This window comes from Thermodesulforhabdaceae bacterium, from assembly GCA_037482015.1.
Classification (GTDB): domain Bacteria; phylum Desulfobacterota; class Syntrophobacteria; order Syntrophobacterales; family Thermodesulforhabdaceae; genus JAOACS01.
The window spans coordinates 712,255-769,925 of sequence record JBBFKT010000001.1 but is presented as its reverse complement, the minus strand read 5'-3'; the positions used below and the strand labels follow the sequence as shown (position 1 = coordinate 769,925).

59 protein-coding genes and 1 tRNA gene (2 of these 60 only partly in view) are annotated in these 57,671 nt (G+C 43.9%); 17 read left to right on the top strand and 43 right to left on the bottom strand.

Annotation, left to right across the window (positions count from 1 at the left end):
- From WHS38_03615 to WHS38_03600, 4 genes are all read right to left on the bottom strand, one after another.
- A protein-coding gene (locus tag WHS38_03615) for an Rne/Rng family ribonuclease (GenBank protein MEJ5300056.1) crosses the window boundary here: on the bottom strand, window positions 1–767 show its 5' portion. It extends 709 nt beyond the left edge of the window; 767 of the gene's 1,476 nt are visible here — the first part of the coding sequence; the start codon lies at window positions 765–767; its stop codon lies off the left edge, out of view.
- Window positions 764–2,116: a CoA activase gene (locus WHS38_03610; GenBank protein ID MEJ5300055.1), complete on the bottom strand. Its 1,353-nt coding sequence runs from the start codon at window positions 2,114–2,116 to the stop codon at window positions 764–766. The genes WHS38_03615 and WHS38_03610 overlap by 4 nt, the downstream gene beginning before the upstream one ends.
- Before the next feature lie 29 nt (window positions 2,117–2,145).
- A complete protein-coding gene (locus tag WHS38_03605) occupies window positions 2,146–5,250 on the bottom strand; it encodes an acyl-CoA dehydratase activase (protein MEJ5300054.1) in 3,105 nt (1,034 codons plus the stop codon).
- A gap of 124 nt (window positions 5,251–5,374) precedes the next feature.
- Complete coding sequence (locus WHS38_03600) at window positions 5,375–5,845, bottom strand: 23S rRNA (pseudouridine(1915)-N(3))-methyltransferase RlmH (GenBank protein ID MEJ5300053.1); 471 nt, start codon at window positions 5,843–5,845, stop codon at window positions 5,375–5,377.
- Window positions 5,846–6,333: 488 nt separating this feature from the next.
- Here WHS38_03600 and WHS38_03595 point away from each other — a divergent pair, with 488 nt between their 5' ends.
- Together WHS38_03595 and WHS38_03590 are read left to right on the top strand one after the other, a co-directional pair.
- Complete coding sequence (locus WHS38_03595) at window positions 6,334–6,456, top strand: hypothetical protein (GenBank protein ID MEJ5300052.1); 123 nt, start codon at window positions 6,334–6,336, stop codon at window positions 6,454–6,456.
- 25 nt (window positions 6,457–6,481) lie between these two features.
- Entirely contained in the window at window positions 6,482–7,468 is a 987-nt protein-coding gene (locus WHS38_03590; GenBank protein MEJ5300051.1) for a TGS domain-containing protein, read from the top strand.
- Window positions 7,469–7,480: 12 nt separating this feature from the next.
- Here the strand turns inward: WHS38_03590 and WHS38_03585 are convergent, their stop codons facing one another.
- From WHS38_03585 to WHS38_03575, 3 genes are read right to left on the bottom strand one after another with little or no spacing between them, the layout of a single operon-like run.
- Window positions 7,481–9,742, bottom strand: a complete 2,262-nt coding sequence (locus tag WHS38_03585) for an ATP-binding protein (GenBank protein MEJ5300050.1) — start codon at window positions 9,740–9,742, stop codon at window positions 7,481–7,483.
- Window positions 9,743–9,756: 14 nt separating this feature from the next.
- Window positions 9,757–10,500 (bottom strand): transporter substrate-binding domain-containing protein, encoded by a 744-nt coding sequence (locus tag WHS38_03580; protein ID MEJ5300049.1) that lies wholly within the window; start codon window positions 10,498–10,500, stop codon window positions 9,757–9,759.
- Complete coding sequence (locus WHS38_03575) at window positions 10,481–11,680, bottom strand: glycosyltransferase family 9 protein (protein MEJ5300048.1); 1,200 nt, start codon at window positions 11,678–11,680, stop codon at window positions 10,481–10,483. Before WHS38_03575 ends, WHS38_03580 begins: the two co-directional genes overlap by 20 nt.
- A gap of 203 nt (window positions 11,681–11,883) precedes the next feature.
- On the opposite strand from WHS38_03575, the gene cbiQ reads away from it, so the two are divergent.
- The 11 genes from cbiQ (at window position 11,884) to WHS38_03520 (ending at window position 21,272) form a co-directional block, all read left to right on the top strand.
- Window positions 11,884–12,810 (top strand): cobalt ECF transporter T component CbiQ, encoded by a 927-nt coding sequence (cbiQ, locus tag WHS38_03570; GenBank protein ID MEJ5300047.1) that lies wholly within the window; start codon window positions 11,884–11,886, stop codon window positions 12,808–12,810.
- Window positions 12,811–12,825: 15 nt separating this feature from the next.
- On the top strand, window positions 12,826–14,400 hold the full coding sequence (locus tag WHS38_03565; GenBank protein MEJ5300046.1) for an energy-coupling factor transporter ATPase: 1,575 nt from the start codon (window positions 12,826–12,828) through the stop codon (window positions 14,398–14,400).
- Between the two features lie 327 nt (window positions 14,401–14,727).
- Window positions 14,728–14,802 (top strand) — tRNA-Thr (locus WHS38_03560).
- A 377-nt stretch (window positions 14,803–15,179) separates the two neighbouring features.
- The gene (locus tag WHS38_03555; GenBank protein ID MEJ5300045.1) at window positions 15,180–16,655 is read left to right on the top strand and encodes a CoA transferase; all 1,476 of its coding nucleotides are present in this window, start codon (window positions 15,180–15,182) and stop codon (window positions 16,653–16,655) included.
- Entirely contained in the window at window positions 16,655–18,067 is a 1,413-nt protein-coding gene (locus WHS38_03550) for a CoA transferase (GenBank protein ID MEJ5300044.1), read from the top strand. Before WHS38_03555 ends, WHS38_03550 begins: the two co-directional genes overlap by 1 nt.
- A gap of 18 nt (window positions 18,068–18,085) precedes the next feature.
- Entirely contained in the window at window positions 18,086–18,550 is a 465-nt protein-coding gene (locus WHS38_03545) for a hypothetical protein (GenBank protein ID MEJ5300043.1), read from the top strand.
- A 15-nt stretch (window positions 18,551–18,565) separates the two neighbouring features.
- Window positions 18,566–18,802, top strand: coding sequence for a hypothetical protein (locus WHS38_03540; protein ID MEJ5300042.1), 237 nt, complete (start codon window positions 18,566–18,568; stop codon window positions 18,800–18,802).
- The gene (locus WHS38_03535; protein ID MEJ5300041.1) at window positions 18,786–19,067 is read left to right on the top strand and encodes a hypothetical protein; all 282 of its coding nucleotides are present in this window, start codon (window positions 18,786–18,788) and stop codon (window positions 19,065–19,067) included. Before WHS38_03540 ends, WHS38_03535 begins: the two co-directional genes overlap by 17 nt.
- Entirely contained in the window at window positions 19,051–19,542 is a 492-nt protein-coding gene (locus WHS38_03530) for a hypothetical protein (GenBank protein ID MEJ5300040.1), read from the top strand. Before WHS38_03535 ends, WHS38_03530 begins: the two co-directional genes overlap by 17 nt.
- 118 nt (window positions 19,543–19,660) lie before the next feature.
- Window positions 19,661–20,842, top strand: a complete 1,182-nt coding sequence (locus WHS38_03525; protein ID MEJ5300039.1) for an MBL fold metallo-hydrolase — start codon at window positions 19,661–19,663, stop codon at window positions 20,840–20,842.
- Window positions 20,843–20,876: 34 nt separating this feature from the next.
- Window positions 20,877–21,272 carry a hypothetical protein gene (locus WHS38_03520; GenBank protein MEJ5300038.1) on the top strand — a complete coding sequence of 132 codons (396 nt, stop codon included), beginning with the start codon at window positions 20,877–20,879 and terminating at the stop codon, window positions 21,270–21,272.
- Between the two features lie 9 nt (window positions 21,273–21,281).
- Here WHS38_03520 and WHS38_03515 read toward each other — a convergent pair whose 3' ends face one another.
- Window positions 21,282–22,442, bottom strand: coding sequence for a peptidogalycan biosysnthesis protein (locus tag WHS38_03515; protein MEJ5300037.1), 1,161 nt, complete (start codon window positions 22,440–22,442; stop codon window positions 21,282–21,284).
- The gene (locus WHS38_03510) at window positions 22,442–23,584 is read right to left on the bottom strand and encodes a glycosyltransferase family 4 protein (GenBank protein ID MEJ5300036.1); all 1,143 of its coding nucleotides are present in this window, start codon (window positions 23,582–23,584) and stop codon (window positions 22,442–22,444) included. The genes WHS38_03515 and WHS38_03510 overlap by 1 nt, the downstream gene beginning before the upstream one ends.
- Here WHS38_03510 and WHS38_03505 point away from each other — a divergent pair.
- Window positions 23,558–24,415, top strand: a complete 858-nt coding sequence (locus WHS38_03505; protein ID MEJ5300035.1) for a hypothetical protein — start codon at window positions 23,558–23,560, stop codon at window positions 24,413–24,415. The genes WHS38_03510 and WHS38_03505 overlap by 27 nt on opposite strands.
- A gap of 20 nt (window positions 24,416–24,435) precedes the next feature.
- Here WHS38_03505 and WHS38_03500 read toward each other — a convergent pair whose 3' ends face one another.
- From WHS38_03500 to WHS38_03335, 34 genes are all read right to left on the bottom strand, one after another.
- Complete coding sequence (locus WHS38_03500) at window positions 24,436–24,936, bottom strand: phosphatidylglycerophosphatase A (GenBank protein ID MEJ5300034.1); 501 nt, start codon at window positions 24,934–24,936, stop codon at window positions 24,436–24,438.
- A gap of 27 nt (window positions 24,937–24,963) precedes the next feature.
- Window positions 24,964–26,172, bottom strand: coding sequence for an MFS transporter (locus WHS38_03495; protein MEJ5300033.1), 1,209 nt, complete (start codon window positions 26,170–26,172; stop codon window positions 24,964–24,966).
- A 16-nt stretch (window positions 26,173–26,188) separates the two neighbouring features.
- Window positions 26,189–26,638 carry a GatB/YqeY domain-containing protein gene (locus tag WHS38_03490; GenBank protein MEJ5300032.1) on the bottom strand — a complete coding sequence of 150 codons (450 nt, stop codon included), beginning with the start codon at window positions 26,636–26,638 and terminating at the stop codon, window positions 26,189–26,191.
- Between the two features lie 3 nt (window positions 26,639–26,641).
- Window positions 26,642–27,382 (bottom strand): 1-(5-phosphoribosyl)-5-[(5-phosphoribosylamino)methylideneamino]imidazole-4-carboxamide isomerase, encoded by a 741-nt coding sequence (gene hisA / locus WHS38_03485; GenBank protein ID MEJ5300031.1) that lies wholly within the window; start codon window positions 27,380–27,382, stop codon window positions 26,642–26,644.
- Window positions 27,383–27,388: 6 nt separating this feature from the next.
- Window positions 27,389–27,814 (bottom strand): thioesterase family protein, encoded by a 426-nt coding sequence (locus WHS38_03480; GenBank protein ID MEJ5300030.1) that lies wholly within the window; start codon window positions 27,812–27,814, stop codon window positions 27,389–27,391.
- Window positions 27,811–29,082, bottom strand: coding sequence for a cofactor-independent phosphoglycerate mutase (locus WHS38_03475; protein MEJ5300029.1), 1,272 nt, complete (start codon window positions 29,080–29,082; stop codon window positions 27,811–27,813). Before WHS38_03475 ends, WHS38_03480 begins: the two co-directional genes overlap by 4 nt.
- Window positions 29,083–29,112: 30 nt before the next feature.
- A complete protein-coding gene (locus tag WHS38_03470; GenBank protein ID MEJ5300028.1) occupies window positions 29,113–30,429 on the bottom strand; it encodes a homoserine dehydrogenase in 1,317 nt (438 codons plus the stop codon).
- A 36-nt stretch (window positions 30,430–30,465) separates the two neighbouring features.
- A complete protein-coding gene (alaC, locus tag WHS38_03465) occupies window positions 30,466–31,665 on the bottom strand; it encodes an alanine transaminase (protein MEJ5300027.1) in 1,200 nt (399 codons plus the stop codon).
- An 865-nt stretch (window positions 31,666–32,530) separates the two neighbouring features.
- Window positions 32,531–33,025 carry an outer membrane lipid asymmetry maintenance protein MlaD gene (gene mlaD / locus WHS38_03460; GenBank protein ID MEJ5300026.1) on the bottom strand — a complete coding sequence of 165 codons (495 nt, stop codon included), beginning with the start codon at window positions 33,023–33,025 and terminating at the stop codon, window positions 32,531–32,533.
- A gap of 53 nt (window positions 33,026–33,078) precedes the next feature.
- Window positions 33,079–33,873 carry an ABC transporter permease gene (locus WHS38_03455; GenBank protein MEJ5300025.1) on the bottom strand — a complete coding sequence of 265 codons (795 nt, stop codon included), beginning with the start codon at window positions 33,871–33,873 and terminating at the stop codon, window positions 33,079–33,081.
- Entirely contained in the window at window positions 33,870–34,682 is an 813-nt protein-coding gene (locus WHS38_03450) for an ABC transporter ATP-binding protein (GenBank protein ID MEJ5300024.1), read from the bottom strand. Before WHS38_03450 ends, WHS38_03455 begins: the two co-directional genes overlap by 4 nt.
- Window positions 34,663–35,001 (bottom strand): STAS domain-containing protein, encoded by a 339-nt coding sequence (locus WHS38_03445; GenBank protein MEJ5300023.1) that lies wholly within the window; start codon window positions 34,999–35,001, stop codon window positions 34,663–34,665. Before WHS38_03445 ends, WHS38_03450 begins: the two co-directional genes overlap by 20 nt.
- Before the next feature lie 29 nt (window positions 35,002–35,030).
- Window positions 35,031–35,717, bottom strand: a complete 687-nt coding sequence (locus WHS38_03440; protein ID MEJ5300022.1) for an MBL fold metallo-hydrolase — start codon at window positions 35,715–35,717, stop codon at window positions 35,031–35,033.
- Window positions 35,668–36,594 (bottom strand): hypothetical protein, encoded by a 927-nt coding sequence (locus WHS38_03435; GenBank protein ID MEJ5300021.1) that lies wholly within the window; start codon window positions 36,592–36,594, stop codon window positions 35,668–35,670. The genes WHS38_03440 and WHS38_03435 overlap by 50 nt, the downstream gene beginning before the upstream one ends.
- Window positions 36,591–38,501, bottom strand: coding sequence for a GNAT family N-acetyltransferase (locus WHS38_03430; protein MEJ5300020.1), 1,911 nt, complete (start codon window positions 38,499–38,501; stop codon window positions 36,591–36,593). The genes WHS38_03435 and WHS38_03430 overlap by 4 nt, the downstream gene beginning before the upstream one ends.
- A 12-nt stretch (window positions 38,502–38,513) precedes the next feature.
- Complete coding sequence (gene lgt / locus WHS38_03425) at window positions 38,514–39,305, bottom strand: prolipoprotein diacylglyceryl transferase (GenBank protein ID MEJ5300019.1); 792 nt, start codon at window positions 39,303–39,305, stop codon at window positions 38,514–38,516.
- Between the two features lie 152 nt (window positions 39,306–39,457).
- The gene (locus WHS38_03420) at window positions 39,458–39,907 is read right to left on the bottom strand and encodes an Hsp20/alpha crystallin family protein (GenBank protein ID MEJ5300018.1); all 450 of its coding nucleotides are present in this window, start codon (window positions 39,905–39,907) and stop codon (window positions 39,458–39,460) included.
- Between the two features lie 175 nt (window positions 39,908–40,082).
- Window positions 40,083–40,538 (bottom strand): hypothetical protein, encoded by a 456-nt coding sequence (locus WHS38_03415; GenBank protein ID MEJ5300017.1) that lies wholly within the window; start codon window positions 40,536–40,538, stop codon window positions 40,083–40,085.
- A 9-nt stretch (window positions 40,539–40,547) separates the two neighbouring features.
- Window positions 40,548–40,976 (bottom strand): hypothetical protein, encoded by a 429-nt coding sequence (locus WHS38_03410; protein ID MEJ5300016.1) that lies wholly within the window; start codon window positions 40,974–40,976, stop codon window positions 40,548–40,550.
- An 86-nt stretch (window positions 40,977–41,062) separates the two neighbouring features.
- A complete protein-coding gene (locus WHS38_03405) occupies window positions 41,063–42,085 on the bottom strand; it encodes an OmpA family protein (GenBank protein MEJ5300015.1) in 1,023 nt (340 codons plus the stop codon).
- A gap of 91 nt (window positions 42,086–42,176) precedes the next feature.
- The gene (locus tag WHS38_03400) at window positions 42,177–42,524 is read right to left on the bottom strand and encodes a hypothetical protein (GenBank protein ID MEJ5300014.1); all 348 of its coding nucleotides are present in this window, start codon (window positions 42,522–42,524) and stop codon (window positions 42,177–42,179) included.
- A gap of 44 nt (window positions 42,525–42,568) precedes the next feature.
- Entirely contained in the window at window positions 42,569–42,745 is a 177-nt protein-coding gene (locus WHS38_03395; GenBank protein ID MEJ5300013.1) for a hypothetical protein, read from the bottom strand.
- A gap of 134 nt (window positions 42,746–42,879) precedes the next feature.
- Entirely contained in the window at window positions 42,880–43,884 is a 1,005-nt protein-coding gene (locus WHS38_03390) for a tRNA 4-thiouridine(8) synthase ThiI (GenBank protein MEJ5300012.1), read from the bottom strand.
- Window positions 43,868–44,695: a hypothetical protein gene (locus WHS38_03385; protein ID MEJ5300011.1), complete on the bottom strand. Its 828-nt coding sequence runs from the start codon at window positions 44,693–44,695 to the stop codon at window positions 43,868–43,870. The genes WHS38_03390 and WHS38_03385 overlap by 17 nt, the downstream gene beginning before the upstream one ends.
- The gene (locus WHS38_03380) at window positions 44,692–45,864 is read right to left on the bottom strand and encodes a homocysteine biosynthesis protein (protein ID MEJ5300010.1); all 1,173 of its coding nucleotides are present in this window, start codon (window positions 45,862–45,864) and stop codon (window positions 44,692–44,694) included. Before WHS38_03380 ends, WHS38_03385 begins: the two co-directional genes overlap by 4 nt.
- Window positions 45,865–46,043: 179 nt before the next feature.
- Window positions 46,044–47,477, bottom strand: a complete 1,434-nt coding sequence (locus tag WHS38_03375; GenBank protein MEJ5300009.1) for a sigma-54 dependent transcriptional regulator — start codon at window positions 47,475–47,477, stop codon at window positions 46,044–46,046.
- Entirely contained in the window at window positions 47,437–48,753 is a 1,317-nt protein-coding gene (locus WHS38_03370; protein MEJ5300008.1) for a HAMP domain-containing sensor histidine kinase, read from the bottom strand. The genes WHS38_03375 and WHS38_03370 overlap by 41 nt, the downstream gene beginning before the upstream one ends.
- 38 nt (window positions 48,754–48,791) lie before the next feature.
- Entirely contained in the window at window positions 48,792–49,205 is a 414-nt protein-coding gene (locus WHS38_03365) for a hypothetical protein (GenBank protein MEJ5300007.1), read from the bottom strand.
- A gap of 30 nt (window positions 49,206–49,235) precedes the next feature.
- Window positions 49,236–49,457: a hypothetical protein gene (locus WHS38_03360; GenBank protein MEJ5300006.1), complete on the bottom strand. Its 222-nt coding sequence runs from the start codon at window positions 49,455–49,457 to the stop codon at window positions 49,236–49,238.
- A 211-nt stretch (window positions 49,458–49,668) separates the two neighbouring features.
- Entirely contained in the window at window positions 49,669–50,805 is a 1,137-nt protein-coding gene (locus WHS38_03355) for a glycosyltransferase family 1 protein (GenBank protein MEJ5300005.1), read from the bottom strand.
- Between the two features lie 12 nt (window positions 50,806–50,817).
- Window positions 50,818–51,846: a GDP-mannose 4,6-dehydratase gene (gmd, locus tag WHS38_03350; GenBank protein MEJ5300004.1), complete on the bottom strand. Its 1,029-nt coding sequence runs from the start codon at window positions 51,844–51,846 to the stop codon at window positions 50,818–50,820.
- Between the two features lie 363 nt (window positions 51,847–52,209).
- Window positions 52,210–53,652, bottom strand: a complete 1,443-nt coding sequence (locus WHS38_03345) for a SagB/ThcOx family dehydrogenase (GenBank protein MEJ5300003.1) — start codon at window positions 53,650–53,652, stop codon at window positions 52,210–52,212.
- A gap of 87 nt (window positions 53,653–53,739) precedes the next feature.
- Window positions 53,740–54,249 (bottom strand): ferritin family protein, encoded by a 510-nt coding sequence (locus WHS38_03340; GenBank protein ID MEJ5300002.1) that lies wholly within the window; start codon window positions 54,247–54,249, stop codon window positions 53,740–53,742.
- 223 nt (window positions 54,250–54,472) lie between these two features.
- Window positions 54,473–56,251 (bottom strand): prepilin-type N-terminal cleavage/methylation domain-containing protein, encoded by a 1,779-nt coding sequence (locus WHS38_03335; GenBank protein ID MEJ5300001.1) that lies wholly within the window; start codon window positions 56,249–56,251, stop codon window positions 54,473–54,475.
- A 240-nt stretch (window positions 56,252–56,491) separates the two neighbouring features.
- On the opposite strand from WHS38_03335, the gene WHS38_03330 reads away from it, so the two are divergent.
- From WHS38_03330 to WHS38_03320, 3 genes are all read left to right on the top strand, one after another.
- The gene (locus WHS38_03330) at window positions 56,492–57,091 is read left to right on the top strand and encodes a prepilin-type N-terminal cleavage/methylation domain-containing protein (protein ID MEJ5300000.1); all 600 of its coding nucleotides are present in this window, start codon (window positions 56,492–56,494) and stop codon (window positions 57,089–57,091) included.
- 119 nt (window positions 57,092–57,210) lie between these two features.
- Window positions 57,211–57,393: a hypothetical protein gene (locus tag WHS38_03325; protein ID MEJ5299999.1), complete on the top strand. Its 183-nt coding sequence runs from the start codon at window positions 57,211–57,213 to the stop codon at window positions 57,391–57,393.
- Between the two features lie 3 nt (window positions 57,394–57,396).
- Window positions 57,397–57,671, top strand: the 5' portion of a protein-coding gene (locus tag WHS38_03320) for a GspE/PulE family protein (protein ID MEJ5299998.1). It continues 1,363 nt past the right edge of the window; 275 of the gene's 1,638 nt are visible here — the first part of the coding sequence; it begins with the start codon at window positions 57,397–57,399; the stop codon falls past the right edge of the window.

The following is a 57,671-nucleotide window of genomic DNA, read 5'->3' as shown; positions in this document are numbered from 1 at the left end:
TCAACACAATTTTGATGTTTTGGGCTTATAATTCTAAGAAAGTCTTTAACTTCTCGGTAAACATCCTTTTGATCTACCACGATTCTTTTTATATCGGGTGTGAAGTAATCCCTTATGACACGTATCGCTAAACCCCTTTCCTGATAAATAAGGGATGGGGAGGGTTGAGTCGCCGCCTTTTCTCGAATGCTTTCCCAAATTTTTAGAAGATATCGCAGATCTTTCAGAATGTCCTTCTTTGTCTGATTTGCTGCTGCCGTCCGGACGATAATACCGAACTCTTCTGGAACCGGCATCTCGTAAGCAATAGCTCTGAGACGTTCTCGCTGTTCTTCATCGGCAATTTTTCTAGAAACCGCTCTCTGGTTGCGTCCAGGCATCAACACTACATATCTTCCGGCAAGAGAGATATAAGTTGTGAGAGCGGCTCCTTTAAGGTTTCCTCCGTCTTTTGTGACCTGAACGAGCACTTCCTGACCCGGCTGGATCAAGTCTTGAATGCGAGGCTCTCCGACGGGATCCTGGCAAAAATACTCTGGATGAATTTCATCCAGAGGCAGGAAACCGTTACGTTCAGCGCCATAACTCACGAAGGCAGCCTGAAGAGCCGGTTGCACCTGTTCTATGATACCTTTGTAGATATTACCCACAGAGGTGGCTCTGGATGTAGTCTCAATGAAAAAACCTTCAAGGCTGGAGCCTTCAACCAGAGCTATACGAAATTCCTCTGGATGAATAGCATTAATTAACAGAATCTGATTGCTCATGCACTCTTTGCCTTTTGAACCTTTCTCTGAGCTGCTTGATAAAGGAAAGTTCTGATCGCCATTTCTCTATTAGGTTGCACCGAATCATCGTATGCCACATCCAGGTAAGGAATGCGGTGTTTTGCAAGGATCGGCCTAAGTATAGCCGCACACACCGTGCTGGGCATACAGGTAAAGGGAAAGACATTCACAATGCCGTCAAATCCTTCAAGCACGTATTCTATAGCTCCGCCGATACTCAAAGCCGCTTCTGTACCTATCTGGAAGGAAAATACACCGTAACGCTTCAGATGGCGCTCAATGGTCCAAACAGAATGATCCGGTTGAATGTCAAGCTTTGCGAGAACCCGGTCATAAACCTGCTTTTGTCTAAGGAGCTGATATCCAACTTCAAGTCCCTGAGCCAAGAGCTTTTTGGCGAGGGGAAGCAATTTTTGGCGATAGCCAAAATGCCAGGCGAGTTGCATTTCACGCCCGAGTTTTCTCAGCCCTTCATAGCTTACGAAATTAAACCACTCGGCGAGAGACGAATTGACTACTTCTCCTCCAAATCGTTCAATTTCTAAAATCAGATTTTGATTCGCCCCTGGATGAGTTCGGAGATAAATCTCGCCTACAATACCTATTCTTGGTTTCCGGGGAATGTTCGGGTTAATAAGAAACCTGGCTTTGGTCGCCGTATCATCCACTATTTCATACATTTCCTTAAAAGGAAGTTCCATCCCTTTCTGGGATAAGAGAACTTCGAGCTTTCTCACGGCTTCTTCTATCAGCCTGTTGGTCGCTCCCGGAATTCGCTCGTAAGGTCGAACTCGCCAGGCAATACGATCAAGAACGTCAACCACAATCATTCCCACGTAGGAAAGTTTTTTGAAAACAGATGCTTCTTCGGGGGGAAGAATCCCATCGGTTGAATAGGCATCGGCGGTTGAAAGATAAGCGATTTTGACATCGGCAAAATGAGGAAAACGATCCAGGACAAGGCGCTGGAATTTATTATACATGCCAAAACGACAGGGGCCATCAGCCTCCGGCATGAAATAAACATAATCCTCAGGATGAAAGTCTTTCCCTAACCGCTCTCTCTCACGAACTAGATGATAAAGCACATCACCAAGAGTTACCTGACAGGGGTAGCATTCCTTGCCCGAAGTAAATTCCTTTCCAAGGTCCAGTCCTTTGCAGGTTTCCATCACCTCTGCATCTACCCCAAAGGCTCTAAAACACGCCGCAAGCATACGAGCTCCTATGGGCGCCATATCCGGAATGAGAAGCTTTTTGCCTTTTAGATTAAACTTTCCTATTTGATCGGTTATACGGCGAAAGGTTGGATGTTCCACCACATTCATGGCTTATTGTCCCTTTCCAGTTTTACGGCTCAGTTGCTAAGGCGTTCAAATTCGATGGCATCAGAATCACTAACGGATAGGTTTGCTTCGATATTTCTCACCACATTTTGGTAGGCTTCCACTCTAGTTAGAATTCCTGCAACGGCTGTATGTTCATCGTATTCCAGAATAAGCGCTGGCTTGTTCTGAAGCACGTGTCGATAGAAATGTTCAATGAAGGAATCAGGTCCGCAACTGAAATTGGTTATGTGAAGCCCGTATAAGTGTGGCGTTCTGGCTATTTTCTTGGCAGCCCGGACAATTCTTGATCCAAAACCCCAATACATACGTGGGAAGTCGCTTATATCTTCAGCCGCAAGGTCTATGAAATCAAAGGTTATCGCCCGGATGCCCCGTTTGGCAAGATGTTGACCAAGCTGTAAGTTAAGGCGAGCATCGTAGAGATTGTAAGGTCTTCCCGAGATAATCCAAATTGGCTCACCCTTTTCAAGAGATTCACTGATTAGGGCTTCGCCTTTGGTTTTTAATTCTTCTCTAAACCGCCAATATCGATCCCACGATATTTTAACAGCCCGACGAACTTGATCTTCAGATATGCCTAAAGACGAAGGAAGAGAGCGAAAGAGAGCGTGAGCAATCCGATCAGGACCATCTTTTATGTAAACCGTTGGGTCGATTATGCGTGAACGATCGAGCGTTATAGACTGAGCCGCCACATATCGACCACTTTGAACCAGCGGACAGAAGAAGCTGACCTCTCTTTCAGCCAGAGCCGGCATTGTGATAACCGTGGGAAGGAAAAACATTTCTGCCTTATCTGCAATCCATTTAACATGCCCAAGGAAGACTTTAACCGGAAAACAGGTTTCTGCAGTAACCGTTTCGATTCCGACTCGAGTTATAGCGTGATCTGTTCTGGGACTAAGAAGCACAGGAAAGCCAAGTTGCCGCAGGACAGGAACCCAAAAAACCGCCCACTCCCAAAAATGAAGTCCAAGTGGAACTCCCACCAGCGGCAAACCCAATCGTCCCGAAGATGGAATTCCAGGCTCGACACCCCATTCTTTCAAAATATCCCAGAAGATTCCATTCCGCTCTCCGATATAATCGGTCTCAGTGGGGCCATCATAGCGAGTCACTTCATATCGTCCACAGTCTCCACCCCAAATGCTCTTGCGCCCACCGAAATTATAGATCTTGAGTTTGCACTCGTTATGACATTTGGGATCGGCATGACATATAGTTTCTTTGTAGTCAACCTTACTGTCTATCAAACTAATAATTGATTTCGTCCTTCGCTGAACTTCAGCCTTGAGATCGGGATTTTTGTCCTTCCCGGCCTGTTCCCATCTCTCTTTTACCAGCAGAGCCGCTCCAAAGGCTCCCATTACTTCCCGATGTTTGGGCACTATAAGCGGTTTTTTCAAGACTCTCTCAAAAGCTGCTACAATGCCCTTGTTGAGAGAAGGACCGCCCAGGAACATTATTCGATTCCCTATGGATCGCTTTCCAACAACTCGATTGAGATAGTTATGAACGATGGCGTAGCAGAGTCCCGCGATGAGATCCTCACGGCGCGCTCCCTTCTGAGCATAGCTCATAAGGTCTGATTCCATGAATACCGTGCAACGTTCAGCCAGGTTCACGGGCGATTTGGAAGAGAGAGCTACTTCCTGAAATTCGCCCACAATGTTAATTTTCATCTTATTGGCGAGTTCATGTAGAAAACTCCCCGTCCCTGCCGCACAGACCTTATTCATGTCGAAGTCAATGGGGTGAGTTTTATGAAGTAAGATATATTTAGAATCCTGCCCCCCAATTTCGAAAACCGTATCCACTTTAGGATCAATTTCTACGGCACCGCGAGCGTGAGCGGTAATTTCATCAATAATCAAATCGGCATCCAGAAAATCTCCCACAACATTTCGCCCAGAACCGGTTGTTGCAATGGCGATTATGTCACATCGCCCATCAAAAGCTTCAAAAAGTCCTTTCAGAAGCTGCTGAGTTACCTCAATGGGACGACCTCTGGTGGGCACATAATTTTTATGCAGAATTTTTTTCTTTTCGTCCATGAAGACATATTTGGTCGTGGTAGATCCTATATCGATCCCGAGAAAGCCTCTGTAGCGTTTGTTCTTGGAACTTCTTAGAGACGGGAGAGCATTGTCTGCGGGGAAATTTGTCCATTCAAGCCCAAGCGGTTCAGTGCGACCGAAATCGACCGACTTACTTCTTTGATCCTTCAAGGCATCAAGATTAACAGTGTGTTTTACTGCTCTGTCTCTAGCTATAAGTGCAACCCCGATAGCCCCAACTGATGTATGAAATGGCGGAACTGTAAGGGATGGGAAATAGGAACGGAAAGCTCGAACCTGAAGTTCGTTTGAAGCCATACCCCCGATAAACACTATAGGTTCCTGAATCTCACGGTTACCGATAATGGTGCTCAGGTAGTTTGCAGCGTTTCCGTAGTGAAGTCCGGCGATAATGTTAGGGAGAGGTTCTCCCTTGTTCTGGAGATGAATCATGTCCGATTTAGTAAAGACGGTGCAACGGCAGGCTACTGGAGCCGGGGATGAACTGGTAAGCCCGAGAGCGATGAAATCTTCGAGAGTTTTCTGAAGGTGTTCCTGAGATGGTTCCCAATGTGACCCATACATAACCTGAGCAAGCCGCTCGGCTTGCTGGTCTATGAAAGAACCGGTGCCTGAAGCGCAGGGACCATTTATGTTAAAGCCTTCCAGAAACCATGTTCCATCCCGGCCATAGCCGATCTGAAACAGCATGGCATCCTGTCCCCCGATGCTTATAATGGTCCTTACACCGGGGGCCATCTTGATGGTTCCAATTACCTGCGCTATCGTTTCCACCTCGAAGAAGGCAACCAGATCTTTAGCAATTCTCTCACCATGAGAGCCGGTTATGGCTATAGCCTGGATATTTTCCGGTTTATAACGGGCACAAATATCTTCCAGGATTTTAAGGACTTCCTCGCGAACAAGGCCAAAATGCCTTCTGTAAGGCAGTTCTTCGACAAGCCATTCATTAATGTTTGCCGAAGTATGTCCATCGTTTCGTATCACTACAGCGTTTATACTAACGGAACCAATGTCTAAGCCCACGATATACATTGGAAAACCTCGTCGCGTATAATTAAGGAAAATCCATTATTCCCTTTGAGATTCAATCGGGATATTAAACCAACGCGCCAGGCTAATCAAGTGAATCATTGAAAGAAGCCACCACCCGCGCCTTTTACTTATGATAGGGAATACCGTTAATAATGCTAATAGCTCTGTAAGTTTGCTCAGCAATAATAGCCCTCACAAGATCATGAGGAAAGGTCATCGGGGAAAGGGAAAGTATTTCATGAGAAAGATTCAGCACCACAGGAGAAAGCCCCAGAGCTCCTCCTACAACCATCCAGATAGATTTTACGCTCTTTTCCATCCATTGCCGGAAAAGATTCGCATATTCTTCGGATGTCATCATTTTTCCGGTGCGATCCCAGGAAACAATATACCCTTCCCTGCCAACGACTTTAAGAATCCTTTCGGCTTCTTTGTCCATTACATCGGAAGGACTTCTGTGTTTTGTCTCTTTTTCTTCTTTAACGATATGAACAGATACCGGGAAAAAGCCCCTAATTTTTTTCAAATAACGCTTAACCACCTGATCGATATCAGGAAAAGCTGTTTTTCCAACAAAAACAAAATGAAGTTCCATTTTTCCTCTTAAAGCCTGTCAACTCGACACCATCCTACCATTTCTTCCAGTTCATCAGTGATGGCTTCTTTAACTTCTTCGAGAGAAAATCTCGAGCCGCATTCCTTGCAGCGCCAAAATACAGCTCTTCATGTTCTAACCAGAACAATCAAACCACCACAATGTTTACAGATCATTACGTTCTCTCCCTAGAAAATATCTACAACATCTACAGTAATTGTGGATTCCGTCACAATTTTTTTAACAAACTTTTTACCTACTGTCATCAATTTCTTTAGAGAGTAAAAGTCCTTTACTTTAGCAAACCTTGCCGGCTTGCTTAACATTAGCCAAAATTGATTGACATACAAAATTTTGGTAGTTATAGCCCTGAATGATGTTCGGAAAAAGTAGCGATGGACGAGGCTGATGCCTCAAAAAACTTCTAATAACTTCTTTTCGTAGCCAACGAAAACTATTGCATACCAAAAGCGCCGGGGAGAATTGATATGATTCTTCCTTTCGGCATCAAATATGTGGCTTTCCCAAAATACCGCCAGCTGGGGCATTGGGAAGCCATAAAAGGCGGGAAACAAATACCCCAGCCTCGAGCTATACAAATAAATGTATAGCCTGAGCAACAACGAAAGTAGGTCTATGCCGGCAAATTTGCCACCTCATTACTTCGAAGCAGAAAAAAGATACCGTGAAGCGAAGACGCCCGAAGAAAAGATCCAGGCTCTGGAAGAAATGCTCACCATAATGCCCAAACACAAGGGAACAGATAAGCTTCGAGCAGCTCTTACAAGTAAAATCGCTAAATTCAAAGCTCAAGCTCAGCAAAAAAAAGGCGGTGGACGGCGAGATTCAGACTATCTGATCGAGAAAGAAGGTGTCCTTCAGGTGGCAATTGTTGGAGCTCCTAACACGGGTAAATCGTCCATCGTAGCAACTCTTACCAACGCTTCACCCGAAATAGCCGATTTCCCCCATTCTACCTGGAAGCCGACACCCGGCATGGCAACCTTTGAAAACATCCAGTTTCAGCTTATAGATACGCCACCCATAACTCTCGACTACATCGACCCTGGAATGGCAGATCTTATGCGTCGAGCAGATCTCATTGTTATTGTTGTTGATGTTCAGAGCGACCCGCTTCATCAATATGAAGAAACAATGGAAGTGCTCCGCAGTGTAAGAATCTATCCCAACGAAGAATCAGTTCCAAAAGATCTCACTAAAAAACCCTTTATCAAAAAGATGCTTGTGCTTGTGAACAAAGTGGATACCCCTAAAGAACAAGAAGATTACGAAGCTTTTTTGGAACTACTCAATCTTGCTCTCCCCTGCCTTCCCTTCTCAAGCTTAACCAATCATTATTCAGAAAATTTTCTGAGAAAAATTTACGAACTGGGGGACATTATAAGAGTTTACACTAAGCCTCCTGGCAAAGAACCAAAACTCGATTCCCCCTTTGTGCTCCCCAAAGGAAGCACTCTGGAAGACTTGGCAGGAGAAATACATAAAGACTTTCTCGAAAAGCTCAAGTATGCAAGGGTATGGGGAACAACTGTTTTTGGAGGTCAAATGGTTCAAAGAAATTACGTGCTTCAGGATGGCGATATAGTAGAACTTCACATTTGATTTTTGAAACCCTCACCCTAGCACTCTATTTATGACATCCAGAAGTTGTTTTCCTGAAAAGGGCTTGTAGATCAACTCCCTTACACCGAACTCTTTTAATTCCTCAGACGAAAAGGCAAACCCGTAGCCCGTACATAGTATTATAGGCACATCAGGGCGAATAGAAGAAATGGTCTTTGCCAGAACGTCTCCTCGAATGTGAGGCATTGTAATATCAGAAACAACCAGGTGGACTTCATCTCCGTAATTCTGAAAATAATTGAGAGCTTCCCTTGGATCGGTAAATGCGCAAACTCGATATCCTGCGGCGGTCAAACTCAACATAACGAGATCTGTTATGGATCTTTCATCATCCACAAAAAGGATACATTTGCCGCCACCATTTTTAGTTTCCATACCTTTACCATCATCCACGGCACCAGAAAAATGTTCTTCCATGCGAGCAATAGGAAGATACACAATTATTGTTGTGCCCTTACCGAGTTCGCTAATAACTTCCACATCCCCTCCACAACTCATCACTATGTTCCGGACAACAGAAAGACCAAGTCCTGTGCCTCTAGTCGATTCCTTCGTGGTAAAGTAAGGATCGAAAATCCTTGAAACCACACCAGGAGGAATACCACATCCAGTATCTTTAACCATCAGACGAATATAATCACCGGAAGGAAGGGTGGAGAAGAAGCAACTCTTTGGTTTATCTATACTGATCTTCTCCATCTCAATAGACAAAACTCCTGTTCCTGAAGACTCCATTGCATGAACACTGTTGGTGCAAAGATTCATAATAACCTGCTGTATCTGGGAAGGATTAGCTTTTATGAGGATTTTTTCATCCGGCACGTGATACCGAATTTCTATGCTCGACGGAATACTAGCACGCAGGAATTTCACCGTTTCTTTAATGAGAGGACCAGGATCAAAGACTATAACATCCGAAGGCTGAGGTCGCCCGATTACAAAAATTTGCTGTATAAGATCTCTGGCTCGGAAACAGGCATGGCTTACCTGGGAAAGATACTCCTGAACCGGGGCATCTTCGGGCGATGCAAGGCGAGCGAGGTCGTTATAGCCCATGATTATGGTCAGGATGTTGTTAAAATCGTGAGCAATGCCACTTGCAAGGGTCCCGATAGCCTCAAATTTCTGAAGGCGATATATTCTTTCCAGAGCTTCTCTCTTTTCCCTTTCTACCTCTTTGCGCCAGGAGATGTCTCTTACGATAGCAACTACCCGGTCAACTGGTGCATCAATATCAAAGGTATTGGCAAGAGAGACTTCAACTGGAACGGTTGCTCCATCTTTTCTGATCCCGGTCATTTCACATACAGAAGAGTTAATCTGTTCACGCTTTAATACATATTTTCTAAGTAGTCTTCTATCAGGTTCCGAAAAAAGGTCACACACAAAAAGGTTGCGAAGTTCCTCTCCTGAATACCCAAAAAGAACTTCTACTGCATGATTCGAATAATCAATTCTCCCATCCGACTTAGCTATAATGACTCCATCGCTTGCAACACTCATTACCGCTCTGAACTTGGCTTCACTTTCTATAAGTTCCTTGGTAACCTGCTCTCTTTTTTCAATCTCTTGTGTCAAATCTTCATTGAGAGTTCTAAGTGTTTCTTCGCGTTTTTTGATTTCTTCCGCCATGTGAAGCATCTCTCTCAGGATAATTGAAAACTCGAGGTAGCCTGACTTTTGCGACACGGTGATACTATAGTTTCCGGCGGCTATGTTCTTCATGCACTCGGCGAACTGTTTCATCGGCTCTGATATAGTTTTTCTCACAACCCAGGTAATTCCAACAAAAAGTGAAAAACCAATAAATGCGATAATTACCAGGTTGGCCATAAAGGTTCGAAAGGCTTCACTCTTAGCCAGTTCATCCGTAAACGCTGCAGAAACTCTTCCTATTAAAATGCCGTCGTGGTTTATATCCTGATGTCTTATTATAGAAGGAGAAAGTGCCTCTTTCTTAAGCGAACACAGCGTCTTCCCATCCTGATTGGTAACGGTTAAATTAACCATCCACAAAGTAGTATTATTGAAAACTTCGCAGGTATTTTGAACACTTTTGTAGTCCATTTCCCACAGAGGTTTGTTAATAGCGTTCACAAGATGATGGATATGCTCGTCGGAAAGATCTTCGTATTCTTCATGTATTTGCTTTACTCGAAGCACGTAACCAACGGCTGTTGAAAACAAAGAGGTAACTACAATAAGAACTGCGCATATTACCACGAGTCTTTTAGCTATAGTTGTCTCTTTCATCAAAAACTCCCTGGTTAATCAAGCCATGAAACAAGTTCGTGTATAGCTCTGTTTATTCTGTCCATCATATCAGGTGTCACACCTTTACTACACATAAGGTAACGCCTGTTGCCTTCGGGGATTCCCTCTATTGGCACCATAGCAATGGATTCTCTGAGTTCAGGATAGATCGAAGCAATGTAACCCAACTCTTCAGGAGAAATCAGGGTAAAATCCACTCTCCCTGCGCTCACCATCCTTACAACATTAAGGACATCGGTTGAAATACACCGCGTAGCTTTTTCTGTCGAAAAAACAGCATCCAGAAAGGGTCCATAGGAAAATCCGCAAACAATTCCTGGATCGCGTGATGATTTGAATAAGTTAGATATTTCATCCAGGGTAATTCTAGTTTTTTCTTTAGATTTTGTTACGACAAACGTTAAGGGTGCATTTTGATATATGGTAGCAGAAAAAAGGTATAATTCTTCTCTCTCCGGGGTCTTAAACCATCCTGGAGAACAGGCAAGCTGGGGTTTTTTAAGTTCTTCCAAAATTCTTTTCGGCGGGACTTCTTTGAATTCGGCTTCAATACCAGCTTTTTCAAGCACTCTTTCGACAAAAACCATCAGGAATCCCTTGGGCTCACCATCGGTTTTCACGTAATAAGGCGGGCGATGAAAATAATAGACAGTAAGCTTCGAAACATCATCCGAAGCAAAGCCGTAAGAGGCAATAGTGGCTAGAATTATTATAGCGCTAATATTTTTTATGCTCATGTCTTCTCAATTCCCATTCCCCAGTTCCCAATTCCCATTCCCTAAAAAGAATACTCTTAATGGCATTTAAAACTTCATCAACCGTAATCTCCTGTATGCACTGAGCATTTCTTGAACAAGCAGCCGTGTAACCGAAACTGGTGCAGGGACTACAGGGGAATTTCTTATTGATGACTATGCTTATGCCATCTCTTGGCGCCCATTTTGATTCTATACCCGGACCGAAGAAAGCCACAACAGGCGTTCCAACCGCCACAGCAAGATGCATGATACCCGAATCTGAAGCTACTACAAGATCACAGGAAGCTAGAACTCCTGCGGTTTCTTCAAGAGATGTTCTACCAGCAAGATTCTCAACATCGTTAAGCCCTGAGGCAATAATTTTCGAAGATTCCACATCCTCTCGCCCACCTACAATTACCACATCGATGTTTCTGGATCGAAGCCAGGCAGCCACTTCGCGAAATTTTGCAGGATCCCACTGACGTTCTTTGATACTTGCACCAGGAAAAAGAGCCACTCGCTTAGCTTTATCCTGCCTGGAGAACCTGTCTACCGGATAAAAACATGCGAAAGGATACGGAGGCGTTGAGTCAATATCTAATGGCCTAAGAAGTCTAAAGAAATTATCGCCTTCAAAGCCATCATTGTCATAAGGCACAGGATGAGTAAAAAACATGGACCGTTCATTGGTAGCAAAACCGATACGTATTGCCTTCCTGCCAACTGTAGAAGCCGTAATAGCCGAAAGAACATGCCATTGTTCAGTATCTATCACCACGTCAAAAGAGCAAACCAGAAGAGATAGAAAATCTCGAAATCGATCGTAGCAAAACAGCGCATCAATAATGTTTCCGCAAAGTGGACGGAAAACCGCGGCATTTCTACGTTCTGCAAGAACAGCGATGTGAGCTTGAGGGAAAGAAGAGCGAAGTTTTTTAAGCACAGGAACCAATATTACTGCATCGCCTATGCCTCCAGGGCGGATAACAAGAACTCTTCGAGGGTTAACAAGTCTAGCTGGATTGGAAGTAACAAAAAGAACCCTAATAAATTTTCCGAGCCAGGACAAAAAAAGCAGTCTTAAGACATAATCGGCTCGCTTCAAAAGCAAAACATGGTTGTAGGAAAGAGTTTTTGCTATCTTCTTTCCGGAAATAGGTAGAGGGATTTCTACCATAGACTATCCTGCTCCCAATCATATTCAAAACACCGCTATTTGAAGATCGAATTCCATACTGGTAAGCTTACTTGCTATTCCTAGTCTCACATATTATTATTATCAACTTGATCAAAGCGACAACAAGAGATCGACAGAGTAGAAGAATTTTTTCCTTAATATTTGAAGTTAGCTAATAAATTCGACTCTGAGGTCAAAGTTAGATGGATGAACTTGTTATACGGATCCCCTGGCATGTCTGGGCTCCAGTTGCTGGAGCCTTAATTGTTATTTTCATTATTTTTGCTTTATTGAAAAAGATCAGATATTCACAGCAAAGACATAACACCCCTGAAGCTTTTGACGTAAACATCCCCTCCATGGGACTAATTAGGGGAGATTCGCTCCTACATCGGTGGGATCCAAGAATAAAAATTTTTTCGGGCATTTTGTTTAGTTTTCTTTCGGTAAGCTTGTCATCTTTTACGCTGATTTTGACATCCATGTTGTGGGCATCTCTTTTCTGTGCTTTAGCAAAACTCCCTGGAAGTTCTATAAGGAGGAGGCTGAAGCCAATAGGCATTCTCACTTTAGCTCTTGTAGTGTTTCTGCCCCTTACTGCTCCCATTAAAGCTAGCACAAGGCTTATAGTTTTTGAACCCTTTATTGGTCTAAATCTGAACTATGATGCCCTTATAGGAGCCATAACCATAGGGATAAAGGCAACCACTGTTGTCCTAACAACAGCGATTATGCTCGAAACATCTCCCTACACTGCAACAATCATGGCGCTCAATAAAATTGGCTTTCCGGCGAGCATTGCTCAAATGTTGCTCCTTACCTATCGATATATTTTTGTGTTGGTGGATGAAGCTGAAAGAATGCACCGAGCTATGAGACTTAGAGGCTTTGAAGCCAAAACGGGTTTAGAAACCTTAAGGATTGTGGGATCTTTCATTGGAACCTTGTTTGTGAGAAGCTTCGAACGCATTCAAAGGATAACGGAAGCTATGGAGTTGAGGGGTTACAGAGGACGATTTCCTGGTTTTTATCCTTTCGTAGCCACAACGAAGGATTGGGTTATTGGCATACTGTGGATTGCTCTTCCTCTAGGGCTTTACGTGATTGAACGGTTCTACCTGATACATTAGGAAGGATTTCCCCCTATGCATGAAATCGCTCGAATTGAGCCTTATATTCGTCACGAAGCAAAGCCTATCCTGGAATTGTCTAATGTTGACTATGTCTATCCTGATGGGAAAAGAGCTTTACAAGGAATTTCTTTATGTATTTACGAAGGAGATCGACTGGCTGTTGTTGGAAAAAACGGTGCAGGAAAGACAACCTTAGCCAAGCTCATAGCCGGTATTTACAAGCCAACTTCTGGTAAAATTATATATCACGGTAGTGGAAACCCTGATCAAAGGTTAACGCCCAGAGTGGGAATGCTTTTCCAGGACTGTGACGACCAACTATTTTGCCCGACTATATTTGAAGATATCGCCTTTGGACTTCTTCTAAAGGGGGTCTCGCTGAAGGCTGCAGAAGATAAAGTTTTTGAATGGGCAAAACGGTTGGACATCGAGAAACTTATCTTTCGAGAACCCCATCATCTTAGCTATGGCGAAAGGAAGAGAGCGGCTCTGGCGGCTGTTCTGGCAATGGATCCAGAAATTCTTATACTTGATGAACCAACTGTTGGGCTTGACCGAGAAAGCGAAGGCATAATACTTGACGTTCTTTCAGATTTTCGTGGAACTATCCTTTGCATAAGCCACGACCTTTTCTTCCTATATGAACTCTGCCAGCGAGCTTTTGTGCTCAAAGACGGTATGGTTCATCACGATTACACAATGACAGAACTTATTAGTAATAAGGAAACTCTTCGAGACCACGGACTTGATTTTACTTTCAGGTTTCAGTGTTGCGCTACTTATCAAGATGAGATTGCCCAGAAAGAAATGAGATATTCCGTCAGCAATAATAGTGCTTTTATAGAACTACTAGGATATTCCTATAAGTATCCAAGTGGGGTCTGGGGAATAAAAAAAGTTGATTTGAGAATTAAACGAGGAGAAAGGATTGCTCTTATCGGAGAAAACGGGGCGGGCAAATCGACCCTCGCTTTTTGTATTACCGGGATTTTCAAAGGATACGGCGTTTATAGGCTAGAAGGACGCGAAGTATCTGAAAAGATGCGCAAGAAGCTGTGGCAAAAGGTGGGTATTGTATTTCAGGATTCGCGAGACCAATTTTTTTCGTCATCCTGCTTTGATGAAGTGGCTTTTGGTCTTAAGATGCTGGGTATTTCAGGAAAAGAAACGATTAAACGTGTAAAAGAGGCTTTAGAAGCGGTCAATCTGGAAGGCTATGAGGATCGAGTGCCTCATCATCTGAGTGGTGGCGAACAGAAGCGTCTTGCTCTAGCAACTATCCTTGCCATGAAACCCGATCTTATTATTCTCGACGAACCAACAAACAATTTAGACCCTCAGGGAGAAGAAACCCTTTTAGAAATATTGAAAGCGGTTGATTCAACTCTTATCGTCATAAGCCACGATGTTTGCTTTTTATCGTTTATCTGCGATCGAGCAATAATTCTTCACAGCGGAGAAGTTGTGGGCGATATAGATTATGAGGATTTTTTACGAAGCGAACAGGAATCGGTAAAGCGCCACCATGAACATGGGTATCGTCAGAGATGTTGCCAAAGGATTAGAGAACTTCTTTACAGTTCTTGATGATAAATGGCTATTTCAAAATAAAGTAAACCTCTTCTTGAGGACATCGGAACAAAATCGCATTGTAGGCATTATTGTGGGGGCGACGCATGCGTCGCCCCTATACGCTGTTTGGACGTTGGTAGGAGCGAAAAATTTTTCGCCCCTACTTAAGTTGCATCAGTCACCGAGGACGGCGACCCTGCCAATGTCCTGCCGCCGTCTTGGGTCAAACTGGTCACCCCCATCCCAATTACCCACCCCAATAAGGGGAAGTTTTCGAGCACCCTCTGTCTTAGCTTGACGCGATTTAGATTTATGTGGTAAAGGGCTTTTCAACGTCAAGGTGCCGGCGTAGCTCAGCGGTAGAGCAGCTGATTCGTAATCAGCAGGCCACCGGTTCGAATCCGGTCGCCGGCTCCATGTTTTGTTTACTGCCTCGGATCAGATCAAGTGTTTACCTTGAGCTAGATTAGATATTCTTCCTTTTAGTGTCTTCCTTAGTTGTCCGATCAGACAAGACAGGGTCGTATTTCGAACAGGAAAGAAAAGCACTTATTTTCAATATCTTATGAGAGAACTTGCTTTTCAACCGGGTCGTATTCCGGACAGCAAGATAGTTTGCCCATTTTTGTTCCAGTCCATAAGATACTGAAAATTCTATGTTTATTTCAAAGCCCAATTTGGCAAGGAAATTGCCGTGTTTAACAGAGCGGAAGTCCCCGGGAAAGCAGGTAACGATCTCGGGAGCGGGGTAAAGGTGTTTTAACAATTGTAGAATGTCAAAGGGAGGTTAAAGGATGGCGAGAGAACCGCAAGAGATTGAAATCAAAAGCAGAGCCGACACGCTGAAGCCAAGACCTTGGCCGGCAACACCTCCTCCATCAAGGGAAGAGGTAGCCAAAGTCTATGCAAGGCGCAAGGCGGAGGATTTTGGCGCCTGGTGTGAAGAAAATCTATGGTTCCAGAAGGCTTTTGACAAACCTGAGGCTCTTCAGGGTGTGAGAGTGCTGGAAGTGGGATTGTGGCGTATCGGGCATAAATTCTGTGCATCTCTTCTTTCAGAGCTTGGAGCAGAAGTGATCAAAGTGGAGCCTCCAGAAGGGGATCCTATGAGAAAGCTCACCCCCTTCGGAAGAGAAGAATACATGCTGAAAGACAAAAAAACCGGGGAGCCTTGCGGACTTGAGTTCATCCATGAAATGAGAAACAAATATTCTATTACTCTCAATCTTGACACTCCTGAAGGACAGAAACTCTACAAAGGATTGGCAAACAGAGCTGACATCATTATAGAGGAATATCCCCCTGGATACATGGATGAACGTGGAATCGGCTATCGTCAGTTAAGCAAACTCAATCCTCGCCTCATCTATTGCTGGATAGGTGAACTCGGTCAGTGGGGACCCGAAAAAGATAGAGTTTCAAAACATGGTCAGTGGATGCTTGATCCATTTGGACAAGCGGCTTGCTCCTTCATCCACAACACAGGTTATCCCGATGACTTTATGCCTCGCGGCTCCGGTGGTGACCCAACTCGTTCAGGCGTATGGCTTGCCGACTATGTGGCTGGCGAACAGGCTGCCGTAAATATCCTTGCTGCTCTTTATTATCGAGAAGAAAAGAGCGGCAAAGGGCAGTTCATTGAGGTAACCGCTGCGGAAGCCTTGATGGATATTCTTGACTTTGACATCTCCTGGTATGGATTTAACGAAAGTATTAAAGCTCGAACGGGTTCCTGGGATCCCAACCTTAACCAGTATGCCTGGAACCCCTGCAAAGACGGCTATATGATGATCGGTGGTCAGACAGACCGATTGTGGTATCGTATCGGAATGTGTATTGAAAGAGACCTGCCTCAGTTTGGTCGTATGATTCACGAAGATCCGTTCCTCAAAGAAGTGGCAGCTCGAAACGCTTTGCAAGCTCTTATAAAAACTTACACCCTGACCTCCATGTGGTTAAGGGACACTAACCGAGTTGAGGCGGAAGAAAAGCTTCTTGAATACGAAATCGCCGCTGGCCCGCTTCTTTACATAGACGAAGTTTGTGAGTTCCCGCACTTCAAGTATCGTCCATGGGTTTACACCATTGAGGATGAGCATTATGGAACTCTGCTTTACGCCACCTCTACCAACGCATTCCAGATGAGAACGCCTGGTAGAGTAAAATGGTTAGGGCGACCGCTTGGATACGACAATGGAGAAATTTATCAGAAATATCTTGGCGTTGGTCAGCGTATGCAAGAAGTCTTAAAAGAAAAGGGGGTGTTATAATGGCAGATCCAAGAGAAGTCAGACTGGAGGACCTTCCTGGTCCCAAGAGCCGTGAAGAACTTGAGGATATGAAGGCTCCCTATGAAGAATATTGCAGAAAGATATTCGACGTAGGGAATGAGTTTATAAAGCCGGGTGCCCTTGAAGGCATCAGATGGCTTAGCTGCACAATGTATATATTCACGCCTCACTCGGTGGCAAACCTCGGTGAATTAGGTGCGGAAATCATTAAAGTTGAATTTCCGCGAGTCGCCGACCCGATGAGGCACACTTCTCCTTTCAATGAATGTTATTTCTATCCGCTCCATGACACCCGTCCCAAGTCCGGAACGGGTATTGGAGTGCTCAATGCCAATGTAAACGAATATTACATTTCGCTTGATTATCACCGCAAAGAAGCACAGGAAGTCCTTTACAAACTGGTGAAAATGAGTGATGGACTCACCGAATGTTATCGCCCAGGAACATTCGATAAGTGGAAACAGAGCTACCGCTACCTTCAGGAAATAAACCCCAGATTTATCTACGTATGGGGTGGTGGCTTTGGCTATGGTCCTAAAGCCTTTGGAGGTTCATACGACATCCTTGGACAAGCTCATGCAGGGCTTGCAAGTATTACAGGATTTCACGAAGACTTTGGTGGTCACCCGGTAAAGCATTCCAACTGGTGTATCGACTGGTATTCCGGGACTCAGATTACCGTGGCAGTCCTTGCAGCTCTTTACTGGCGGAGAAAAACAGGGCTTGGAACCATGATTGAATTTTCTCAGGTTCAAGCAGCAACCAGATGTCTCGGATACGGTGTGCCTTTGTATGGACGGTTTGGAGTTGTGAGACAGCGTTGGGGTAACTGGGATACCATGCTCTGCGTCCACGGTATTATAATCTGCGGAAAATCTGACTATCCCGATGAAAAGAATCCACAGCTCCGAAATGAAGCCCGCTATGTGATGGTGAGCGCCTTCAACGATCCCGACTTCAAAGAACTCTGCTCGGTCATTAAGAGAATGGATCTTTATGAAAAGTATAAGACTCATAATGAGCGCGTAAGGGCTGAAGCTCAGGTGGAAATTTACCGTGAAATAGAAAAATGGGCTGCCGATAAATCTCGTTCTGAGGTTGTTCGCATCCTGACCGAAGCCGGCATTCTTGCAATGCCTGTAAAGAACGATAAGGAAGTGTATGAATCTGAACACTTCCGTCAAAGAGGCACCGTCAGGTGGATGGATGACCCAATGCTCGGTGATGTAATAGCTCAAAGCACTTACAGCACAGGGTTGTTCTCTGAAACTCCAAGAAGGAAATTCTGGGATTTCAGACCTGTTGGTGCTGATAATATTAAAATCTATCATGAGTTGCTTGGTTATCCGATTAGCACCATCCAGGAATGGTATGAAAAGGGTATCATTTAACCACCAAGGAGGTGTGCCGTGTGTGATATTATTTGGTGCAAAAAATGCGATACGGTCAATTACCTTGACCCGTATTGCTTCTGGAATTGGGAAGGAAAGATTAAGTGTGCGGAATGTGGCGAGGTATATTACATCCACATGATTATGGGTCATATGTATAAAGGCCCTGAGCCTCGTCCAGGTGAACAGCCTGACATTCTACCGCTATATGCCGACAAACCTTATGATGGATACACGAATTTTCCACCTGGAACAGAAGGTAAGACGCGCCCCTATAACTGCACTCCACGCCATATCTACCTTGGAAGAGCCGATCAGAGAAAGTTCAGCATAAGAAACAGACCTATGCGTGCATGGCCTCAGCCTCCATCGGCTGGCATTGCTGGATCTCAGGGATTCTATTGGGACATCAAGAAACTCAGTCCTGAAGTATGGGAAGAGTATCAGGAGAAAATTAAACGAGGCGAAGTAAGAGACTGGTAAAAAGGGGGTGCTCTTATGGAACATGCAAAGGATTTAAAACCGCATGAGTTTTTAGCAACAATACTCGTGCCGGAAAAACAAACCAATCATATATGCTGGAGTTGTAAGTATTTCAAACCAGTGCTCAAAGGCTCTAAGTTTCCCCCGGCTGACCTCATAGGCTGGTGCAAGAAGATCCACTGGCCCTTCTACTGGTGCGTATCTGAATACGATATAGTGAAGAGTTGCTATGCCTATGAGAAACTGGAGTAATCCAGAACTTGGGCATGTCGCAGCCATGGTAACGGCCTGGAAGGAGGCATTCTTCTCCCAGGTCGGACCAGGAGAAGGATGGGAAGTTCTTTGCGACGAATTTCGAGATGAAATTCGGGAATTTATATATCCCTATGTTAGAAAGCTTTATCTACTACGAGTTATCCAGGAAGAAGAATTCAGGGAGTTCCTCCAGTTCTGCGACGAAGAGGTGGAGGAACTCCGAAGAATGATAGAGGAGAGAAGCTATGCCGGCAAAATGTAGAGTAGTAGTTTGCGGGTTTGACCCTATGCTGGTAAGGGGATACCTGAAGACTGGAGAGAGGGCTCTCTGGTGGTATCTACCGGATGAAATTTACGAAGAGTTTAAGGTAAAGTCTGGATATAAAATTAAGGGTAAACTTCTGGCTGTTTATAGTCCCAAAGGCGAAATGAAGGTTGCTACCCCTACAGAAGAATTGGAAGGAGCTCCCGGAACGGCCGGACCTCCAGAAGTAGCCGGTGATCCCTTCGTATGGGATACCACAAAAGAAACAGGTCTCGCTGTTCTTCTCCCTGCTAAAACCATTATTAAATATGGACTTACTGCTTTCCATTTCCTTGAACTCGTAATTGAATCGATCGTTAAAGAAAACGGTGACGAGGTGGAGGTTTATCCGGGCGAAGAAAGAATGAGTTCCAAGTGGTGGCCTGAAAATAGAATGAAACTGAGCTACTACATAGACTTTGTTGCTCCATAAAAAAACGCCTATGCCTGATGGGGAATGAGTTCTCCATCAGGCACAATTAAACCTGATAGATTCTTCAGAATTGATTCGCCCCATAACCAAAAATCCAAATTTAAGAAAGGAAAAGCTAATGGAAGCAGAAGATCTCCAGATGCAGACAGGATGGGTACGCCTTTCGGAAAAACTTTCGAATAATCATTCTTTTTTCAAAAATCTTTTTTTCTGGGAGGGGTTTGACATATCTTGCAATATTTATCTTCTGGTCACCCCTGAAGAAAGTCTAATTATAGATCCTGGAAATGACTATACGGCTTTTTATGATCTTTTCTCTCCGGATTCTCAGATCATACCCCCAAAAAAAATAAAAAAAGTGCTCCTTACCCATGGACACAGTGAGCATGCTCTGGGGCTATTTGAACTTTTGCGCAGTTATCCTTCTTTGAGGCTTCCCGGTGAAGGCGTTGAAATATATCTACACGAAAGCGCTCCTGAAACACTAAAAGAACTCGCTGAAAAGCTCGGGTGCAAACTCAATTTTGTTCAAAACGGAGATATTATAACCGCTGGGGAATATTCTCTCTCAGTCATACACACGCCTGGTCACACAACGGACAGCTTATGTTTCTGGCATGATGAAACCAAAAGCCTTTTTTCGGGCGACACAGTTCTACCCTTTGCTGTTGCATCACCCGATCCGGTAGCCGGAGGGCGTATAGACTATCATCTATTTTCCATGAGAATCCTGAGAAAAATGGAAGTTCATAATCTACTACCAGGTCACGGAGACATAGTGACTGGAGAAGCTAAACTAGTGTTGGACGGAAATTATGCAGGTCTAATTAAGAAAATCGTGGGACTTCAGTGTCCATGGCTCGAAGCCAGTCAAAGTCTCATGCAAAAAGGCTATATGGAAGAAGCCATATTCTGTTGCGACAAAATACTTGAGGAAGATCCAAATCATCCAACGGCTTTGTATTTTAAAGCCTGTTGCTTAAACGATACTTCACGCTTTGATGAAGCTCTTAAAGTACTTGAACATCTAAAAAGCACGAATAGTCAGATGATTCATAACCCTCTCTATCTCATCACTTATGGCTGCGCTTTGATGGGACTTGGACAGTATTCTGAAGCCATCACCAGATTTGATGAAGCACATCGTATCGCTCCATCTATAGAAAATGCTCTAATCTACAAAGGACTTGCCTTCTATCTTAGCGGTCAGGTGGATGAAGCTATGAACATAGAGATATTCAAAAACGCCTTTGTAGGGCACCTCAAGGAAGAACTTATAAAGCAGTATCAGAACACCTAAAATTGATTAAAGCCCGGGGAGTCTTCCGACAACTATGACAAAACCGTCTTCTCAGATCCCTATTTTTTTTCTGGTAAAAACCCCGGAGGTAGTAACACATTTCAACGCCTTATTTCACAAAGTAAACTGGAAGGTGACCTTTTGTGACTCTCCATTAGATTTGTTTGATCATATCAAAACCGTTGAAAAAGCCATTATATTTGTTGAAGGTGCCGTATCTCTCGAGGAGGGACCGGCTCTTTACGATGAAATCCTTAAAAGATGCCCTGAAGCTAAGATAATTCTTGTTTGTAGTCAGGCTCACCGAAAGCTCATAAAAGATATGATAGAAAAAGGCGGTTACGGATCTATATTAGAACCCTATGATCCATGGGAAATTACAACAATGGTAAAACATCTAATGGCTGATTTGGCAGAAAAGACTGGGTGAATAAAAAATCTAAAGTAATGCACCGTATTCAACCAGGTGTTCTAGAGCTCGATAGCATTTATTTTTCTGACGGCCGTAGAATTTTATATAGTGATAAACGGGGATATTCTCAAAGCCTCTGAGAGCCTTATGTTCTCCACCAAAACCAGGATCTATGTATTTTATCCCCTGTTCTATAGCATACATCATGGGCCAGTAATAACAGGTGCCGAAATGAAGAAAGGGCACTTCTCCAAAACATCCCCAATAGCGTCCAAACATGAAATCATTTTTATAGTAGAATAAAGCAAGACCGACTGTATTTTCCGATTGTTTTGCTACAGAAAAAAGGATTCTGTGGCGAAAAAACGGCTTAAGGAGCTGGAAGAAAGAAGAGTTAAGGTAAGGATGAGTGTCAGGTGGCATGTGTTTACACCACGTGGATTCATAACATTCAAAAGCCATAGAATATAACTCTCTTTCCGCATCAATCCCGGGAACCAGGCCAATCTTAACATTTGCTTCCTTCAATTTTTTGATTTCCCTCAAGATATTTCTTCGCTTGTGAGTCCCCAAGGTGTTGAGAAATTCCTCATAGCTCTGGTATCTGTTAGTCCATAAATAATGGTTGGTTACCAGCCCCATATAACCAAAACTAGTCAACAAATCATGAAAAGCCAGGGTGGAACCATCAAGAAAATACAACCTTACCGAATACAAGCCTCTGGTTTCGCACAAAAAATCTATATACCGAAGGAACAGTTCCCACAGGCTTTCTTTGTTGTGCTCTCTTCTTGCCAAAAACTGATAGACAGGAACCGGCGTAAAAGGAACGGTGCCAACAATACCTCGCCCGACAGGAACTCCCGTCATAAGGGCTACGTCGTTCATAAGTCCTGTTATCCCAAATTCGTAAGCTCCATGAGATCGCTCAAACATGGGGGCCAGTCCAATCAGCCGACTATTATGATCATAAAGAGCGAGGTAGAGAGGGAGGAAACCCCTATTTTGGCTAACCGTCTGAGATTCTTCAAGCACGTAAAAATATTCCCGTTCCATCATGGGAGCTGCATCCTGAGCCAGCATGTTCCATTCGAGAGGATTAATTTCCTTTACGGAATTGTAGATAACAAATCGGGGCTTAACAGTGCCCAGTTTTTTTAAAGCTTTCTCAATATCCTGTCGGCTCATTATAAGATGCATCTTCTTAAAATTAATTTCTCGTAGAGACTAATTACCCGTTCATAACGTTTTTCAAGGGAGCACATTGCTTTAACAATTCCGTATCCTGTATGTGCCCGTTTTTCAGCTTCTGCTCGGTCAGTCAAAGCTTCAACCAAAGCTCTAGCCATGTCTTCAGGATCACCGGGTTTTACAAGCCATCCCGTTTTTCCATCAATAATGAGTTCTGGATTGCCCGATACAGCAGTAGCTACCACAGGTCTTTTCATGGCAAGAGATTCTCTAAGAGCTCCCGTAAGGCCCTCTCCTTCCATCGACGAAGAAACTGACACATCCGAAGCAAAAAGAATTTCGGGGATATCATCTCTGTGTCCACAAAATACAAAATCGTTTATAAGTCCTAATCTTTTAACCTCTTCCATCACTTCCTGGTGATAAGTCACATCGTCTATCCTACCAACCACTACACATTTTACCGATATGCCGCAGTCCTTAACCATCTTGATTGCTCTTGCCAGATATTCTAAGCCTTTTCTCCTGTCCACAGCCGCTATAGACACCACAAGCCGATCATCCTGTCCCAACCCCAATTCTTCCCTGAAAAGATCTCCATTTATTCCATCATGGAAACGGTTTTCATCATAGCTTCCGTAAATAACTGTCACCTTATCTGCCGGGATGCCCTCATCTTCCACCAGCTTTTTCTTAACAGCTTCAGCTACAGCTATCACATGATCCAACCCACCTGATCGAAAAACCTGCCTTACAATCCAATTTGGTAATTCATAAGTCGTACCACGATTGATGACCAGAACAGATTTTTTAGACCTGGCAAGCCACCTTAAGCTGAAAAAGGCAAAAAGCAACGCCAGATTTCGATGGCAGTGAACCACATCCGGTGAAAAGTCTTGCAATAATCGAGCAAAGCGAAGATAAAAGAAAGGATTTTTCATGTCCATGTGAACTACGGGAAAAGGGAAATTTCTGTTTAAAGTTTTATCAAGGGGAAAACCTGAAGGCTTGTGGAAAATGCATAAAACTGAATGTCCCCTTTCAAATTGTTTTTTGGCAAGATCGAGTCCCTGAACGGCTCCTCCCCGAGAAATAGAACTATGAGTAAAGACATGAATAATTGCCAATTTTCGTCCCATATGTGCCCTCTTTTGACACCAGAAAAACGTTACCTTCTGTTAGCCGCCATACCTGAAGAATACTCTACCTTCCTTTCTTCAACCAAGCCATGGACAAGATGGGCAACTAAACCATTTCGTATTCTTATAGCAAAGCAACCAGGTAAATTGCTTTTTTTCTGTCCTACGGGAATGGGCATTCGAAACATCATTCTACACTGGGAAAACATAATTAACCAAACCAGGCCTGACTTAGTCATTTCTTTTGGTTTCTGCGGCGAACTTTTTTCATCAGATCACAGAAAAGTATTTCTCGTAACACATTGCTATCCTTTTCCACCAAACAGTTACTTCAAGCCTATTGAACAGCCTGTGTCCGAAGAAGTAATTGAGTTCTGTAATCAGCATCAAATTGCTTTGGCAAAAGCCATAACTACACCTATCTTCTTTCCAAAGAAAGACCTTCTAAAACTTCTTAGAACCCTTATCACGCCACGGGACATGGATCACTTCAAAACATATCAGACTATCGTTGATATGGAAAGTGCACTCCTTGCAAATCTTGCCTATCGTCTTTCGATCCCATTTTTATCCTTAAGAGCAACTACGGATGCTCACAACGAAGAAATTCCCTTCAATGTGGAAGAACTTCTAAACGAACAGGGTTTTGTCTCCCCTAAAAAAGCTATTTTGATGTTAAGCCGAAACCCGGGGTTATTACTTGACTTTTTACACTTCTGGCATGTGTCTAGATCGGCATCGACAGCTCTTGCAAGCACTTTACGTGAACTTATAAGACTGTCCCCTAAGGCTTTTGAACTCAGCCCCCCACAGGTAATCTTTCCTGGCTGAAAATCTTTTATGGGCAGGCTTTATTTCAGTTCCAGAACGTAACACAACACCGCAAGGGAAACCGCAGCATAGACACCGCTAACAATGTCGTCAAGCATAACTCCAATGAAATCTCCACGTCTATCCATATATCGAGCACCAGGAGGTTTAATTATGTCAAAGAAGCGAAATAATAAAAACCCTCCTACAGCCATAATCCAGAAGGGAAGGCTTCTACCGAGAAGCAATGGCACGACAAGGTAGCCGGCAACTTCATCGAGAACAAACTTTCCAGGATCTTTTTCATTCCACAACCGGCATGCATCTGGAAGAACAATCGCGCTCACGCAAAAAATTCCAACCATGATCCCCCCAATGAAAAAGCGCTCTCCTGAAGATGACGAAAAAATCATCCTTCCAAGACCGTGGATTAGCACACCGGCAAAAGTTCCCCATGTCCCAGGCATAAGGGGAAGCAATCCAAGCCCTCCAGCCGTGGAAATCCACATAGTCCAACTTGAAGATTTTTTGTTCTCGATCATGTTACAAAGGTCTCCGCCCGTAGATTATCAGCGTGGCGCCCGTTCTTCACTACCGGACAGGCAAATCGCACCGGAACGGCGATTAAAAGCGAATAGGGATGTTATCTGCGGTGTCAGAACCAGGCTTGCCACCATAATGACTCCCCCGGACAACACGAAAGCTCCAGAAATTCCAAGTTTTGCCGCGACAACACCTGTCAAAACATTTCCCGAGAAGGTTCCAAGAGTTCTGACCGTATAGACAACGGCAGAATTGCCACCCATGCGTTCTTCGGGAAAGAGCAAAGCCGTAAGTAATCCAAAGGAAAGGATAACGTATGTATCACCCAGAGTGTGCAACAATCTTATAATCACCATTCCGGAAAAGCTCGTAGCGTAAGCCGTAAGAATGTGGAAAAAGGAGGAAACCACGATACCCCCAATAAGAAAAGGAGCAATTCTCTCGGTTACATCAATCCACCGACCAGCAAAAGGAGCCAGAAATCCCATCCAGATCCCTATCGCCATATAAACAAGCCCTATCTCCCTGGACGAAAAGAAAAGATCATCCATCAAAACAGAAAAACCCGATTGTTCCACTCCAAAGTGAAGTCCATAAACAAAATAGAGAAGCAGGAAAAGAAGAGGAGGCTTATGTAAGATGTCTTTACAATAATCAAGCCACTTGAAAACAGAAAGCTTCGCGGACGGGAGAGCGGCAAAACACATCCCAAGAAATACGCCGACAAGAGCGGATACTTTCAACACAAGCCCATAACCACCATCCTGAATAAGCAGACCTCCAAGAAGAGGCCCAATTCCAAATCCCACAAAAAGCCTTGCTTGATACAGTGAAATGTTAAGCGCTTTACCTTCCTCCGGGATAACCTTAAGAAACAGAGCATACAGGACGGTCTGGAAAATCGCCCACCCTATACCTCCAATGAAGGTAACGCAAAGCAAAGCGAGAAACTCAGAAGCGTGATAAAGTCCAGCGATGTGGAGAAGGGTCAGCCCCAGGCCGATCATCAACATGCTTTTAGCGCCAACTCTATCTGACAACACACCAAGCGGGATCATAAAAATAAGCGCTGCAATGGAATAAACCCCCATTACAACGCCGGCTTTTTCTGGACTCAAATCAATGGATCTCAAATGAAGAGGCAGAAAGGCAACGATCATCCAGAATAGAAGCGTAAAAGTAAAACTACAGACGGGAAAGAGAACTATACGGTAGCGCTGAAGTGTTTTTATCATTCAGTTTATTGCTTCTCTACTTCTGTGAAAGCCTAGCTTTTACAAGCTCATTTACAAGCTTGCCGTCCGCTTTTCCCGCCACCTTGGGCATTATCGCTTTCATGACCTTACCCATATCCTTTGCCGTTACAGCTCCCACTTCCCGTATGCATTCATCTACAATCGCTTCCAATTCTTCCTGAGTTAACTGCTTAGGGAGAAAGGTCTCAAGCACAGTGATTTCCTGAGCCTCTTTTTCTGCCAGATCTTCTCTTCCTCCGCTTTTGAACTGTTCAATAGATTCCTTTCGCTGCTTGATTTGCGAAGAGATAATCTGAAGCAACTCAGAATCGTTGGGAATTCGCTTTAGATCCTTTTCCTTGTTCTTAACTGCGGTGAGAAGACCTCTAAGGGCGTTCTTTGCAATTTCATTTCGACTTCGGATAGCTTCCTTTAGTGCCTCTTCAATCTGATCTTTTATGCTCATTTTCTAAGCCTCTCTTTCATATTCTTTAACTACACTAAGAACTTCCCCGAGTTTTATCCTTTGGTCATATAGCGCCCGTCCTATAATAACCCCATTCAGTCCTTTTTTCGTAAGAGGTAAAAGTCTTACGACATCCTCAAGTGACGAAACACCCCCGGAAGCTATAACCGGATGATGAGTTGCATCAAGAAGTTTCTCCGTAGCATCAACATTTACCCCAGCATGAGTGCCATCTCTTGATATATCAGTATAGATTATGGCACCCAGGGGCATGTTAGTAATCTGCTCAATTATTTCGAGCACTTCAACTTTTGTAGTTTCCTTCCATCCTCGAATAGCTACAAAGCCGTCGCGAGCATCCAGTCCCAGGGCGATACTACCAGAGTATTTACGGCATAGCGATCTAAACCAATCAAGATCTTCGAAGGCTCTAGTGCCAACGATAACCCGGCTAACCCCGGAGGCAAGATAAAAAGCTACATCATCTTCCGTTCTTATTCCTCCCCCTACTTGAACCGGAATATCAACTTCTTTAGCTATGGAAATTACAAGCTCTCGATTTACAGGCGAACCTGCAAAGGCTCCATCCAGATCAACCACATGAAGCCATTCAGCTCCCTCATCTTTCCACCTTCTAGCAACATCTACTGGATTGCTGGCATAAATGGTCTCTTTTTCTGGATTACCCTGAAAAAGTCTTACACATTTTCCATTACGAATATCAATCGCAGGATATATGATCATGTGAGTTTACTCGGCTCCTTTCACGTCAATGATTTCTTTCAAAAAAGCTGGAGGACGGGTCGGCTTCTTGGAAGAATTCAGAAAAGCATGAACTGTATAACCTTCTGCTATCATCTCTTCGCCGGAACTGTCACTCTCAGAGTTTTCTTTGTAAATTCGATAGATAAATTTAAGTCGTGCAGGGGATGGAAGCGAAGCCGAGGTAACAATACGAAGAACGTCATCGTAATAAGCCGGTTTAAGGTATTTGCAATAAGCCTCTATGACTGGAAGATAGTATCCCTGTTCTTCCAACATGCGGTAGCTCATGCCTTTCTGCCGAAACCACTCACCTCTGCCAGACTCAAACCATTTTAAATAATTGCCATAGTAAGCCTGGCCCATTTGATCCGTATCGGCATAAAGCACTCTAATGCGCCCAACAACACTCATAAAACTTTACCCTTGCTGAGGTCATCACATCCCGTAAATCTATTAAAAAGTTCCCACCCAAATGGTATTGGGTTATGGCCCTGTTCAGACCTTGCAGTGTCTTCACAGAACTTTCTGGATTTTCCGAAGCCCTTTTTTTGCCCCGAAAAAACGTCCCAAACATTAGCTTCAAGATATGGAACCGGATCCGCCACATGCGTTCGAACTTTTATGGGCGTCAGGTGATCTGGAAGAATAAGTATTTTGACTGTCCAATCTTTTCTTTTTTCAAGATAGCCAAGAAGAGGTTCAACAACACGCCTATCAAGTTGTTCTATAGCTGTTATCTTTTTCTGAAGGTTTCCCTCATGACTTGTTTCATCAGGCGCTTCAATATGGATATAGACGAGATCGAACTGCTCAAGTCCCTCTATAGCCGCCTGAACTTTACCTTCGTAGTTTGTATCTAGGTAACCCGTCGCTCCAGGTATAGTCGGCACATCAAACCCCATGCATACTCCAAGACCTTTAAGTAGATCCACAGCGCTGATCATCCTTCCCTTGAGTCCGCAACGATCCTGGAGTGAAACCACACTGGGAGCTTTACCCTGTCCCCAGGGCCACACAGAAGTAGCCTGGAGCTTTCCCTCTCCCTTCCTTTTTAGGTTAACAGGATGGTTCTTTAGAATGGCTTCTGCTCGCTCAATAAAAGTCTTGAGCACCGGAGTCTTATCATAAACAGCCCAATAAGGTGCCACAGGCTGACCTATAATATCGTGGGGAGGAGTTGTTTCAAGGCTGTCATTTCCACCTTGCCACACAAGCACATGGCGGTAACTAACCCCAGGGTAAAGCTTCAAAGGCAAGCCATCAGTTGCCTTCTGAAGATCTTTTACGATTTCATGTGCTTCCGGCGTAGAAATGTGCCCTGATGAATAATCAACCATAACCAGGCCAGCATTTTCGGTGTTTTCCAGCGTGATCAAATTACAGCGAAAGGCAACATCTCCCTCGGCAAGTTTTATACCCATGGCGGCAGCTTCGAGAGGACCACGTCCTGAAAGAACTCCCCTAGGATCATAACCGAGAAGGCTCATGTTTGCCACATCACTTCCCGGAGGCATACCATCAGGAATGGTTCGCGCAAGTCCCATTTTTCCTGAGATAGCGATACGATCCATAGCTGGCGTATTGGCTACTTCAAGAGGTGTTCGCCCACCAAGTTCTTCAAGGGGATAGTCTCCCATTCCATCACCGACAATGATCACATATTTTGTCGCTTGAGCCATATTTAACACCTTTTCTCTTATTCACCTGCATCAAACCCTAACAGATGGATCTTCAATGCGTATCACCTGCGTTGGCGCTCGAACCACGTCAAGCTGGTTAATTTCTTCTATAGCTTTTCTTACAGCGCTTTCTTTAGCTTCATGAGTCAACATAACGATAGGAACGGATTCGTCGATGCTACTGGCAGAACGTCCTTTCTGGATAACTGCCGAAATGCTTATATCGTGTCTGCCAAGAATGCCGGAAATTTTGGAAAGCACACCAGGGCGATCCACCGCGCTAAAGCGGAAGTAATAGCTTGAAATAATTTCTTCCACGGGAACAATTTTAACGCCGCTTTCTTCAATACTTGGCATAGTGCTAAGCGGATCCATGCCCTTTATGAGGCTTTTCGATATATCGATAATATCTGCAACAACAGCGCTTCCTGTAGGCATCATGCCCGCTCCAAGTCCATAAAACATAGTTTCCCCTACAGCATCTCCGTGAACAAAGACAGCATTAAAAGCACCTCGAACGCTTGCCAACACATGTCCTGAAGGAACAAAAGCAGGATGAACTCGCAACTCCACTCCCTTTGAACTTTGCTTTGCTATCGCTAAAAGTTTAATCTGGTATCCGAACTCTTCTCCATACTGTATATCGAGCGTATCTACATGGCGGATACCTTCAACCAGTATACGATCAAAGGCGATGGGCATATTGAAGGCCAGGGAAGCCGCAATGGCTAATTTGTGAGCTGTATCAATACCGTCAATGTCAAGGGATGGATCGGCTTCGGCATAGCCAAGCCTTTGAGCCTCTTTAAGAGCAGCTTCAAAAGAAAGCCCTTCTTCTCTCATTCGAGTCAGGATGAAGTTACAGGTGCCGTTGAGTATTCCCACAAGCGTAGTAATGCGGTTTGCAGCAAGTCCTTCTCGAAGGATTTTAATGAAAGGAATTCCTCCAGCAACTGAAGCTTCATAGGCGATAACCCGATTATTGCGAGCGGCTATGGCAAACAGTTCATTACCATGATGAGCAAGGAGCGCCTTATTAGCCGTAACGACATGTTTTCCCTGTTCTAGAGCTCGCACGATAAAGCTTTTCGCAGGTTCAATTCCCCCGATCAACTCAACAACAATATCCACATCAGGATCATCCAGCACTTTGTTCGCATCTCTCGTTAATATCTCAGCAGGAACCGATCTAGGGCGAGGGCGTTCAAGGTCCTTGTCGGCAACCCACTTTAGCCGCAGAGAAGTTCCAAGCCTCTTTTTTATAACATCCTGGCTTTCCTGAAGGATTGCCACAACGCCGGATCCAACCGTTCCCCATCCAATCAATCCAACGCAGATTTCCTTCATTAAAAAATATCCTCCGTTCCTCTGCTTCCCTTTTTTCTAAGACCCGCTATTCAAAACCTTTTTAATGCCTCGAACAGCCTGATTTATGCGATGTTCGTTTTCCACAAGTGCAAATCGCACATATTCATCTCCATACTCCCCGAATCCAAGTCCTGGTGAAACCGCTACCTTGGCTTTTTCTATGAGGAACTTAGAAAACTCAACTGATCCCATAGATCGGAAAGGTTCTGGAATCCGTGCCCAAACAAACATAGTTCCCTTTGGAGGCTCCACTTCCCACCCTACGCGATTTAATCCTCGAACAAGAGTATCGCGACGGGAACGATAAACATTAACTATTTCATCCACACAAGACTGATCACCATTAAGAGCCACTATAGCTGCGATCTGCACAGGTTGGAATATGCCATAATCGAGATAACTTTTAATTCTGGTCAACGCATACACGATGTGACGATTGCCAACGCAAAATCCCACTCGCCACCCCGCCATACTGTAACTCTTGGACATTGAGAAAAATTCGACCCCTACATCCTTTGCTCCTTTCGCTTGGAGAAAGCTAGGAGCTTTGTATCCATCAAAGGTAAGATCTGCATAAGCAAGGTCGTGAATAACAATGATTCGATTTTCCTTGGCAAAGGCTACGATTTTATCAAAAAAGTCGGCATCAACCACAGTAGTGGTCGGGTTATGTGGATAGGAGATTATGAGAATCTTGGGTCTGGGCCAGGTCTGACGAAAAGCATGCTCAAGGTCTTCCAGGAAATTCCTATCGGGTCCTATGGGAATGGATCTAACGTCACCGCCTGCGATAATAACCGAATAGGGATGAATAGGATAGGTCGGATTAGGCACAAGCACAACATCGCCGGGAGATATGAGAGCAAGGATCAAGTGCGACAATCCTTCCTTTGCTCCGATTGTTACCACAGCTTCTGTTTCGGGATCTATTTCCACGCCGTAACGGCGAGCATACCAGTTAGCGATGGCTTCTCTTAGTTTTGTAATGCCACGAGAAGCGGAATAGCGATGGTTGTGAGGTTTTTGAGCCGCCTCCAGGAGTTTGTCAACAATGTGCCTTGGAGTTGGGAGGTCGGGATTTCCCATCCCCAGGTCAACAATATCCTCCCCTGCTCGCCTAAGTCTCATCTTAAGTTCATTTACCTGAGCAAAAACGTAAGGTGGAAGACGCCTCATGCGCCCTTGCTGTGTTATTTCATCAACGCTCCAATCCATAAAACACTCCTTACATAGTTCGAGTAAAACCAACTTAATTCTTAAATACCGACAAAGAGAAAATAAATTGAGCCCGACATAAAAGGAAAGTCAAATAAAAAAACCGAGGATGTTCTAAAAAGAAGTCGGTAAAGGCGAAAAATTTTTCGCCCTTGCTGTGGCCGCCGAGGACGGCGACCCTCCCAATATTTTACCACCGTCCTGGGGAGACGGCGTCCTCCCCGTCCTGCGAGTCTATGGAAAGAAACCGGACCCTACCCGGCTATCCCTGTCAACGGGGAGGTAAACCCCTCCCCAACCCTCCCCGTCAACGGGGAGGGAGAAAAAGTCCCCCGTTGACGGAGATAGTATGTAAGTTCCCCCATTGACGGGGGGATTTAGGGGGTAATACTTCCGTTAGGGGTAGGCCTCGTGCCTGCCCGATTATGGGGCAACCACAAGGGACTGCCCCCTATGATGATGCTTTGAATGACGAAACTCAGCTTGGGTAAACCTTTCCAGACTCAGGTAGCTGAAAAACAACTTCAATATACATGACTCACCACAATCGGGATAGGGGCGGTCAATTGACCGATCCCCTCCCACACCACCCGGCATGCGGGTCCGCACCGGGCGGTTCGAGAAGTGTAGGGGCAATCCCTTGTGGTTGCCCCGTAACCGGAATTGTAGGGGCAACCTCCGTGGTTGCCCCAGAATCGGACAGGCACACGGCCCTAGGATTGGGCAGGCACAAGGCCTGCCCCTACGGGACGGTTATCGTTATCTCTGGTTCATCACCGTCACCCTTTCAGGTGCATGTAGGGGCGCACGGCCGTGCGCCCCTACAATTTATTACGTAGTTTTTTAAAACATCCTCATAAAGTCTTTACTCTGATTTTTCAGCGTCTTTCTGACGATTTCCTTCTACTTTTCCGAATACAAACTTGCTGATAAGCTCTTCTACATCAAGCGGTGGAAGTGTATCGGTAATTTCCCCACCTGGTTGAATGTAAGAATCTAGTCCCCCCTGTGAAATGGCTATATACTTATCTCCAATGATGCCCATAGTTTTTATGGAAGCTATACAATCTTCAGAGAGTTTCACGTTCTTGTTTATGACGAGAGCAACCTTAGCTCGCCCGCTACCGTTCAGTGTTATATTTTCCACTCGCCCAATCTCAACACCAGACATGGTCACTGGTGCCTTTTTCTTAAGACCAGAAACATTAGAGAAAGTAGCGTAAACAATGTATTCATCGCGATTTAATATTCCAATCTTACCAAGCTTTAAGGAAACATACCCCATAGCTAAAATGCCCAGCAAGATGAAAAACCCAACCATTATTTCAATGCTTTTGTAGTTTCTTTCTCTGACCGTCATTTTTCCGTGACCTCATCGCTATTAAACTGTAGTTGTCAACATTAAAATATGTTCTACAACATTATCGACGTAATAACATAGTCGGCAACAAGAACAGTAACGGATGATGTTACCACTGCACTAGTTGTAGCTTGCCCTACATCTTCGGCTCCCATAGAACCCCTATCAACTCCGGCGTAGTAACCCTTATAAGTTGATATTGTGATGGTTAAGACGGCAAATACGAGAGACTTTACGATTCCCATCCAGATATCCAGCCATTCAAGGCTACGGTATATTCCATCCCAGTAGGCTCCAGGATTAACTCCTAAAAGTTCTACACCTACGAAGTATCCACCCCAGACCCCTACAACGTCAAATATGTGAGTAAGTAAAGGGAAAGAAATCAAAGCAGCGATAAGACGCGGGAGGACTAGATAGCCGTGAGGGTCTATTGACATACAGCGTAGAGCATCAATCTGTTCGTCAATTCTCATAATACCTATTTCGGCACACATAGCTGAGCCAGCACGTCCAACGATCATAAGCGCCGTAAAGACGGGCCCCAGTTCTCGCACAAGGCTCAAGATGACACCGCTCCCAAGCAACCCCTCGGAACCATATCTAGAAAGGGCATAATACCCCTGGAGTACCAGCACCATACCTGAGAAAGCCCCTGTAAAGATTATCACGAACAAAGACTTATGGCCGATGAAGTATATATTTTTGATAACAAGGCTGGTTTTCCCTGGCGGATAGACTATTCCTCTAAGAGTGCACAGGAAAAAAACCCCCATGCGACCCAAACCAAGGAGGATCCCAAGCCCCCACCTTCCAATTGTTACAAAAGAATCCATCAAGACATTCATTTTCGCTTCACCTTGCAAAGCCTTGAAATATAAGAATCGTAATCGTGCTGTTCCTCATCGGGACGTCTATTAAGAAACTGCTGAACTCGAGGATCCGGCATTTGTCGAATCTCTTCCGGTGTTCCCGAAGCAATAATTCTTCCCTGATCCATGACGATCATGAAATCGCCGATTTTAAAAGCACTCTCAAGTTCATGAGTGACGACTATGACGGTCATTCCGAAAGCTTCTTTAAGGGTAATGAGAAGTTCATCTAATCCGGCGGCAGTTATGGGATCGAGCCCAGAAGATGGCTCATCCACAAAAAGTATCTCCGGATCCATAGAAAGAGCTCTGGCAAGCCCTGCCCTCTTTCTCATTCCACCACTTAGCTGAGACGGCATTAGGGAACTAGTGCCGGAAAGCCCCACCATGTGAAGCTTCATCTCTACCATAATTTCAATAATTTCACGGGGAAGATTTGTGTGAACGGTGAGCGGAAGAGCTATATTCTGACCAACTGTAAGAGAATTAAAAAGAGCTCCGTTTTGAAAAAGCACTCCGATTCTAAGCCAGTAATCGCTCCACTCTTTGTGATTCCATTTCGAAACATCTTCTCCATCAATATAAACAGAACCAGCAGGGCTCTTCTTAAGACCTATAAGATGCTTAAGCAGAGTGCTTTTCCCACAGCCGCTCATTCCCATAATGACGAAAATTTTATGAGCATCAACGTCGAAAGAAACGTCGAAAAGAACCTGTTTACGGCCATAATAACTGTTAAGATTTCTTACGGAGATAAAAGCCTTATCAAAATAGCCTGTTTCCATTTTCAACAGTAAGAAACTCCTCAAGCTGAGCAAGTTTGAAAACTCGCTTAACTCTATCACTCGGATAGAGGACTCGAAACACCCCACCCTTTGCTCTTACATGCTGACAAAGCAGAACAAGTAGAGCAACTCCCGCCGTATCAATCCATTCTACCTCAGAAAGATCCACTGCCAGACTTTTAACGGTGCGGTTGCTTCGAAGAACTTTAAAAACTTTATCTCTTATATCCCGCACCACATCTCTATTGAACCTCCCCGCTAGAGACACAATCAGAGTGCTGTCATCATCCTGATACTTCTTTACATCCACCTTGCACATTATCACGTCCTTGTGCGATTTTCAGGGTGTTAAGCTCCTGCATTCCCCTGAGCAAGCATTTGCTGAAACAGCGCAAACACAAGGTAGAAATTTTCCTTTACGGCGCCTCGCCCTTTAATTACAGGCCCGTGTCCTGGCGCAAGAATTTCCACATCGAACTCCAGTAACCGTTCAATGCTTTTCATGAGCTGAAGGGGATCACCGCCTGGCAAATCGAATCGACCAAAACTTTTTGCAAATATCACGTCCCCGGAGAAAAGTACCTTTTCGTTCTCAAAATAGATGCAAATTGATCCCGGGGCGTGTCCCGGAGTTTCGATCACTCTAAAAGTGTGTTCACCCACCTGAAGCTTGCCGGGTTTAAGGAAAAAATCGATGTTAAAATTTGGTAAAGTTCTCCCTGTTGTCTCCTGCCAAAGCCTTGAGAATTCTTCTAGAAAGATCTTCGCATCCCTGTGTGCGGCTATCATTGTGGGCGTGTCTGCCCAGCGAGTTATAGCTTCAAAGTGGTCGGGGTGAGGGTGAGTAATGATCACAAGGTCAATATCATCGAGTGTTAAGCCATCAGCAGCCATAGATTTTGCCAGATTATCCAGCAGATGAAGATGTCCCGGATCTATTAAAACTTTCCTTTTTCCGCCGATAACATAGCTGTTACAGTTATTTTCAGTGAGACTTTCCCAGGGATAATAAAAGAGATGCTCTGTGAGTTTCATTCACCCCTCCTAAGGTCTTAAAAAAGTGTTGAAAACATCGTCTAAGATTTGCGCTTATGCTTTTTTTGGTGTTGATAATATAGACATTCCCATCCATCAAAAACAGTTCTTTTACCATTCGCTTAACTTCTCTACCGGTAGCTTCCTGAAACAGCACCACGATCTTATCGCTCATTCTAAGTTCAGTATCCACAAGAAATATTGCCAGGTCCGGTGAAAGATCTTCAAGCCTTCTCAAGAAAGCTTCAACGGATGGCTTTTCGACCCCCCGCGGAGGACTGGATTTTACCTCAAGATAAACAAGGCGTCCTTGAAGAATTGAAAGCACATCGTAATCGCCTCCATGGGGAGTTTCAGAAAATTTCACTCCAAAAAGGGTTGGTGCAAGGAATTCCCTTCGCATAATTTCAGCTACATACCATTCCAGAGTAGCACCGAAGCTTCTTACAGAAGGCCCTACATAGCGGTAGGAGTAAGAATCTTCACCAATCTCCACAAGTCCAGCCTGATGGATAAACCGAATGAAACTTTTTGCCACCCTGGGAGAACAGTAGCGACTTATAGTTCTCCAGTCATGGCCAGCTACTTTATGGATGAGATCTTTCAAGAAAAGTCTAAAGGAATACCTGCCAAGGTTTTTGTAATAAAGAAGATGTATTGACGGATCATTAGGGATTGGAAGGATTACCTCAGCAAAAGGATTAAAGGACACTATCTGAAGCCCTCTTTGACGCATAACCAGTTCAACGGGATGAACAAATCCGGCAGGGAAAGAAACTTCCGCCCATCCCTTTATCAACTCGGTCAGCATAGCAACTTGGTTTTCAAGTTGTTCGATGCGCCCAACAAGATTTCTCTCAACTTCAGAAAAACTCATCGATCTAGCACACATATAACTGTTGGTTGGTTCAAATTTAACTTAATTTCATAAATTCCATTTGTTGCCGTAACATGTAACACATACCCAAGCACGGAAAAGACTCCAAAAACCCCTTCCTGTCCCCTGTTAACGTAAGCCACAAAGGCCTTAACCCCTCTTTTTCTTGCCAGTTCGGCAAGCCGTTGTAGAAGAAAGCTACCAATACCGCGGCGCCCGTAATCCGGATGAACTGCGAAATCAACTTCAGCCACCATGGATTCTTCATCGAGGACGTATCCTCCCATGCCCACAACTTTCTCTTTGCCTTTAGAACCTTCCGTGGCAAGGATAACCATCTTTTGACGATAATCGATGGAAAGAATTTCTTGAACATTGTATTTAGGATAAACCTTCATAAGCGACAGAAATCGCACATAAGGTTCTACTCTGGGAAGCGAAGACAGGAAATTCCGAACGATGATTTCGTCTGAGGGTCTAATGATTCTAAAGGTAAGCCAGAGCCCATCTTCAAACTCCTGTCTGATTTCAACTTCATCGGGGTAGAGAGGCATAGCGGTGGGGAAGATTTCTCGCCTGAGGTAATTAAGCCTGTAAGCTTCTCGCATGAGATCTTCCCGGACATCAGGGTGAGCGATACTGATAAGCTCCAGAGCCCGTTCTCTCAAGCTTTTACCGGTTAGACATGCGATGCCGAACTCCGTAACCACATACTCAACCCCCCCACGGGTCATAACAACCCCACTTCCTTCTTTAAGCGAAGCCACAATACGAGAACTTCCAGCCTGATAATCAAAAGATGGAAGCACTACAATGTTTTTGCCACCGGGAGCGCGGCGAGTTCCTCTAAGAAAATCAACGGCTCCCCCAACACCGCTATAAATTTCGTATCCTACCGAATCTGCACAGACCTGACCTGAAAGATCTATACTCAGAGCCGAGTAAATACTTGTCATTTTAGCGTTCTTAGCGATTATCTTATAATCATTTGTGTATTCTACAGGGTGGAGTTCCACCAGAGGATTGTTATGGACGAACCGGAAGAGTTTTTCTGTTCCAATACAGAAACTAGCTATAATTTTCCCCGGATGAAGGGTTTTTTTAGCGTTTGTAATAGCGCCAGATTCAATAAGCGAAAGATGGGCATCTGTTAGCATATCGGTATGGACACCCAGATCTTTTTTACCTTTTAATGCATAAAGGCTTGCATTAGAAAGGCTACCTACTCCCACTCGTATAGTAGCTCCATCTTCTACCAGTTCAGCCACATAGTTTCCGACTGCTCTAGCCACTTCGTTAATTTGAGGAGGCTGGAGTTCGAGAAGAGGCTCTTCATATTCCACAATCGCATCGATCTGGCTTATGTGTATAAAAGAGTCTCCCAAAGTGCGAGGCATCCGAGGATTAACTTGAGCAATAACGTATTTTGCACTTTCTGTTGCCGCCTTTACTATATCGACAGCAACCCCATAGCTACAAAAGCCGTGCTCGTCAGGAGGTGAAACCTGTATGAGGGCAACATCTATAGGTAGAAGTCCTTCCTTAAAAAGTGTTGGAACATCAACCAAATTAACAGGCGTGTAATCGGCTCGCCCTTCTGCAACTGCTTCTCGAGTAGATGCTGCTACGAAGAAGGACTTAAGCCTGCATTTTTCTTGAAAACATGCATCAGTATAACGGCTTTTTCCAAGGCTCAGAATATGAAGAATTTCCACATCAGCAAGAAGAGCGATGCACTCCACAAGTTTATCCACAAGATGCTGAGGCTCACCACAGGCAGAACCTATAAAGACTCTATTTCCCCTTTTAACGACCTTCAAAGCCTTCTCTGCAGTTTTAATCTTGGATTGATAAAGAGAAGGCCAATTAGGTGAATAAAGAGGAACAGCAGAACTGTTGTTTCCCATAAAATTTCCCCTTTATTGTCGGTAGGATTTTGAAAAATATACCAACAGTCCACAGCCCACAATAATCATGGCAGCACAAAGTATTTGCCCCATTGTAAAAACCCCTAGGACAAATCCTATTTGCGGGTCCGGCTCCCTAAAAAATTCTAAGATAAACCTGATAATGCCGTATCCAGCAATAAAAGATGCTGTAACTACACCAGGCTTAGGATTCCTTTTCTGCAAAATCCAGAGAAAAGTAAAGAGCACAAGACCTTCCCCAAAAGCTTCATAAAGCTGTGACGGATGGCGTGGTACAGAACCTCCGTAAGGGAAAATCATAGCCCAAGGGACATTCGTTGGTCGACCGAAAAGTTCGCCGTTTATGAAGTTGCCAATTCTTCCGAGTCCTAATCCTATGGGCACTACCGGCACAACTGAATCTGAAAGCTCAAGGAAAGAAATCCCTCTTCTTCGGGAAAACCAGCATCCTGCCAGGACGGACCCTATAAAGCCGCCATGGAAAGACATACCTCCATGCCATATAGCTATAATTTCCAGGGGATTTTTTAGGTAAAATCCTAGATCGCCATACTGATAAAACAACACATAGCCAAGCCTTCCACCAACTATAACACCAAGAGCAAGCCAGAAAATTAGATCCTGCAGAGTTTCTCCCTTGAGTCCCAGTTTTAGAGCTCTTTCCTGACGTGGAATAAGCAAATAAGCAGCAAGAAATCCCAGAAGATACATCAGTCCATACCAACGGATGGAAAAGGGACCAATTCTTAAGATTTCAGGATTGATTTGCGGGTAAGGTATCATCCTTCCTCTCTTCCTTTAGTCACTTGAATAATCCTAAACTACAGATCCTTTTGAACATTGAAAGTTTACAACCTTACTCAATCAAAAGAAAGAATAAAAAAGGTAGGGAGTAAATCCCTACCCTTCTGTTCCTTATAGAATCAGAGTCTATCTTAAGCGGTTTTGATTTCGATTTTCTTGGGTTTAGACTTTTCAGCTTTAGGGATGGTAAGCTTCAGCACTCCATCCCTGTAAACTGCTTCTACGGCCTCAGGATTTACTTCAGCAGGCAAAGTAATCGATCTGCTGAAACTACCGTAGCTTCTTTCAATCCGATGATAGGATTCATTCTTTTCTTCTTTCTCCTGTTTCTTCTCACCCTTTACGGTAAGCACATTACCAACTATAGAAATGTCCAGATCTTTAACATCCACTCCAGGCAAATCAGCCTTAACTATAATATGCTCTTCAGTCTCAGACACATCGAAAGCCGGCACTATAAAATGTTCTTTTTCGAAAAACTCAGGAAGTTTCAAATCCTCAAACCATCTGTCAATTGCATCCCAAAAACTCATTCTCATAATATCGGGAAGCCGACTTGGTCTTGGAACTATTCTTGCCATAATGGTCACCTCCTTCTTCTAAGTTTCTGTTTTAATTAGACCTTTTCCAATTGTGAATTTAAACACTCTATAACAACTGTCAAGGTAGAGAATCTTTGAAAATACCTGGAAAATAACCCCGAGATGTAAGCTTTTAAGACATAATTAATGCATGTTTATGCCAATAAGTTAAAAATTAGAACAGATGAACTCCAAGTATGACCTTCCCATGGTAGGTTAAGACTCGAACGGGATATCTAGTTCCAGGACAGAATATATATCCTTCTGTTGTCTGCCCCGGGCTTAAAGAGGTTTTAACAAGCTTTCTAGACCATTTGATTTTCTCAGAGAGAGGCTCGTCAACAACAACAGCATCTCCTGCTACATTTACACAGGAGAAATCACCGGAAGCAATAGACAAAATATCAGAAGAGTTGTTCTCTATATGAACATAGAAAATATCCATTCTTACAGCAACATTTTCACCGGGAACAAGAGCAGAAATAGGCGAAGAGCCGTGGAAAGATGCACAAATTTTTATACCTTCCTTCTCGGCACAGGATATTTGATTTCCAGAAGAGATACCAATTCCTATCAAAAGACATATGAATAATATAAAAAACGATGATCCAAATCTCAGCAAAAAGGTCATTTTCCCTGCTTAGTCACTGACCCACTTGCCCTTGGAATACCGGAATATTTCGGTCATAGTAACCTGTTTGGTTTTATAAAAAGGGCCTTTTTTGGCTTCGTCTGCCGAAGAACCTTCAGATTCATAAATAAAAACTTCGTATTTAAGAATGCCGACATAAGGGGTTACTGGATTCCCTGTAGATTTAACTTCCTTATTAACAACTTTTATAAACTCCTGATATTGAGCAATCACAACTCCGGGTTTGGTCTGATCCTGCATAATACACGGTGTTTTTCGGCTGGAACATCCCTTCTCGGCAAAAAGTTGTAACCATTGATCGGAAAAAGTATCAAATCCCGTTTTTATAACCAAATCATCCTCTGCGTATGAATATCTGGACAATAACACAACAAAGGCAAGACAAATCAAAAACGTAACTGAAGTTTTGAATCTCATTTGCGACACTCTCTTTAATAAGAAGCCAGAACCATGGAATGCGACCTTCTCCATGATTCTGGCTTTAGATTATTTAAAGGATCAGTTTATTTTTCAACTTTCAATTCAACTCTACGGTTGATAGCTCGGCCTTCTGCAGTCTTATTACTGGCTTTTGGTCGAAGTTCACCATAACCAACCATTTTCATCCTGTCGGCTTTGATGCCTTTACTGATGAAGTAATCATAAACAGACTTGGCTCGTCTTTCGGAAAGCTTCTGATTGTATTGAACGGTTCCTATAGAGTCCGTATGTCCTTCGATGACCACTTTGATTTCAGGATGCTTACTTAGAATTCCTACAGCCTCATCCAGCACGGGAACCCATTCCGACTTTATATTGTATTTATCAAAGTCAAAATGGATGCCTCGAAGGACAATCACTTCTTCCTTATCGGGCACTTCCTCATAGAAAACATCCTTAACGAACTGTTCCAGTACAGGTCCGTTATAAACTAGGACACCGCCATCAGCCATAACACACTTACCAAGTTTGTTTATATCTTCCAAGATCTTCTTCCCCTTAGGAGAATCTGCAAAGGAGACAACATGGAAGCATAATCCCGGATATTTATTAACAAGAGCCTTTGCTTCTCCTACAGGATCAGATCCAAGATTTGCTTCTCCATCAGAAAAGATTATAACAGCCTTTCTTCCCTGCATCCTTGAAAGAAGAGGGTCTATTCCTTTAATTCCAGGGCCCATGGGCGTCATTCTCCCGTGGATTTCAAGATCTTCTCTTATCTTGGCGATAGCGTTTCCAAAGGTCACCCTTTTGTAAACTGTTGGAGCTAGAAGTTCCTGAAGAGGCGCAAAGAGTTCAACTGCTCCTTGATACCCAAGTTCAGGAATAATTCTATTCATATCAGCAAGAACCATCTTTGCAAGTCTAATTTTGAGTTCTTCTATGTTTTTGTGTCTCATATACATTGAACCGGACTGATCTACAAATAATACGAAACTGTCAATCTTTGGGACTAGCTTTGCTTCCGAAAACCCAGCAAATAATCCTACCAGAGCAAAAATAACCACGACTAAACTCAAAATTAGTCTATTTAAAAATCTCACCATGGTCTACTCCTCTCTTTAAAAGGTTCACACATCTAACTTCCTGTAACTCCCACCAATTACAAAAATGGAAAGAAGTTACAGGATAACCACATTAAACCACCCTTTTTACCCAAACCAAACTAAGTCGCTCGGTCCCGTCATACTTACAAAATCTACTTCCCGCATTATCACTTAACTGTTTTAGGCTAAGAAAAATATCGAACTCTTTCTCTACAACAACGTTGCAAACATCTATTGGAACTCTCTGAACAAAATCCAGTTCTTCTTCACTCCATAACTCCCAGGCGATATCTTGAACACTTTTCTCCAGCATTCGTTGAGAACAAACTTTATAGCAGGCACCACATTCACAGCGGTGAATAGAATCAAAATCGAAAGACAAAGAAAGAGAAGCATTGCAAAAAGGACATATAATCACATGATAAGCGTTCAATCCCATAGAAAATCCGGTCCCCCTTGGTGATTTAAATAGCACTGTCGTTTTCACTCACTTTCCTCAATAATGATGTCGGCTTCGCTACCACAAATGGAGCATTGTCTATGTTCTTTCTTTAACTTATCCTGTGGTCGCTCCGGGACTTCAACATAAGAACATGTTATGATCATTTCTGCCTCATTCCCACAGTTTTCACAGTGGCAGACTTCTTTACGAACTTCCATGGAAACCTCCTTTTCAAAAAATTCGACCCACATTTCCTTAAACTTCAAAAATACTAAACATAAAAAATATAAAAGTCAAAAAGAAGTTAATCTTTTTAAAATTCCTTTTTTCGGGAAACTATGGGAAATTATTGCTATTTTATAAATCTATCATTAAATTGATTTCGACTAACTACAGTCACTTCTGTTTTTCTCACTTTATTTCCACACTTAAGCAAAATTATTATACTGGAACCTTTATCAGCATCACTTAGGGAAGCAATAATCGATGCGGACTCTTCAATCACATCCTCCCTAATATCGTTACAGGCATTTAATAAAAGCCCTACAGGACCCGGAATCCCTTCACAATAAAACAATACATCAGACAATCCTGCCAAGGCGCTTAGAATTGAATTGTCGCTGGAATGACGCCCTACGAGAAAACAATACCTTCCCCCAACCACAAAAAATCTCCCGTGTTTGATCAATTCAGCATGTCGAACTCCTGCATTGGGAATAAGGTGCAGCAACGTTTTAAGCTTTTTTGAATAACCTTCTTTAGTAAGCAAGCAACCCCCACCAGGGGTGTCGTATTCCTTGATAGAGTAATGCTCAGCAAGCCTTAGCTGTTCTTTACGTCCTCGCCCACTTATTGCAAGAAGTCTTGAGCGATCAACCAGTCCCAACCTTTCTGGCTCAGTAGCAGGAAGAAGACGTGCACTTAGAGGTCTAAGGATCTTTCCCTCATATCCCGAAAGTTTTTCAACTGCCTTTAATGTATCCCGTCGCTGGCTCATAGGGCGTTGCCCCAGCACTTCCCCAGTAAAGACGAATTCCGCTCCCTCTTTTATCATAACTTCACCGGCTTTTCTTATCATGAGCGCATGACAATCAATGCAAGGATTCATGTTTGCACCATAGCCATACACTGGCGACTTCACAACACGAAAATGTTCTTCACTGATATCCAAAACCTTCATAGGAATACCAGCCTTCTCGCCAATCCTTACAGCCTTGCTACAATCCCAAAATGGAGTTGAAAAGGTAACCCCTATAACATCGATTCCCTGATCCTGAAGCACCTTTGCTGCAATAAGGCTATCAAGTCCACCGGAAATAAGTCCGACCGCTTTAACTTTTTTAATCCCTTGAGACATCCAGTTCCTCGTCCCACGAACCGCTTCTAAATCCGTTCACATCAACCGTGACCCATCTAAAACCGGCCCTCCTGGCTATTTCGGAAACTTCCTGCCAAAGGCTATGTGACAATTCCGCCTGAGGATTAAAAAGGTCTGCTTCAATTCTTACAAGTCTGGCATCTGGATGGATGCGTGCTCTGACCGGCCCTTTTATTATCGACTTTAGCTTATCTTCAATAGCGTCAACAGTCCGCAGGAAAGAAAGCTCGAGCCTGTAGTTATAAGGAAATCGTGTCGCAAGACAGCTTTCTGGAGGTTTATCAGCAAACACAAGCTCGTAGGCTCGAGCAAATTCTCTCACATTATCTTTTGTCAAACCAATTTCAGCAAAGGGACTTCTAATTCCCAGTTCTTTTAAAGCTTGCACCCCGGGTCTGTATCCCAGCTTTTCATCTGCTGTTGTTCCATCAAGAAGCCCGTCACATCCCCTTGCTCTAGCCACGTCAAGCAAAGTTCCCATCAACAACTTCTTGCAGGCATAGCACCTATCAGGACGATTCTCCATCACCTGAGTCAGGCTCAAAAGATCTACAGATAAGAATTCCGCATCAGTCCATCCATATATTTCCAGCATTCTAGAACGATGAACTTCTTCACCGGAAGGGATAAGGACGTGTTTTGCGCAAATAACAACTGCCCTTTTCTTCAACTTGTTGCGAACAAACCACACCAGAAACCCGCTATCCATGCCACCGGAAAAAGCTATCGCCGGCATGGAAAAACGAGATAAATATTCAGCAAGACGATTTTCCAGGGTAAAATCCGTCATGGCGCCATACCGGGAAAAGCCGGTGCTCCTGGAAGAAGTTCCTGCGGCTGAGCCAGGAAAAACTGACCTTCTTTGATCCATTTTTTCAGTATTTCGGCAATCTCAAGCGCTCTAACGTAGCTAGACAGTGGAACAGTAGGAACATCCTTACCACGAATTTTAATAACACCACGCTTGAGTTCCGCATAGGACACCTCCGCAAGAGGTTCAGTTTCCGTGAAACTGTAATCGCGAACCGGTACCAGGATGTCCTCGTCGCCAACACCAGTGTAATAAGCCATCTCTTCATCAAGAACAGGAATTGCAAGCCCGATACCTACAGCTATTGAACATCCATATCCAAGCATGCTTATTCCCACAATCCAGCGAGGGTTCATCTTCTTAAGATCCCCAATAACCATGATCGTTCCTGCAGGGGCTTTAGGAATACCTCGCTCAGTTCTTGGTATGCTGGGATTGTGCTGAGTTCCGTGCCATACAACATATCCCTGAGTGCCACCGAGGAAAATTCTCGTGCCAACCCCTATTGTTCTGTAATATGGATCGTTAAGAAGGGGGCTCAAAGCTCCCGACGTGGAATAGTTCGCATTACCCAGCTTCGGTTTCAAAACCCCCATATAGGTATAGAGCGTCTTCGATGATAGATTTACAGCACAGTTATAGTTCTGATAAGCATTTCTCGGATTGCAAAGTATTGCGTTAGGTAGATCTTTAAGATAGACGGTCTTTTCCACGAACTTATTTGGATAGCAATCCGTGCCGTAGGCTTCAGCTCTAAGTCTTACCGGTTTGCCACTTACAAGATCATGTATTACATGCCCTCCACCATATTCAAAAAGCCCGGGGTGTATCTTGTTAAGAGGATCATTCGTAGCAGGTTCGGTAGCTCCAATGTAAATATCAACGGCGGCAAGTCCAGCATAAGCCGGGACATCGTTAAGCCAAACTCTGTGAGCTTTAATTGGGGGCTTGGTATGCCCAAAGTTTATAAACGCACCGGAAGAACACATTATTCCAAAGGTTCCCGTCGTTACCACATCCACCATGCGAAAAGCTTCGGATTCACCTTTTTCTCTCACGATCTTCGTCATTTCGTCTGCGGTAACGACGACAACCGTTCCTTTTTTGATTTTTTCGTTTATCTCTTCATATGTCTTCCGTGCGGCCATTGGCATACCCTCCTTAAATAAAAAATTTCAACCCCCCTACTATACCCCTTAAAGAACAAAAGCTATAAAAACCTGGCCGAGAAAAATCCCTCCTCTCTATCTAAAAATTCAGGCTAGCTGTCAATGAAAGCGTGAGAATTTTAGAAAATTACTCTAGAATGGACACAAATTATGAAGACTCAATTCTTTCCTTTCTCATCATCTTCTGTTGAGTCCATCTTTTTCTCAATTTTATATCGAAGAACTCTTTCTGAAATACCCAGGAGTTCGGCAGCGCGAGTCTTAATTCCCCCGCTTTTCTTCAACGCATCCTGGATACGGCGATCTTCAAGCATTTGAACAGCATCAGTAAGAGGAAGGTTCCATAAAGGACACAGTCCAGAAATGCCTTCTCCTAAAGGACATTCAACGCTCCTTTTATCTGAGATTGTCGCACTCCAGATCTGCATATCTTCTGCGGTAAGCCATTCCTGATCTGTGAGAATGACGGCTCGTTCTATTATGTGTTCAAGTTCCCGGATATTTCCCGGAAAGTTGTAACGCAGAAGCTTTTCAGCACCATCTCTGGAAATCCCCTTAATGTCTTTTCTAAACTTACGAGCATACTTTTTAATGAAGTGATTGGCTAAGGACAATATGTCCTCCCGACGCTCCCTGAGAGGTGGAAGTTTTACAGGAAAAGCGTTAAGTCGCCAGTAAAGGTCTTCCCGAAACTTTCCCTCCTGAACCATTTTCTCAAGATCTCGATTTGTTGCGGCTATAACTCGCACATCTACCTTTATCTCTCTGGTGCTACCGAGCCTCAGGAATGCCCCATCTTGAAGGACCCTAAGTAGTTTCGATTGAAGGGGCAAAGCCAGATCGCCGATTTCATCGAGAAATAGAGAACCTCCATGAGCCATTTCAAAGACGCCCAGTTTTAACCGATCAGCACCTGTAAAAGCTCCTTTTTCGTGTCCAAAAAGTTCGCTTTCAAGTAGCCCTTCCGGTATGGCAGCACAATTAATTTTCAGAAAAACCTTTTCTTTTCTTGCGCTCAGTTTATGAATCAAATCAGCCACAAGTTCTTTACCTGTGCCCGATTCCCCCAGGATAAGAACAGTGACATCCGTTTCAGCAACTTTCTTAACAAGTCGAAGAACTTCTTTCATTGCCGGACTTTCTGCAATGACATCCATATATTCAGGGGAAGCGTATTGTCTGAGAGTGCTCTTTAATACCTCTACTTCTCGCTCCAGATTGGCCTCTTTAAGAGCCTTTTCTATTATCACTAGAAGCTCTTCCAGATTAACCGGCTTGGTGCAGTATTGATACGCTCCAGCTTTCATGGCTTCTACGGCTCGACCTATAGTCCCAAAAGCCGTGATCACAATAAACTGCGTAAAGGGAAAGTGAGTCTTCACCTCGGAAAGAAAGCTCACGCCATCTTTACCAGGAAGATGCCAATCCAGAAGCACCACATCGTAGTGAGTTGATTTCAGCTCCTTTTCCGCATCTTCTGCTCCCAACACATGGGCAACATCGTAGCCGTGATAAGCGAGATATTTTTCCAGAATCCTGGCCTGACTTTTATCATCTTCCACAATGAGAATTCTTGCTTTCTTTTTTGCCACCAAATTCAACTCCTCCCAGGGGTATCGTCATGATAAAGATGGTTCCCCTATCTTTTGAAGACTCGACTTTAACAGATCCTCCATGAGTTTCCGCTACCTTTTGAACAATGTAGAGTCCCAAACCGAATCCCTGATTTTTGGTAGTGTAAAAAGGCTCGAAAATCATCAGCCTATCGCTATCTGTAATGCCGCAACCGTTGTCTTCCACAGAAAAAACAATATTAATGCCCTCCGATTTTACGCGGAGCACGACCTTGCCTTCTCCGGGTGTAACAGCTTCAAAAGCGTTTCTCAGCATATTTTCCAGAGCTCGCAAAAACCACTTTTTGTTGCCTTTAATACGAGCGCTTTCGCAGGAACAGTCAGAAAAAAAGGCTATACCCTGGCTAGACGCTCTCGGACTAAATTTGTTTTCCAGTTCCATTATAATCTCTGCCACGGAAAATTCTTCAAGCCCAGAAGAAAAATCCCTGTGTATCCCGAACAATTCGCCGGAAAGCTCCTTCAGCTTATTAGTCTCGGCATTTAATATTTCCATCATATCTTGAGATACTTCCCCAGTTTCTCGCATGTATTGAACCGCCATAGAAATGGTATTCAAGGGATTACGAATTTCGTGGGCTATCATGGCGGCGAGCTTTCCAGTGACAGCAAGTTTTTCAGAAGCATTAAGCCGTTGTTTTAATTTTTCTTCCTTTTCTACCAGGCGTTTAAGATGAAGCCATACAAAGAAAAATAAAACGATAATGGATCCCCCTGCAGCACAACTCAGGAAGATCAGACGATAAAAGGCTTTAAGCTGTTGAGTCGTATCAACAGCGACGACAATAAAAAGGGTTTCTCCTGGAAAAACTTCTATTGTTCGGCACAGGAAATATATTGCATCTCGAATAGTCCCGTCAGAACATGAACCAGCGTCTTCTTCTCTGAAAATAAACTCCGGCGGGAAAGTATTTACTATAACAGGTTTTTTATTTTCTTCGCGGATTAACACCCCGTAAAGAGCTGGATGTTCCCGGAGTTCGTCGTTTAACCATTCGAGAGACTTTAGATACGGAGGTAGATCAAGAGCGAACCTTGATATTTCAAGGTGTCCTTTTATTCTTGATACAACAAATCGAAGATTTCCTTCTGCATCCAATCGCCGGTGAAAGTCCATAGAGCGATAAAACACTACAACTTCCAACATCAAAAAAGAGCAGATCAGTGCTACTCCTGCGATAAAAAGCAGAAAAAACGGGTTCTTCTGTTTTTTAGAAGAACCCGTATCAAACATCGTGGTTACTCCCTCCAGATCCAGGTATTAATCAATCTTTACCATCGTCCACGTCCACCTCTTGGACCTCCACCACCCCACAATGGATAACCATTGCTGTCTCTCAGCTTGATATCTCCACTCGGTGCTCGAATAACCGACGGGACAATCAGTCCAGAGGATTGAAATCCTTCCACTTCCACGTTGTCACCAACGTTCAGCTTGTAACCCTTATCCTGCCAGAACCACCATGGACCAAGTCTTAGAGTATAAGTCTCACCTTTAGGAGTTTTAAGAACAGCCATAGGGAAAGTAAGAGACTCAATTTTACCACTTACACTGATTGGTGACATAGAAGCCACGCAGGGGCATATCCCCGTTGTGGATTGCTGAGGCGGCTGAGCGTAACCTGTTACGCTTATGGCTGCCATAACCAGCCCCAATATTAGAGCCAGCACAAATTTTCGTCTCATGACTATCCCCTTTCGTTTTTTACTCATTTTTTACCTCGACCTGGGACCATATCCCTGGTAAGGTCCTCGGCGCATTTGCATCTGTTGACCAGTGCCAGGCTGCATGGTTGCGTTAGGTGGACCCTGACATCCTGACGTGATGGATAGAGGTCCTGTACCATCCATTGCTCCTCTACCACGCCCGGCATAGGATGCTGAAGCCACAACCAAAAGCATGGCAAGAACCATAACAAATGAAACTAACTTTTTCATTTCAAATAACCTCCCTTAACATTAGAGTTTACCATCCTTGCTCCCAGGTGCGCACAAGGTGAGCTTTCGTTATTAATTTAAAGCACTAAACGTGCCATCCTAGAACAGTAAAGGTCTGGTGGGGAGATTAGCCCAAATAGGCGTGGGATCGAAGCAGTTTATACCTTTTAAGATCGACAAGATTGTCGAACCGGTTCGACAAAAGTGACGCTTACAGAAGCGATTGAAAAACCTTTAGAGTCTCAAAGGCGGTTTTTTCCCACGAAAATTGCGCTGCCCGGCAAAACCCACGTTCAACGAAGCTCTGGCGCATAGAAGGGTCATCCAGAAGAGCAAGAATGGAACCTGCAAGCTCTCCCGGATTATGGGGACTTACAAACACTGCGGCGTCCCCAGCAACTTCGGGGAGACTTGATGTTTTTGCACAAATTACCGGGCATCCGCAGGCCATAGCTTCCAGTATCGGAAGTCCAAAACCTTCGTAAAGGCTTGGATAGACCATCATACTGGCACCGCCGTAAAGTGCTGCTAGATCTTCATCCGGAATATATCCAAGTAATCTTACCCTAGTTTTATTTTCTAACCGCCTTATTTCATCTTCCAGTTCACCATATCCCCATCCTTTCCAGCCCACGATCGCCAGCGTAAGATCTTTTCGATCCGCAAGGAATAGAGCTCTCAAGAGAAGCTTAAGGTTCTTTCTCGGATCAATACTTCCCACGGCGAGAATAAAAGGCGGTTTTAAACCGTATCGATCCATCGTTTCTTTTACAACATGGTAAGGACGAGGATGGAATGCCTTTGACGGAGCAAGATGAACAGCTGTTACCTTTTCGGGAGCAACAGGGAGATAGTGAAGAATCTCATCTTTCATAAACTCGGAAATAGTAAGAATGTGATCCGCCCAAGTAAGCCTCTTCAGGAAGAAAAACCTGAAAAAAGCAACTCTATCCTTTGGATGCATGTGAGGCATTTTAAGAAGTGAAAGGTCGTAAAGAGTAAAAACCTGGGGGCAAGCTGAGATTTTCGCTGGGAAAAACCCTGGTTCATGATAGATTAAAGCCTTTACATTCTTTACAATTCTCTCGAGCCGTTTTTCAAACACAAGCCAGTAAGCCACTCTAAGCCATGTTACTACCCACCAAGGGAATTTTCCCAGCGTATCTATTCTTGAAACAAATTTTTCTGGATTAGCGGAACGTGGGATGGTTTCTTCGACTTGCATACCATCGAAGAATGTGAGATCGCAGCATCCGAATTCCATAATAGATGCATAGAGAGATTGAACATACCGACCGATGCCTGTAAGAAGTCCCTTCGCCGGAAGGCTGTTAACCACAATGCGCACTATGTTACTCCTTTAAGGCACCTGCATAGCCACTCGCCTGAGATCAGCTTCAACCATTATCTGCACCAATTCTTCAAGGCTGGTCTTTGGCACCCAGCCAAGTTTTTCTCGAGCCTTTGATGAATCTCCGATAAGAACATCTACTTCTGCAGGACGGAAAAACTCCGGGGACACTTCCACAAGGACTCGCCCCGTTTTAGCATCCCGTCCCTTTTCATTTACACCCTCTCCTTCCCAAACGATATCGATATCCACGGCGCGGAAAGCCATCTCAGTGAATTCGCGCACGGTGTGAGACTTTCCAGAAGCCACAACGTAGTCATCGGGCTGATCTTGCTGAAGCATAAGCCACATCGCTTCTACATATTCTTTAGCATATCCCCAGTCACGCTTAGCGTTCAGGTTACCAAGAATGATTTTATCTTGAAGCTTATGTTTGATTCGTGCAACTCCGTAGGTAATTTTCCTTGTGACAAACTCAAGGCCCCTAAGAGGCGACTCATGGTTGAAAAGAATGCCAGAGCAGGCAAATAAGCCATAGGCTTCACGATAATTTACCGTCATCCAGTGAGCGTAAAGTTTTGAAATAGCGTAGGGACTTCTGGGATAAAAGGGGGTTTTTTCGTTTTGAGGGATAGTCTGAGCCTTACCAAACATTTCTGATGTGGATGCCTGGTAGAATCTAGTTTGCGGCGAAAAATGCTTTACAGCTTCAAGAATTCTCAAAACACCCAGAGAGTTAACCTCGGTTGTCACATAAGGCTGTTCAAAAGATGCGCTCACAAAACTCTGAGCTGCCAGGTTGTAGAGTTCATCAGGTTGAAGTTTTTTAATCACATCAATAACGTTTGTTTGTTCCATAAGATCCATGTAAACGAAGTTAATGTCCGCCGCAATACCGAGTTCTCTTAGTCTCCACCAGCTTGAATCGCCACTTCGTCTGTCTGCTCCCCATACTTCGTAACCCTGTTTCAGAAGAAATTTAGCAAGATAGGCACCATCCTGACCTCTAATACCGGTAATCAAAGCTCTTTTGGACACCGTTTCCTCCTCTGGAATAAATCTTAAAACAAGAACCCCCTTTGGACTTATAGAGTTCCAAAATTAAACCTTTTTTTATCTCAAGACAATCGAATTATATACATTTCCAGAGGTAGGCAGCCAGGAAAGGACTCAATATTTGATCTGCAGGGGCGACGCATGTGCCGCCCCTACAAAATACCTATGAGACTATTGCCAGGACAACTCTGTATGGAAAAAATTTTTCGAGGCCTCTCGCCGTTCACCAACTGTCCAAATAGAAGAAATATCTCGAACAGGCTTGCGCTACAGCGGGCTTATCAGGAACTATTCCAGGGATTCTCTTCGGAACAGGTTAAGCCGGGGATAATTCCTGCAATGACTTTACTTAACCAATCCTATTCCAAGTAAATACAGAACATCCCAATCATCAGGCAAGCCCAAAACGTTTCTTACTTCCACATCGTAAAATGCTCCCACCCCACAGCATCCAAGCCCAAGAGCTTCAGACACAAGATAGATCCGTTGACCTGCCCGTCCTGTGTGAATGAGTAGGTTTCTGTAAGCTCCAGGGCCGCTTCGCTTTTCCGCCTCGGCTATGCGAGCAACCATGATAACATGAATTACAGCGTCTCCAAGCCACGTTTGATCCAGAGATGCATGAGCAATAGAACGAAGGAAAGTTCCTTGCTTTAGCAAAGAAAGCCTCGCCCCGTTGTTCCCCGCAACGAGTTCGTAAATACCATTGGGGAACGACTCTTCACACCTCTCCATAACGAACAGTATTTTGAAATCATCAATAAAGAGAAAATCCTCGAGAGTTCTAGCAAAGCTCACAACCGCATTAGATTGAATAGAACGTATAAGATAGTTCCTTCGCGAGCGTCTAGATAAGGTTGCACTGGCAAAAGGCACATTCAAAGGGATATAGTCGGGAGCTATTTCGCCTTTAACTTTCTGATCGATGGCAGACTGAAGTTCAGCGCCTATAGAAACTATATCTCTAGATGTGGCTTTAGAAACTTCAAGGATGGATGGCGGAACAGGGGCTCGTTTTGCCACTTTGCTGAAGGATTTAAGATATTCCGGATCAGCACTGTATTCCATATTCGAGTAGTCAGGAGAGTTTTCAAACACTACTGTTCCCAGAACTATTTCATGTTGAGGATCGACAGCCAGTAGATCTTCCCAGGATGAGGCACTCTGAAGCGGCGGCCTGGAAGATGTCCTGAATACGGGATGAAATCCTACAGCCTGTCCGGCAAGGAAGACCTGTTCAAGAAGATGTCCGCAATCGAGCAGAACGTAGCGGAAAGCACGTTCGCGGTATTTACAGGAGGAGCGATAAAAAATTCCTGTTACAAAAGCCTGAAGCGCTGGCGAAGGATTACGGGATTCATCTAATCTGGCAAGTTCTGTAAGGCTGTGGCGTCCAGCGTTGTAGTTATAAATACCTGAGCGAAGTTCAGGAGCACCGCAAACAGCTATGTAAAGTTCTGCGGGGTAGAGAGCTCCAGCCGATGGGACCGTGCGAAAAGAAAACCGCTCATCTCTAAGCACTAAAGTGACACCGTAACTCAAAAACAGGAAAGAACTGAGAACTGGCAGGGAGAATGACGAAAGTCGGGATGATACTCCTGAATCAGATCTTTGCAACAGGATTTCTTCCAGAGTTGAAGACGGGAAAGTAATATCTCTGGGAAGAGAAACTGTTGGGAGACCGGGGTAAACTTTAAAAACTGAAGGCACATCTCCTCTTTCCCACCACCCTCCCCCCAGTTTTCCTCTACTATATGTTGTTTCTCTGTAGTATGCCCATCCTCCCATTACTTAATCCTTATATTTAATTTGCATCATAGTTTCTAAAACACTCAACCAACGGGAAGTTATGCCCTGGCAGCCTACCGTTATCTTTTAACCACCCCAGGGAAGATTAGCATAAATTTCCTGGAGCTTGTCACGATAGGCTCTGAAGAATTCCTCATGGGTCTTTTCCCACGCCGAAAGCATCAAAAAGGCTCTACGAACTTCACCTGAGGCTTTTTCCGCCATGCGAGCGTAAAAATCGCTTATGTCCTTTTCGATAAGCCAGGCGGTATTGAAAACGGTAATGTCCGGCACCATAGAGCTATAAACCGATTCTGACAAAAATTGCGACTCAGCTCTTTTAGTAAAAAAATCGGTTGGTTGAAGGCTTGCATCAAGTAGAGCATCCACATTCACCTCTTCGCCCTGACGTAACTTCTGAAGAATAGAATTTATAAACCTGATGTGTTTTTCCTCTTCCTCGATAAGGGTCTTGAAGGCTTCCACGGCGGCTCCTACAGAAAGATGTTTCAATGATGTCTCAAAAAAAGCTTTCCCTGTGTGTTCCTGATTCAGGGCGTATTCGTAAACTTTTATTAGGCTCTCTTTTTGGGACATAACAAATCTCCTTTTTCGTTGATTATAACTATTTTGAAGGAACTGACGCATGAATCGTTTTTAATGTTAATCGAACAAATCCTAAAAGCAAAAAATTTCCTACCGGAAAAATATTCCCTGGTTTTTAGATAAGAGCATACTCTCAAGAATTTTCTAAACTTTGTTAAGCGACCATGTCGCCAAAGCACACCCAGGAACTGTGACACAGAAGTAGCCTTACGGTTTAGTAAAAACCTATTCCAAAATTTGATAATTCAACAGTCTGGTTCGCACCACCTGTCCCTTCTGTAAAGCCAAATTTCACATTATTTAATTGTGAAGGAAGATCATAGCAGTGTCTTAAATCAGGAGGAGAAGAAGAAAAATCCTGCGTAAGATCGTTACAGTTGCTACAGTCGATCCAGACTTTTATCAAAGCATTGTCATTTCCCTGTCCAGGCTGGTCACATTGATTGCAATTATTAGTGCATCTTGTATGTATTTCCACTCTTACCGTATGAGTTGCTCCATCTTCAAGCCATGTAGGTGACCCTTGTTTATATAAACATCCTGCAGGAGATGTATTCGAGCAGGAAGGATTTAAACCTGTCCCGTGTGTGTTACTACCATTAAAGACTAAAGCAGCATGGTTATAAGGTGATGGATCATTACGCCATCCTGTTCCATTAGGATATGTATCTATTTCAAGAGCAATGCTTTGATATGTAATTCCACCAAACCCTATATCTACACCTGCACTGCCACATGTGTTTGATTGTGCGTTCGCATCAATCAAAGTGAAGGTAAATCCGTCGGCATAAGTTGTTGAATTAGGTGAAGTGTCTGGAGGCGAAAATCTGAATTGAAAATAGGCTCTCATCGTCTTTCCTGAAAGTTGATAGCTTGTAGGAAACCATGAACAACCGTAAGTCCATGTTTGTCCTCCACCCAGTATAATGGTGTTGTTGGAAGTGTTTATTTGCACTGCCGAGGGGCTACTTTCTGATTCGTTAAATTGCCCTATGTTATTTGCAAAGCTTACCTGGGCTCCAATGGGACCACTACTTCCAGAAGAAGACTGCTGGGGATGAATAGTTAAAACCAGAGTTTTCTGGGCTATGGATCCCTGACTGTCTCTTACAAAAAACATTAAGGAATAGCTACCCGGCTGGGAAGGTGTGCCGGTAATTGTCAGAGTATCAGCCTGCCCCCATGAACTTTCAGGAAGGTTTTGACAATCGGATGAGAAAGTATTTGGACTGAAGTTTAGACCAGGTGGATTATCCCCCTGACGACACCATCTGTATCTGCCTCCTGAGGTAAAAGGCGCTCCGCCTTCAGCGAAAACGGTGGCATTATACTGGCTACTAACGTAGCCATAAGGCAGTTCATTATTAAGGATTTTCAAAGGAGCACCCTGACAGCCCGCTTTGATGCGAAGTTCGTCGATAGTCACCCACTTGACAATATCGTCATAATCTTCCTGCCTCAGGAAGTCGTTGGGATAGTCATCTACATCTGGAACACCCTGATCGTAAACTCGGTAGCATGTTTTGCCTGCAGGACACGGGGAAGATGTAAGATGTCCCGTCTGGACATTGAAATTTCCGTCGCCGCTTACAACAAGAAAGGCTACATTTTGAACCTGAGCTTGAGCTGTGCAGTTAGCATCTCGACAGACAATTAGCTGTGTTTCTCTCTTGCCACAGATACCTTCCGCTGGATTTTGGGGGACATTTATAAGATTGGAATCCATAAAATATAAAAGATCCTTTCCCCAAGCATCTTTAGAGGTTCTCACAACCTGAGGAAACTCAGAATTTGTTGGAAGGCGATAATTTTTAGCACCAAACCCTATCACAGCTTCTACTGCGGCATCGACTATTTCCTTTGTTTCTGTTACTTTCGCTCGCTTGGTAAGAGGTCCAATAAGGCTTGCTCCAAGGCTAACAAGTAAACCTATAACGACCAGGACGATAGCCATCTCAATAAGGGTAACTCCCTTGCTACGGCCAGCAACCATGTCATCCTCCTCTTATGACTTTAGTGAAAACCTTTATCGTTTTTTTGACATTTTATAACTTCCATGGCAATATGAAAACTAAGGAAGGGGGTACTCTCACTGCCCATATGGGCGCCATGGTGGTGAGAGTGCATATCCAGTGGCGCAACCGACTTCCTCACATTGGTATGTTTTATGCTTAAATACTAAATTGGCGGCTTAAGCGAAATGATCTAAAATCAGGTAGAAGGAGGTTAGCTTATGAATCTCAACAAGAATCAAAAAGGTTTCACTCTCGTTGAACTTGCCATTGTTCTGGTTATTATCGGGATCATTCTTGGAGCGGTTCTTAAGGGACAGGAGTTGATAACAAATGCGAAAATTAAGAGAGCTTACAACCAATACCGTGAGATTCTAGCAGCTGTTTACACCTATTACGATAGATACGGCAAATATCCTGGAGATGATAACACTGCGCAATCTCGCTGGCCGGTTGCAACAAATGGAGATAACGACGGAATAATCGACGGATTTACTCTTGGGTGTGGTGCCGGAGTTACAACAGAAACATGCCAGGCATGGCTTCACATGAGATTAGCTAACATTCTAACAGGTCCCACAGATGCAAACGAAGGCACGAGAGCGCCATCAAATGTTTTCGGTGGAAGCATTGGAATTGGATACACAGGCATTCCGGGACTTACAACGATGTGGATAGCTTTTGACAATATGCCAGGAGATATATGCCAAATGCTGGATCAGATGTATGATGATGGAACTTATAATAGTGGGAGTATAAGGGGATCGGGTAATTATAATACAACTCCTAGCGGAGTATACGATCTCTATTTCAGGCTCTAGCTAGCTTTTCGCAAGCATATGTTAAGCTAACTCTATTAAGGAACGGATAAGGCGTTTTTGCCTTATCCTCCCTTAAGCTGAAAAATCTCCAAGTAATAACACTACTAGGGTCGTCATAAGTGCGAAACAGCGTAATACTTATCGCTGGTATAATACTTCAAGGAACTGGCTATGGCTTACTATATTCGGTTTCGCCGGAAGCATCCTTCGAAAGGGTTGTTAACCAGGTTTTTGCGGGCATTATATCAACCGTAATCGGCGCTATTTTTGTAGCATTATTCTTTTTCAGGCGATCGCGCTGAGCTATGCAAAAAAAACCAATAGGACAGATCCTTAAAGAAGAAGGATTCATAAGAGAAGAGCACATTGAGTTCGCTCTTAAAGAACAGAAAGCCACCGGCGAGCGACTGGGTGAAGTGCTTACTCGCATAGGCATAGTTACGGACTTTGAAATCGCCAAAGTCGTTGCAAAACAGGCTAACATGGATTTTTTAGACACGAGAACCGTAAATCCAGACCCTGCAGCACTTGCAAAAATACCCGCAAGGTTTGCTCGCGATCGCACCGTTCTTCCCTTTGC

Bases quoted from the DNA above. Each gene is read 5' to 3' on its own strand.
- WHS38_03610 (MEJ5300055.1), bottom strand. From the start codon at position 2,116: ATGAATGTGGTGGAACATCCAACCTTTCGCCGTATAACCGATCAAATA.
- WHS38_03605 (MEJ5300054.1), bottom strand. From the start codon at position 5,250: ATGTATATCGTGGGCTTAGACATTGGTTCCGTTAGTATAAACGCTGTA.
- WHS38_03600 (MEJ5300053.1), bottom strand. From the start codon at position 5,845: ATGGAACTTCATTTTGTTTTTGTTGGAAAAACAGCTTTTCCTGATATC.
- WHS38_03595 (MEJ5300052.1), top strand. From the start codon at position 6,334: ATGATTCTTCCTTTCGGCATCAAATATGTGGCTTTCCCAAAATACCGC.
- WHS38_03590 (MEJ5300051.1), top strand. From the start codon at position 6,482: ATGCCGGCAAATTTGCCACCTCATTACTTCGAAGCAGAAAAAAGATAC.
- WHS38_03585 (MEJ5300050.1), bottom strand. From the start codon at position 9,742: ATGAAAGAGACAACTATAGCTAAAAGACTCGTGGTAATATGCGCAGTT.
- WHS38_03580 (MEJ5300049.1), bottom strand. From the start codon at position 10,500: ATGAGCATAAAAAATATTAGCGCTATAATAATTCTAGCCACTATTGCC.
- WHS38_03575 (MEJ5300048.1), bottom strand. From the start codon at position 11,680: ATGGTAGAAATCCCTCTACCTATTTCCGGAAAGAAGATAGCAAAAACT.
- cbiQ (MEJ5300047.1), top strand. From the start codon at position 11,884: ATGGATGAACTTGTTATACGGATCCCCTGGCATGTCTGGGCTCCAGTT.
- WHS38_03565 (MEJ5300046.1), top strand. From the start codon at position 12,826: ATGCATGAAATCGCTCGAATTGAGCCTTATATTCGTCACGAAGCAAAG.
- WHS38_03555 (MEJ5300045.1), top strand. From the start codon at position 15,180: ATGGCGAGAGAACCGCAAGAGATTGAAATCAAAAGCAGAGCCGACACG.
- WHS38_03550 (MEJ5300044.1), top strand. From the start codon at position 16,655: ATGGCAGATCCAAGAGAAGTCAGACTGGAGGACCTTCCTGGTCCCAAG.
- WHS38_03540 (MEJ5300042.1), top strand. From the start codon at position 18,566: ATGGAACATGCAAAGGATTTAAAACCGCATGAGTTTTTAGCAACAATA.
- WHS38_03535 (MEJ5300041.1), top strand. From the start codon at position 18,786: ATGAGAAACTGGAGTAATCCAGAACTTGGGCATGTCGCAGCCATGGTA.
- WHS38_03530 (MEJ5300040.1), top strand. From the start codon at position 19,051: ATGCCGGCAAAATGTAGAGTAGTAGTTTGCGGGTTTGACCCTATGCTG.
- WHS38_03525 (MEJ5300039.1), top strand. From the start codon at position 19,661: ATGGAAGCAGAAGATCTCCAGATGCAGACAGGATGGGTACGCCTTTCG.
- WHS38_03520 (MEJ5300038.1), top strand. From the start codon at position 20,877: ATGACAAAACCGTCTTCTCAGATCCCTATTTTTTTTCTGGTAAAAACC.
- WHS38_03515 (MEJ5300037.1), bottom strand. From the start codon at position 22,442: ATGAGCCGACAGGATATTGAGAAAGCTTTAAAAAAACTGGGCACTGTT.
- WHS38_03505 (MEJ5300035.1), top strand. From the start codon at position 23,558: ATGAATAATTGCCAATTTTCGTCCCATATGTGCCCTCTTTTGACACCA.
- WHS38_03510 (MEJ5300036.1), bottom strand. From the start codon at position 23,584: ATGGGACGAAAATTGGCAATTATTCATGTCTTTACTCATAGTTCTATT.
- WHS38_03500 (MEJ5300034.1), bottom strand. From the start codon at position 24,936: ATGATCGAGAACAAAAAATCTTCAAGTTGGACTATGTGGATTTCCACG.
- WHS38_03495 (MEJ5300033.1), bottom strand. From the start codon at position 26,172: ATGATAAAAACACTTCAGCGCTACCGTATAGTTCTCTTTCCCGTCTGT.
- WHS38_03490 (MEJ5300032.1), bottom strand. From the start codon at position 26,638: ATGAGCATAAAAGATCAGATTGAAGAGGCACTAAAGGAAGCTATCCGA.
- hisA (MEJ5300031.1), bottom strand. From the start codon at position 27,382: ATGATCATATATCCTGCGATTGATATTCGTAATGGAAAATGTGTAAGA.
- WHS38_03480 (MEJ5300030.1), bottom strand. From the start codon at position 27,814: ATGAGTGTTGTTGGGCGCATTAGAGTGCTTTATGCCGATACGGATCAA.
- WHS38_03475 (MEJ5300029.1), bottom strand. From the start codon at position 29,082: ATGGCTCAAGCGACAAAATATGTGATCATTGTCGGTGATGGAATGGGA.
- WHS38_03470 (MEJ5300028.1), bottom strand. From the start codon at position 30,429: ATGAAGGAAATCTGCGTTGGATTGATTGGATGGGGAACGGTTGGATCC.
- alaC (MEJ5300027.1), bottom strand. From the start codon at position 31,665: ATGGATTGGAGCGTTGATGAAATAACACAGCAAGGGCGCATGAGGCGT.
- mlaD (MEJ5300026.1), bottom strand. From the start codon at position 33,025: ATGACGGTCAGAGAAAGAAACTACAAAAGCATTGAAATAATGGTTGGG.
- WHS38_03455 (MEJ5300025.1), bottom strand. From the start codon at position 33,873: ATGAATGTCTTGATGGATTCTTTTGTAACAATTGGAAGGTGGGGGCTT.
- WHS38_03450 (MEJ5300024.1), bottom strand. From the start codon at position 34,682: ATGGAAACAGGCTATTTTGATAAGGCTTTTATCTCCGTAAGAAATCTT.
- WHS38_03445 (MEJ5300023.1), bottom strand. From the start codon at position 35,001: ATGTGCAAGGTGGATGTAAAGAAGTATCAGGATGATGACAGCACTCTG.
- WHS38_03440 (MEJ5300022.1), bottom strand. From the start codon at position 35,717: ATGAAACTCACAGAGCATCTCTTTTATTATCCCTGGGAAAGTCTCACT.
- WHS38_03435 (MEJ5300021.1), bottom strand. From the start codon at position 36,594: ATGAGTTTTTCTGAAGTTGAGAGAAATCTTGTTGGGCGCATCGAACAA.
- WHS38_03430 (MEJ5300020.1), bottom strand. From the start codon at position 38,501: ATGGGAAACAACAGTTCTGCTGTTCCTCTTTATTCACCTAATTGGCCT.
- lgt (MEJ5300019.1), bottom strand. From the start codon at position 39,305: ATGATACCTTACCCGCAAATCAATCCTGAAATCTTAAGAATTGGTCCC.
- WHS38_03420 (MEJ5300018.1), bottom strand. From the start codon at position 39,907: ATGGCAAGAATAGTTCCAAGACCAAGTCGGCTTCCCGATATTATGAGA.
- WHS38_03415 (MEJ5300017.1), bottom strand. From the start codon at position 40,538: ATGACCTTTTTGCTGAGATTTGGATCATCGTTTTTTATATTATTCATA.
- WHS38_03410 (MEJ5300016.1), bottom strand. From the start codon at position 40,976: ATGAGATTCAAAACTTCAGTTACGTTTTTGATTTGTCTTGCCTTTGTT.
- WHS38_03405 (MEJ5300015.1), bottom strand. From the start codon at position 42,085: ATGGTGAGATTTTTAAATAGACTAATTTTGAGTTTAGTCGTGGTTATT.
- WHS38_03400 (MEJ5300014.1), bottom strand. From the start codon at position 42,524: ATGGGATTGAACGCTTATCATGTGATTATATGTCCTTTTTGCAATGCT.
- WHS38_03395 (MEJ5300013.1), bottom strand. From the start codon at position 42,745: ATGGAAGTTCGTAAAGAAGTCTGCCACTGTGAAAACTGTGGGAATGAG.
- WHS38_03390 (MEJ5300012.1), bottom strand. From the start codon at position 43,884: ATGTCTCAAGGGATTAAAAAAGTTAAAGCGGTCGGACTTATTTCCGGT.
- WHS38_03385 (MEJ5300011.1), bottom strand. From the start codon at position 44,695: ATGACGGATTTTACCCTGGAAAATCGTCTTGCTGAATATTTATCTCGT.
- WHS38_03380 (MEJ5300010.1), bottom strand. From the start codon at position 45,864: ATGGCCGCACGGAAGACATATGAAGAGATAAACGAAAAAATCAAAAAA.
- WHS38_03370 (MEJ5300008.1), bottom strand. From the start codon at position 48,753: ATGTTTGATACGGGTTCTTCTAAAAAACAGAAGAACCCGTTTTTTCTG.
- WHS38_03365 (MEJ5300007.1), bottom strand. From the start codon at position 49,205: ATGAGACGAAAATTTGTGCTGGCTCTAATATTGGGGCTGGTTATGGCA.
- WHS38_03360 (MEJ5300006.1), bottom strand. From the start codon at position 49,457: ATGAAAAAGTTAGTTTCATTTGTTATGGTTCTTGCCATGCTTTTGGTT.
- WHS38_03345 (MEJ5300003.1), bottom strand. From the start codon at position 53,652: ATGGGAGGATGGGCATACTACAGAGAAACAACATATAGTAGAGGAAAA.
- WHS38_03340 (MEJ5300002.1), bottom strand. From the start codon at position 54,249: ATGTCCCAAAAAGAGAGCCTAATAAAAGTTTACGAATACGCCCTGAAT.
- WHS38_03335 (MEJ5300001.1), bottom strand. From the start codon at position 56,251: ATGGTTGCTGGCCGTAGCAAGGGAGTTACCCTTATTGAGATGGCTATC.
- WHS38_03330 (MEJ5300000.1), top strand. From the start codon at position 56,492: ATGAATCTCAACAAGAATCAAAAAGGTTTCACTCTCGTTGAACTTGCC.